The following is a 57,671-nucleotide window of genomic DNA, read 5'->3' on the forward strand; positions in this document are numbered from 1 at the left end:
GCCGCCGAGAGCGGCTGGCCGACCTTGCAGTTGTCCGGGTAGATCGCCAGCGCCTTGAGGCCGAGCTTCCAGCCCTCGAAGTAGATCCGCTCGACGTCCTCGACGGTGGCCTGCTCAGGCATGTTGACCGTCTGGAGATGGCGCCGGAGATGAACGGCTGGACGGCCGCCATCATCCGCACGTGCCCCATCGGGGCGATCGACCGCTCGCCCATCGCGCAGTCGAAGACCTGGTAGTGCTCCGGCTTGAGACCGGGGGCGTCCACCACGTGGCCGTGGTCGGCGATGTGCTCGACAATCGCCTCGACCTGCTCCTCGGGGTAGCCGAGGCTGCGCAGGGCACGCGGCACGGTCTGGTTGACGATCTGCATCGACCCGCCGCCGACCAGTTTCTTGAACTTGACCAACGCCAGGTCCGGCTCGACGCCGGTGGTGTCACAGTCCATCATCAGGCCGATGGTTCCGGTGGGCGCGAGCACACTGGCCTGCGAGTTCCGCCAGCCGCTCGGTCGCCGACCTTGTTGCCGAGGGTCCACTGCTGGTCGCCTCGCGCTGCACGGCGGTGGCCACGGCGCCCGAGGGCTTGATCTCGTCGTTGGCGGCGGCGTGCTTGCGCATCACCCGCTTGTGCGGCTCGGCGTTGCGGGCGTAGCCGTCGTACGCGCCGACGACGCCGGCCAGCTCGGCCGAGCGGCGGTACGCGGTGCCGGTCATCAGCGAGGTGATCGCCGCGGCCAGCGAGCGGCCCTGCTCCGAGTCGTACGGCAGGCCCGACGCCATCAGCAGTGCGCCGAGGTTGGCGTACCCGATCCCGAGCTGCCGTAGGCGCGGTGGTCTCGCCGATCTTCTCGGTCGGGAAGTCGGCGAAGCAGATCGAGATGTCCATCGCCGTGATGATCAGCTCGACCGACTTGACGAACTTCGCCACCTCGAAGCCACCATCGGCGCGGAGGAACTTCATCAGGTTGAGCGAGGCCAGGTTGCACGAGGAGTTGTCCAGGTGCAGGTACTCCGAGCACGGGTTCGACGCGGTGATCCGCCCGGTCTCCGGGCAGGTGTGCCAGTCGTTGATGGGTCGTCGTACTGCAGGCCGGGGTCGGCGCACTCCCAGGCGGCCTGGGACGGTGCGGAAGAGCCGCTTCGCGTCGATCGTGTCGATCACCGCGCCGTCGAGACGGCCGCGCAGGTCGAAACTGCCGTCGTTCTCCACCGCCGCCATGAACTCGTCGGAGACCCGCACCGAGTTGTTGGCGTTCTGGTACTGCACGCTGACGATGTCGGCACCGCCCAGGTCCATGTCGAAGCCGGCGTCCCGCAGCGCGCGGATCTTGTTCTCCTCGCGCGCCTTGGTGACGACGAACTCCTCGACGTCCGGGTGGTCGACGTCGAGGATGACCATCTTGGCCGCACGCCGGGTGGCACCGCCGGACTTGATGGTGCCGGCGGAGGCGTCCGCGCCGCGCATGAAGCTGACCGGGCCGGAGGCGGTGCCGCCGGGGAGAGAGCAGCTCCTTCGAGGAGCGGATCCGGGACAGGTTGACGCCGGAGCCGGAGCCGCCCTTGAAGATCAGCCCCTCCTCCTTGTACCAGTCCAGGATGGAATCCATCGAGTCGTCCACAGAAAGGATGAAACACGCGCTGACCTGCTGCGGCGAGGGCGTGCCCACGTTGAACCAGACCGGCGAGTTGAAGCTGAACACCTGGTGCAGCAGCATCCAGGTCAGTTCGTGGGCGAAGACCTCGGCGTCGGCCGAGGTGGCAAAGTAGCCGTACTCCTCACCGGCGGTGCGGTAGGTGCGCACCACCCGGTCGATCAGCTGCCGCAGCGACCACTCCCCGCTCCGGGTGCCCACCGCGCCCCGGAAGTACTTGGTGGTCACGATATTGGCCGCGTTGACGCTCCACGACTCCGGGAACTCCACGCCCCGCTGCTCGAAGTTGACCGAGCCGTCCCGCCAGTTCGTCATCACGACGTCCCCGGCGCTCCCACGCGACCTCGTCGTACGTGGACCCCTTCGGTGGTCCAGACCCGCTCGACCGTCAGCCCCGCCGCCGCCTTGTTCCGTGACCTGCTCGTCGTCACACCGTCCCCCGGCATCTTGTCCGCCCCTCGTCCGCGCGCCCCGCGCGGTCCGACTGTCTGAAACTGAAACTCAACTGGTACGGCCGGCGCCTCGGCGGCCTCGGCACCCACCCGGGCCCGGCCGCGGTTCGCCAGCGTCTATCGGTCGTTCGAGTCGCTCGCCGACTTCGAGCGCGAGATCGAGACGCTGCGCGCCGCGGCCCGGCCCGGGTGGGGTGCCGAGGCCGCCGAGGCGGCCGGCCGTACCAGTTGAGTTTCAGTTTCAGACAGTCGGCCGCGCGGGCGCGCGGACGAGGGGCGGACAAGATGCCGGGGGACGGTGTGACGACGAGCAGGTCACGGAACAAGGCGGCGGCGGGGCTGACGGTCGAGCGGGTCTGGACCACCGAAGGGGTCCACCCGTACGACGAGGTCGCGTGGGAGCGCCGGGACGTCGTGATGACGAACTGGCGGGACGGCTCGGTCAACTTCGAGCAGCGGGGCGTGGAGTTCCCGGAGTCGTGGAGCGTCAACGCGGCCAATATCGTGACCACCAAGTACTTCCGGGCGCGGTGGGCACCCCGGAGCGGGAGTGGTCGCTGCGGCAGCTGATCGACCGGGTGGTGCGCACCTACCGCACCGCCGGTGAGGAGTACGGCTACTTTGCCACCTCGGCCGACGCCGAGGTCTTCGCCCACGAACTGACCTGGATGCTGCTGCACCAGGTGTTCAGCTTCAACTCGCCGGTCTGGTTCAACGTGGGCACGCCCTCGCCGCAGCAGGTCAGCGCGTGTTTCATCCTTTCTGTGGACGACTCGATGGATTCCATCCTGGACTGGTACAAGGAGGAGGGGCTGATCTTCAAGGGCGGCTCCGGCTCCGGCGTCAACCTGTCCCGGATCCGCTCCTCGAAGGAGCTGCTCTCCTCCGGCGGCACCGCCTCCGGCCCGGTCAGCTTCATGCGCGGCGCGGACGCCTCCGCCGGCACCATCAAGTCCGGCGGTGCCACCCGGCGTGCGGCAAGATGGTCATCCTCGACGTCGACCACCCGGACGTCGAGGAGTTCGTCGTCACCAAGGCGCGCGAGGAGAACAAGATCCGCGCGCTGCGGGACGCCGGCTTCGACATGGACCTGGGCGGTGCCGACATCGTCAGCGTGCAGTACCAGAACGCCAACAACTCGGTGCGGGTCTCCGACGAGTTCATGGCGGCGGTGGAGAACGACGGCAGTTTCGACCTGCGCGGCCGTCTCGACGGCGCGGTGATCGACACGATCGACGCGAAGCGGCTCTTCCGCACCGTCTCCCAGGCCGCCTGGGAGTGCGCCGACCCCGGCCTGCAGTACGACGACACCATCAACGACTGGCACACCTGCCCGGAGACCGGGCGGATCACCGCGTCGAACCCGTGCTCGGAGTACCTGCACCTGGACAACTCCTCGTGCAACCTGGCCTCGCTCAACCTGATGAAGTTCCTCCGCGCCGATGGTGGCTTCGAGGTGGCGAAGTTCGTCAAGTCGGTCGAGCTGATCATCACGGCGATGGACATCTCGATCTGCTTCGCCGACTTCCCGACCGAGAAGATCGGCGAGACCACCCGCGCCTACCGGCAGCTCGGGATCGGGTACGCCAACCTCGGCGCACTGCTGATGGCGTCGGGCCTGCCGTACGACTCGGAGCAGGGCCGCTCGCTGGCCGCGGCGATCACCTCGCTGATGACCGGCACCGCGTACCGCCGCTCGGCCGAGCTGGCCGGCGTCGTCGGCGCGTACGACGGCTACGCCCGCAACGCCGAGCCGCACAAGCGGTGATGCGCAAGCACGCCGCCGCCAACGACGAGATCAAGCCCTCGGGCGCCGTGGCCACCGCCGTGCAGCGCGAGGCGACCAAGCGTGGACCCTCGGCAACAAGGTCGGCGACCGGAGCGGCTGGCGGAACTCGCAGGCCAGTGTGCTCGCGCCCACCGGAACCATCGGCCTGATGATGGACTGTGACACCACCGGCGTCGAGCCGGACCTGGCGTTGGTCAAGTTCAAGAAACTGGTCGGCGGCGGGTCGATGCAGATCGTCAACCAGACCGTGCCGCGTGCCCTGCGCAGCCTCGCTACCCCGAGGAGCAGGTCGAGGCGATTGTCGAGCACATCGCCGACCACGGCCACGTGGTGGACGCCCCCGGTCTCAAGCCGGAGCACTACCAGGTCTTCGACTGCGCGATGGCGAGCGGTCCGATCGCCCCGATGGGGCACGTGCGGATGATGGCGGCCGTCCAGCCGTTCATCTCCGGCGCCATCTCCAAGACGGTCAACATGCCTGAGCCGGCCACCGTCGAGGACGTCGAGCGGATCTACTTCGAGGGCTGGAAGCTCGGCCTCAAGGCGCTGGCGATCTACGGGACAACTGCAAGGTCGGCCAGCCGCTCTCGGCGGCGAAGAAGAAGTCGGCGGAGCCGGAGCCGACGGCCGTGGTCGAGAAGGTCGTGGAGAAGGTCGTCGAGTACCACCCGGTGCGCAGGCGGCTGCCGAAGAAGCGGCCGTCGGAGACCATCTCCTTCTCGGTCGGCGGCGCCGAGGGCTACCTCACCGCCTCGTCGTACCCGGACGACGGTCTCGGCGAGGTCTTCCTCAAGATGTCGAAGCAGGGCTCGACCCTGGCCGGGGTGATGGACGCCTTCTCGGTGGCCATCTCCATCGGTCTCCAGTACGGCGTCCCGCTGGAGACGTACGTCAGCAAGTTCACCAACATGCGCTTCGAGCCGGCCGGCATGACCGACGATCCGGACGTGCGGATGGCGGCCTCGGTGATGGACTACATCTTCCGTCGCCTGGCCCTGGACTTCCTGCCGTACGAGCGCCGCGGGGAGCTGGGCATCTTCACCGCCAAGGAGCGGGCGGCCCAGTTGGCGGCGAGGCGGAGGCGGAGGCGAACGGCGCGGACCTCACCGCGATGGCCGCCTCCGCCCCGGTCGAGGCGTCCGCCGAGCCGAAGACCGGCCCGGTCGCCCAGCCGGCGCAGGAAATCGCCGACGTCGCCGCAGCCAAGCCGGCGCCCTCGGTCGGCTCGAGCACCGAGCTGCTGGAGGCGGTGATCGGCAAGGCCGCCGACGCGCCGCTCTGCTTCACCTGCGGTACGAAGATGCGCCCGGCCGGTAGCTGCTACGTCTGCGAGGGCTGCGGCAGCACCAGCGGCTGCAGCTGACGTAGGAGCAACGAGCCCCGGGCATTACCAACGCCGGGGCTCGTGAGTCGGTACGCACCCGTCCAGAATGTGGCGAGACGGACCTGGAGTGCCCGCGCGACCACCTGGTGTTTCCTCGGCGGTCACTCGTGAACACACAGAACACGGTTCGTCCAGTGTGGACCGGCGATGGGTGCACATCGGGCCGGGGCCCAGCGCGGCCCGGTGCGAGGAACTGTCGGCGGTGTTCGACGGAAGCGCGGTCTCGCTGGCGCTCCACCTGGATCCCATCTGGTGTCGGCCGCCGAGGACCGGGACCTGGGCGCCGACCGGGTTGCTGCACCGGCGCTTCCTGTGCCGGATCCGGTGAGCCGCATGTCCGGTGACGAGTGGTTCCACCACCGCGACGGGTCGCACGAGGGGTCCCGCCGGATCCTGACTACGACCAGCAGCGACCTGGGCGCGGCGGTATGTTTCTGTGGGCCGTTACCGGGAACGGCGGACGGGAGGCCCGGCGTGTCCATCACCTGTTTGCCCTGGGCGGCACCATCGCGATGGGCGATGCGGGCCAGGACGGGCGGGAGTGCTACCCCGGCTGACCGGCGCGGACCTGACCGCCGCCGTGCCCGGCCTGGCGGATCTCGGCGAGCCGCTGGACGTCCGGGACGTTCTCGCGGTGCCCAGCGCGAACCTCACGTATCGGCATGTGCTGGACCTGGTCGACGCCGCGTCGCGGGCGGTGGCCGCGGGCGCGGTCGGCGTGGTCGTCACCCAGGGCACCGACACGCTGGAGGAGTCGGCCTTCTGGCCGACCTGCTCTGGCCGCACGCCGCCCCACTGGTCTTCACCGGCGCGATGCGCAACCCCACCCTGGCCGGAGCGGACGGGCCGGCGAACCTGCTCGCCGCCGCGCGGGTGGCCGCCGCGCCCGCCGCCCGGGACCTCGGCGTGCTGGTCACGCTCAACGACGATGTCCACGCCGCCCGTTGGGTACGCAAGACGCACAGCACCAGCACCGCCACCTTCGTCTCCCCCGACGTCGGTCCGATCGGGCTCGTGGTCGAGGAGGAGGTGCGGGTGTTGGCCCGGCCCGAGCGGCGGGAACCACTGCCGCCGGTCGACCCGACCCGGCTGGGCGCCACCCGGGTCGCACTGCACACCGCGACCCTCGACGACGACGGCGGGCTGCTCGGCGGTCTCGCCGGAACCCACCACGGGCTGGTGGTCGCCGGCTTCGGCGTCGGGCACGTGCCGGGTGCGCTGGCCCCGATGCTCGGCGCCCTGGCCGCGCAGATCCCGGTGGTGCTCACCTCCCGATCCGGGGCTGGATCGGTACTGCGGCACACGTACGGCGCGGTCGGCTCGGAGTCCGATCTGCAACGACGTGGGCTGCTGAACGGCGGGATGCTCGACCCGTACAAGGCGAAGGTCCTGCTCCGGCTGCTGCTCGCGGCCGGCGTGGATCGGCCAGCCATCGCCGCCACCCTCGCCCGGCACGGGTGAGCGCCGTCCTCGGACTGCTCAGGTGACCGGCGAGCGACGAGCGCTGGCGCACCGGCCGCTGACCGATCCGCACCCGTCCCGGCTTCCGCTCGATCACCCCGACCGGTCGCGGATCCTCGCCGCGCACACGGCCGCCCTGACCAACGGCGGGGTCGGCTACCCCGATCCGGCGACGGGTCTCTTCGTCCTCAGTGCCGGCTTCCTCGCCCGCCGCGGCACCTGCTGCGGCCGAGGCTGCCGCCACTGTCCGTACGTCGACTGAACCCGCCACCCAGCGGCGATCGTGCACTGCTGGTCCCTGACCTGCCGGCTTGCGGCAGGTACTCCGGGCGGGAAGTGCAAACTCGACGAGGTGGGCGCGGGCCGGCGGAGTGGGATCAGCTGGCAGCGACGAAGACCCGGGAGGCGACTTCGCGGGGGAGGCGGACGCGGTCGCCGGAGCGGTCGATCGACACCCCGTCCCGCTCCTGGGCGACGGTCACCGTCGCGCCCGGGTCGACTCCGGCGGCGTGCAGCTGGCGCAGCACGTCCGCGTTGGTCTGCACACTTTCGCAGATCCGCCGGACCACGACGGGGCCGGACAGACCGGGGAACACCAGGTTGCGCTCACCCTCCGCCGGTTCGGCCTCGGCCGGGCTCGCCGAGCCCAGCTCCGCCAAGCCCGGGATCGGGTTGCCGTAGGGCGAGCGGGTGGGGCGGTTGAGCAGGTCGTACACCCGCTTCTCCACCGCGTCGCTCATCACGTGCTCCCACCGGCAGGCCTCCTCGTGAGCCTCCTCGTAGGGCATCCCGATGACGTTGACCAGCAGCAGCTCGGCCAGCCGGTGCTTGCGCATCACGGAGACCGCCGTGCTGCGCCCGGCCGGGGTGAGGGCCAGGTGCCGGTCGCCCTCGACGGTGAGCAGGCCGTCCCGCTCCATCCGCGCGACGGTCTGGCTGACGGTGGGGCCGCTCTGCCGCAGTCGCTCGGCGATCCGGGCGCGCAGCGGCGGAACCCCCTCCTCCTCGAGTTCGAGGATGGTGCGCAGGTACATCTCGGTCGTGTCGACAAGATCATGTTTGGCCATCGCTACCACCTCTTCCCGGAGGCAACTACGCCCTCACTCGAGTCGACCGAATCATGTTTCACGGCAGCCCTCCGGTGATCGATACTACCCCGAGTAACGGCGAACGGCCGACGCCGAACCGCCCGGCGGATACCCCGATGGTGTTGACTGGACATCATGTCCGGCACCGAGGATCTGCTGGTCGAGGTCGACCGGCTCGCCGCCGAACTCGACGGCGTCACCCGCCCACCCTGCTCGACGTCCGCTGGCGCCTGACCGGCCCGCCCGGCCGGGCCGACTACGCCGCCGGCCACCTGCCCGGCGCGGTCTTCGTCGACCTGGACACCGACCTGTGCGGGCCGCCGGGGGCCGCCGGCCGGCACCCGCTGCCGGACCCCGCCGCGCTCCAGGCCGCGCTGCGGGCCGCCGGAGTCCGGGCCGGACACCCGGTCGTGGTGTACGACGGCGGCGACGGCATGTCCGCCGCCCGAGCCTGGTGGACGCTGCGCTGGGCGGGCCACCGAAAGGTCCGCCTGCTGCACGGCGGCTGGCCAGCCTGGGTCGCGGCGGGCCTGCCCATCTCCACCGAGGCACCCGTCCCGCCGCCCGGCGACGTCGAGGTGCACCCCGGTGCGCTGCCGGTGCTCGACGCGGCCGGGGCCGCCCGGCTCGCCGCGGCCGGCGACGGCGCCCTCGTGGACGTCCGGGCGGGGGCCCGCTACCGGGGCGACCGAGCCGATCGACCCGGTCGCCGGGCACGTGCCGGGCGCGGCGAACCTGCCCGCACCGGAGTACGTCGCCGAGGGCCGGTTCCCGGCGGCCGACGCGTTGCAGCGGCGGTTCGCCGCCGCCGGGGTGGTCGCCGGCCAGCCGGTCGGCGCGTACTGCGGGTCCGGTGTCACCGCCGCGCAGGCGGTCCTCGCCCTGCACCTGGCCGGTCGCCCGGACGCCGCGCTGTACGTCGGGTCGTGGAGCAACTGGGTCGCCGACCCGTCTCGCCCGGTGGCGGTGGGGGAGCAGCCCGCCGGGTCCGCGCCGTCGGCGTGAGCGCCCGGCACCGGCGGCGGGCCAAAACCGGTGCGGCGCACGGCCGTCGGCCGGCGACGCCACCGACCTGAGCGACGCGTGCCGTGGGTCACCGCACAAGATTCTCGTGCGACGATGGGCCCATGTCGGACGACACGGTGGTGGTGTGGGACGAGTCGCTGCTCGCCTACGACTTCGGTGACCATCCGCTTGACCCGGTCCGGGTGGAGCTGGCCGTCGCGCTGGCCCGACAGCTGGCTGTGCTGGAACGCCCGGGGGTGCGACTGGTCAAGCCGGAGCCGGCGGACGACGATCTGCTGACCCGGGTGCACGACCCGCGTTACCTGGAGGCCGTTCGCGCCGCCTCGCAGGACCCGCTCTTCGCCAGGTTCGGCCTGGGCACCTCCGACAACCCGGTCTTCGCGGGATGCACGAGGCCAGCGCGCTGATCGCGGGCGCCTCGGTGGCGGCGGCCGAGGCGGTCTGGCGGGGCGACGCGCGCCGGGCGGTCAACGTGGCCGGCGGGCTGCACCACGCCATGCCGGCGCGGGCCGCCGGCTTCTGCGTCTACAACGACCGGCGGTGGCCATCGCCCGCCTGCTCGACCTCGGCGCGCAGCGGGTCGCGTACGTGGATGTGGACGTCCACCACGGCGACGGGGTGCAGCGGATCTTCTGGAACGACCCGCGGGTGCTGACCGTGAGCCTGCACGAGACGCCCCTCGCCCTGTTCCCGGGAACCGGTTTCCCGGACGAGACCGGTGGCCCGGAGGCGCCGGGCAGCGCGGTCAACATCCCGCTGCCGCCCGGCGTCGACGACGCCGGCTGGCAGCGGGCGTTCCACGCGATCGTGCCGTCGGTGCTGCACGCCTTCCAGCCGCAGGTGCTGGTCACCCAGTGCGGTGCGGACGGGCACCGGCTCGACCCGCTCGCCGACCTGAACCTGTCGGTCGACGGCCAGCGCGCCACCTACATCGCCCTGCGGGCGCTCGCCGACGAGCTGTGCGAAGGGCGCTGGGTGGCCACCGGCGGCGGCGGGTACGCGCTGGTCGAGGTCGTGCCCCGGCCTGGACCCACCTGCTCGCGGTGGCCACCGGCACGCCGCTCGACCCGGCAACGCTCACCCCGCCCGTCTGGCGGGAACTGGCCGCCTCCCGGCGTCCCGGCCGGGAGGTCCCGCTGCGAATGACCGACGACGTCGACCCCTCGTACGAACCGTGGCAGCCCTCCGGCGAGCCGAACTCGGTGGACCGCGCCATCGCCACCACCCGCAGGTCGATCTTCCCGCTGCTGGGGCTCGACCCGCACGACCCGCGCGACTGACGCGGCCGGGGAGGGCCGCCCAACGTGACCACAGTGGACCAGCCGGTGGACGTGTTGCTCAGCGACGGCACCACCGTCCAGTTGCGGTCGATCCGGCCGTCGGACGGGCCGGGCATCGTCGCGATGCACTCGCGCTTCTCCGAGCGCACCCGCTACCTGCGCTACTTCTCGCCGTACCCGCGGATCCCCGAGCGTGACCTCCAGCGCTTCGTGCACGTCGACCACCGGGATCGGGAGGCGTTCGTGGTGCTGGCCGCCGACCAGATCGTCGCGGTCGGCCGGTACGAGCGTCTCGGACGGCAGTCCCCGGAGGCCGAGGTGGCGTTCGTGGTCGAGGACGCCTACCAGGGCCGGGGCATCGGGTCGGTGCTGCTGGAGCACCTGGCCGACGCGGCCCGGCGGATCGGCCTCACGAGCTTCGTCGCCGAGGTGCTGCCGACCAACGGCGCGATGCTGCGAGTGTTCGCCGACTTCGGGTACCAGGTGCAGCGCCAGTTCGCCGACGGCGTGGTCCACCTGAGCTTCCCGATCGCGCCGACCGACGCCACGTTGGAGGTGCAACGGGGCCGCGAGCGCCGCACCGAGGCCAGGTCCGTCGCCCGGCTGCTCGCGCCGCGCGGCGTCGCCGTCTACGGCGCCAGCGCCACCGGGCAGGGCGTCGGGGCGGCGGTGCTCGGGCACCTGCGCGACTACGGGTTCACCGGCAGCGTCGTACCCGTGCACCTGACCGCGACGACGGTGGCCGGCTGCCGGCGTACCCGTCGGCGGCCGACGCGGGCCTGCCGGTCGACCTGGCCGTGGTGGCCGTCCCGCCGGACGCGGTGGAGACGGTGGTCGCCGACGCGGCCGCCGGGGCGCACGGCCTGATCGTGATCAGCGCCGGCTTCGCCGAGGCCGGCGCGGAGGGCGCGGCCGCGCAGCGCCGGCTGGTTCGCGCCGCGCACGCGGCGGGCATGCGCGTCGTCGGTCCGAACTGCCTGGGGGTGGCGAACACCGCCCCCGACGTACGCCTCAACGCCACGCTCGCCCCACGGCTGCCGGTGCCCGGCCGGGTCGGTCTGTTCAGTCAGTCCGGCGCGTTCGGGGTGGCGCTGCTGGCCGAGGCGGACCGGCGGGGGCTCGGCCTGTCCAGCTTCGTGTCGGCCGGCAACCGGGCCGACGTCTCCGGCAACGACCTGCTCCAGTACTGGCAGGGCGACCCCGGCACCGACGTGATCATGTTGTACCTGGAAACCTTCGGCAACCCGCGGAAGTTCGCCCGGCTGGCCCGGCGGATCGGGCGGGACAAACCGATCGTCGCGCTGGCGTCACCGGCCCGTCCGCCCGGGTCGGCCCGTCGGCCGGCCCGGATCAGGTAGCGGTCAGCGCGCTGTTCGCCCAGTCCGGGGTGATTCGGGTGGACACGGTCGCCGAGCTGCTCGACGTCGGCGTCCTGCTGGCCCACCAGCCGCTGCCCGGCGGCGATCGGGTCGGGGTCGTCGGTAACTCGTCTGCGCTGGCCGGGCTCGCGGCCACCGCCTGCGCAGCGCAGGGGCTCACCCTCGCCGACGGATACCCGCGCAACGTCGGCCCACGTGCCGGAGCGGCCGAGTTCGCCGCGGCCCTCGCCGCCGCGGCGGCCGACGAGGTGGTGGACTCGCTGGTTGCGGTGTTCGCGCCGCCGCTGCCCGGCCAACTGCCGGACGCCGAGGCGGACTTCACCGCCGCTCTGCCCGCGGCGCTCGCCGCCGGCAAGCCCACGGTGGCGACGTTCCTGGTCGGACGCGCCCCGACCGGGGTGCCCGGGTATCCGAGCGTGGAGGAGGCGGTCCGCGCCCTGGGCCGGGTCACCGCGTACGCCGACTGGCTGCGGCGGCGGCCCCGGGAGGCTGTCCGAGCTGCCCGACGTCGACCGGGGCGCGGCGCAGACGGCACTGCGTCCCGATTCCCTCGATCCGGGCGGGCTGCTCGCCGCCTACGGGATCGACGTGGTGGCATCGGTGCCGGCCGCCTCGGCGGACGAGGCCGCGGAGGCGGCGGTCGAGCTGGGCTTTCCGGTGGCGCTGAAGGCCGCCGCCCCGGGCCTGCGGCACCGGCTGGACCTCGGCGCCGTCCGCCTCGACCTGCCCGACGAGGCGACCGTGCGGCGCGCGTACGCGGAGATGTCGACGGTGTTCGGCACCGACGTCCTGGTCCAGCCGATGGTCCCCCGGGGGTGGCCTGCGTGGTGGAGCTGGTGGAGGACCCGGCGTTCGGCCCGGTGGTCGGCTTCGGCCTGGGCGGCGTCGCGACCGAGCTGCTGGGCGACCGGGCCTGGCGGTCGGCACCACTGACCGACCTCGACGCGGCCGAGCTGGTCGACGAGCCGCGAGCGGCCCCGCTCCTGCGCGGGCACCGGGGCGCCGCTCCGGTGGATCGCACGTCCCTGGCCGACCTGCTGGTGCGGGTGGGGCTGCTCGGCGACGAGCAGCCCCGGGTCCGCGCCCTGACCCTGAACCCGGTGCTGGCCCGCCCGGACGGGTTGTCGGTGCTGCACGCCACGGTCCGGATCGGCTCGGCCGGCGCCCGCCCCGACACCGGCCCCCGCCGGTTGTGAGGAAGACCCGTCGGGACACCCGACGTGATGGCGGAGGACCCCGCTCGACGCAGGGTTCGCCCGGGACAGCTCGGCGCGCTCCGCCGAACCGACGACGGCCTGGCGACCCGCCCGGGCCGTCGCGGGCGACGCCCACCTCAGCAGGCGTACGCCTCCAGGCGCTGCGCCCGCTCCGGGGCCCGCAGCTTCAGCAGTGTCACCTTCTCGATCTGCCGGATCCGCTCGCGGGACAGACCGAACTCCCGTCCGACCTCGTCCAGCGTGCGCTGCCGGCCGTCGTCCAGCCCGAACCGGAGCCGGATCACCGCCTGCTCGCGCTGGGACAGCGTGGCGAGCACGACGCTCACCTCCTGGCGCAGCTCACCCTGGGCGGCGGCGTCGTCCGGGCCGGCCGTCGGTCCGACCGACGCGACGAAGTCACCGAGCGCGCTCTCTCCGTCCTCGCCGACTGCCTGGTCCAGGCTCACCGGCTCCCGGTCGAACGAGATCAGCTCGATCACCTGGTACTCGGGGATGTTCAGCGCCTGGGACACCTCCGCGACGGTGGGCTCCCGGCCGAGCGAGATCGACAACTCCCGGCGGGCCCGCACCATCCGATTGACCTGCTCGACCATGTGCACCGGGATGCGGATGGTGCGGGCCTGGTCGGCCATGGCGCGGGTGATCGCCTGGCGGATCCACCAGGTGGCGTAGGTGGAGAACTTGTAGCCCTTGGCGTAGTCGAACTTCTCGACCGCGCGGATCAGGCCGAGGTTGCCTTCCTGGATCAGGTCCAGGAAGGCCATCCCGCGGCCCGTGTACCGCTTGGCGATGCTCACGACGAGGCGTAGGTTCGCCTCCAGCAGGTGATTCTTGGCGGCCCGCCCCTCGGCGGCGATCAGCTTCAGGTCGGCCCGCAGTGCTGCGGAGACCGGGGTGCAGGTGGCGAGTTTCTCCTCGGCGAAGAGCCCGGCCTCGATGCGGCGGGCCAGCTCGACCTCCTGCGCGGCGGTCAGCAGCTTCGTCTTGCCGATGCCGTTGAGGTACGCCCGCACGAGGTCCGTGGAGATGCCGCGCTCGTCGGTGGCGTCCAGGTCGGTCAAGGTCTCGGTGCCGTGGTCGGCGTCGATCGTGCCAACCGGGCGCGTCCGGTGCTCCATCATCTGCAGGGCCATCTTTCGTCTCTCCCCGTGTCCACGTCTGTGCCGCACTCTCCGGCCAGTGGTGCCGGTGACACACAGCTTGGCGCCCGGGGCGTGAGACAGGGGTGAGGCGATCGGGGACCCGACAGGAATCCCACCTGGCGTGTCGCCGTCGGCCGGTGCTTGCCGGACCCGGTTACCGTGCCAGCGGTCGGCCGGGAGAGGTCGGCTGCCGGCACGGCCAGCGGAGCGGCCGCCGGCGAACGTTCCGCACAGGTGATGGAGAGCGTCGTGGTCTTCAAGCGGCTCATGCAGGCGATGGGCGTCGGCGGCCCCTCGGTGGAAACCGTTCTGGCGAATCCGAACTGCCGCCCCGGCGGCCAACTGGAGGGGACCGTCCACGTCGCGGGCGGCGACCACCCGGTCGACATTTCGTACGTGGCGCTGGGCCTGGTCACCCGGGTCGAGGTGGAGAGCGGTGACAACGACTACGAGACCACCGAGGAGTTCCACCGCCAGCACATCACCGGCTCGTTCCGGCTGGAGGCCGGGCAGCGGTACGACGTCCCGTTCCGCTTCGACGTGCCCTGGGAGACCCCGCTCACCGAGCTGTACGGCCAGCACCTGCGCGGCATGACGATGGGCCTGCGGACCGAGTTGGAGGTGGCTCGCGCGGTCGACAAGGGCGACCTGGACGCCGTGGCCGTGCATCCGCTGCCGTCGCAGGAGCGGATCCTGGAGGCGTTCCTGCGGCTGGGCTTCCGGTTCGCCCGCGCCGACGTCGAGCGCGGCCACATCTACGGAGTGCGGCAGACGCTGCCGTTCTATCAGGAGATCGAGTTCTACCCGGCGCCGCAGTACGCCAGCGGGATCAACCAGCTCGAGGTCACCTTCGTGACCGATCCACACCAGATCCAGGTCGTGCTGGAGTTGGACAAGCGGGGCGGCCTGTTCACCGAGGGCCGCGACGCCTTCGGCCGCTTCTCGGTCGACCACGTGACCGCCGACCGCACCGACTGGACCGCCCAGCTCGACGCCTGGCTGCGCCAGTCCCTCCAGCGCCGCGGCCTCTTCGGCTGATCGCCGCGCGCACTCCCGGTTGCCAGGAGTGGGTGGGTCCGGGGCGGACGGACAGCACGCCATCATGATCAACCCTGGGGCGCGGCGGTGTGGCTACAGCTCCAGGACGATGGTGCGGGGGCCGACGTTGACGCTCTCCACCAGCATGTGGGTGCGAAAGCGGCCGGTCTCCACCGTGGCGCCGCGGTCGCGCAGCGCCGCTACCACCGCGTCCACCAGGGGCTCGGCGACCGCGGCGGGGGCCGCCGCCGTCCAGGTGGGACGGCGGCCCTTGCGGGCGTCGCCGTAGAGGGTGAACTGGCTGACCACCAGGATCGGCGCGCCGGTGTCGGCGGCGGACCGCTCGTCGTCGAGGAGGCGCAGCTCGTGCACCTTGCGGGCCATCGCGCGCGCCGTCTCAACGGTGTCGGAATGGGTCACGCCGAGCAGCACCAGCAGACCGTCGTCGATGTCGCCGACCACCTCGTCGCCGACCGTCACGCTGGCCCGGCCAACCGTCTGCACCACCGCCCGCATCAGATGATGCTATCGAGGACGAGCGGCGCGACCGCCGGGCGGCCCGGCGCTCGCCTCAGACCTGCACCGGCTCGATGAAGCCCCGTTCGACCAGGTGTGCCACGACGGGGCCGGCCGCCTCAGCGAGCTCGTCGGGCGTCACGTCGTGCGCGGCGGCGAGCAGAGTCAGCTGGTCGCGCAGCGGCAGCCGGCCGTCGGCACCGCCGACCAGGGCCAGCACCAGCGGGTCGATCTCCTCCGTCCAGCGCAGCCCGTGTGGCATGGCCAGCACCTGCCGGTCAACGGCCCAGCCCTCGTCGCCCATGGTGGCCTCCTGCCGCAGCTGGAGGCCGTCCGCGGCCCGGTAGCGCGCGGCGAGCAGCCCGTCGGTTCCGTGTACCCGGAGCCAGTCCTGCCGGTCGAACCAGCTCGCGACACGGTCGCCGAGCGGCACCTGTACCCGCTGGCGCAGGTCCTCCACCCGCAGCACCGGCTCGTCGTGGCCAGCACGGCGCAGCGAGACGATACCGAAACCGACCGCTTCGATCTTGTGCGCGTCGAACCAGTCCAGCCACTCGGCCATCCGTTGCGGGCCAGCCGCCTCACTGGCGTCGGCGAGCCACAGATTGACGTAGGCCATCGGATCGGCGACCTCACGCTGGATCACCCAGGCGTCCAGCCCGGTGCCGGCGAACCACCCGGCGACCCGCTCGGTCCAGTCCTCGCCGGCGACGTGCACCCAGTTGGCCAGGAACTGCATCGTGCCGCCCTCGGTGAGCAGGCCCGGCGCGGCGGCGGCCAGCTCGGCGCCGATCGCGTCACCGACCCGGCCTGAGTCGCGGTAGACGTGCGTGGTGGTGCCGGGCCCGACGACGAACGGCGGGTTGCTGACCACCAGGTCGAAGCGACGACCGGCGACCGGGGCGACCAGGTCGCCGCGTAGCAGCTCCCAGTCCTGGCCGTTGAGTGCGGCGGTGGTGGCGGCGAAGCGCAACGCCCGTACGGACACGTCGGTGGCGGTGACCGACCGCGCGTGGGTCGCCAGGTGCAACGCCTGAATGCCGGAGCCGGTGCCCAGGTCCAACGCGGTTCCGACCGGCCTTCGGACGGTCGCGCCGATCAGTGTCTGGGTTGCCCCGCCGATGCCGAGCACATGCTCGGCATGCAGCGGACGGCCGGGCCGGGCGCTCGCGGGCACGTCGGCGAGCACCCACCAGTCGTCGCCGTACGGCTCCAGGTCCAGGCCCATCCGTAGCCCGTCGCCGTGCCGCTCGACCAGGCCACCGGCGAGCGCTTCCTCGATCGGCAGCGGCCCGAGGGCGGCGGCGACGGCGGCATCCGGCTCGGTCTGCTCGCAGATGAAGACCCGGATCAGCGTCGCGAGGGGATCGCGGTCCTCGGTGGCGCGCAGCGCCGCTCGGAAGTCGTTGCGGGCCATTCCGCCGGTGGCGTGCGAGCCGAGCCGGCCGGCGATGCCGTTCGAGGTGAAGTTCGCCCGGGTGAGCGCTGTGCGCAACGCCGCCACTCCGGCGGGGGTGAGCAGCATGTCGTGTCCATCCACATCGCCATCCTGCCTGTCCCCACCCGTGGCGATGGCAGTACCCGCCGGTTTGGGCGTCCGGCGTCTCGGGACGCGTCGCCGACGCACCGTCGCGATCTTGCAGTTTCGTAGGCGATTCGCGCGGTTCTGGTCGGCGATTCGCAGCATTGGCGGCGTCTTCCGGGGCAGAACCGGTAGCGGGTCGGTGCGCGGATCGGATCGACGGAGGCCCTACGGGCCGGTGCGTCGTGTGTCAACCGGTCGGCAGGGCGGGCAGGATGGGGACATGACCCTCGCACTGCCGATCGACCCGGAGGCAACCGCGTTGCTGCGGCGCAGCCCGCTGGCGCTGCTCGTCGGGATGGTCCTCGACCAGCAGGTGCCGATGGAGAAGGCGTTCACCTCACCGTACGTGCTCGCCCAGCGCCTCGGGCACGAGCCGGACGCTGCCGAACTGGCCGGGTACGACCCGGACGCCCTGGTCGCACTCTTCGCGACCCCCCCCGGCCCTGCACCGTTTCCCGAAGGCGATGGCGGTCCGGGTCCAGGAGGTGTGCCGGCTCCTGGTCGACCGGTACGACGGCGACGCCGCCGGCCTCTGGACGGGGGTCACCGACGGCCGTGACCTGCTACGCCGGGTCGCCGACCTGCCCGGGTTCGGCAGGCAGAAGGCGCAGATCTTCGTCGCCCTGCTCGGCAAACGGTTCGGTGTCACACCGAAGGGCTGGCGCGAGGCCGCCGGGAGTTACGGCGATGCCGACGCGTACCGGTCCGTCGCCGACGTGACGGACGCCGACTCGCTGCGCCGCGTCCGCGAGTACAAGCAGCAGCTGAAGGCGACCGCGAAGGCCGGGACGGCCGGGACGGCCGGGGGCTGACCCGACGGGGCCGGGCCGTCGCCCGCTGGCCGTACCGCGGGATGGCGCCCGCCTGGTCGCTCGGCCGGCGGTACCGGCCCGGTCGCGGCGGCCGACCCGTCGCCGGTGGTGCGGGGATCCGTCAGGCGGCCGTGGGGCGAGAGAGGGCGGCTAGCGCGCGCCGAACGTCGGCGAGCGAGACGGTCGCCGAGTCGTCCAGGTCGGCCAGACCGGCCTCGATCCACTGCCGCATCAGCGTGGTCACCCCGATGCCCCGGGCGTCGGCGGCGGCGCGCACCCGCTCGTAGGTCTCCAGCGGAAGCCGTACCGACCGGCTCACCATCGGGCTGTCGGTGTCCGGGGTGGGCAGCTCCATCGGCTGCCTCTCGTCGATCAGGTCGGCGAGGGCGTCGTCGCCGTGGAACCGCTTGGTCGCCTCGTCACGGTTCATGCTGACCGCCTCCTCGTCGGCGCTCTCTCCGCACGGCCTCGTCGTAGCGCTTGGCCTCCACGTCGGTCAGCTCGCGTGCGGAGAGGATGTCCCAGTCGTTGTCGGTGCCGTCGGTCTCGGCGAGCAGCACGGCCAGCCGGCGCCCCCGGCGGGCGGAGGCGTAGACGACCATCACGTCGTCGCCCAGGTGGCGGATGACCCGCCGGCTGCTGCACAGCGCCTCCCAGACTTCCCCCGGTGTGACGTCGTAGACCCTCAGGTTTGCCAGCGCCTCGTCGGTGAAGCTGAACCGGCTGCCCATGGGCGCGAGCGTACCACGGCCGTAACACGGACCGGGGTACGTCGATTTTCGCCGATCACGTAACCGAGGTGACAGGATGGGGGGCATCCCTCAAGGAGGTCGTGGTGAAGCGTCAGGCGTACCAGCCGATCCTGATCACAGACGCCGCACGCAGCCAGGATGACCAGCTCAACAGCCGGCAGAAGCGGTACGTGTTGATGATGGGCATCCGGGTCGCCTGCGTGATCGTCGGCGCGGTGCTGGTGGGCGTGCAGGCCCCGCTGCTCTGGCTCTGGCTGCCCATGGTCGCCCTGGGCATGATCCTCATACCCTGGCTCGCCGTGTTGCTCGCCAACGACCGCCCGCCCAAGGACGAGCACCGCAAGACCGGTCGGTTCCGGTCCCGGCGGCGGGACGAGACGCCGCCGATGAGTCTCACCGCCGAGGAGCGCCCCGCCAAGGTTATCGACGTCGATCCCTGACCTTGCTGTTCGTCTCGACCGCTGACGGGCGGCGTCCGATGCCGCGCCGACGCCCCGGCCGCCGACGGCAGGCCCTCGCGGCTGACCGGCCGCCGGGATCCACGCTCACCGCGCAGTGGCGCGGCGAGCGTCAGACCGGTGGTCGGGCACCCACCTGGCTCACCGCCGACGCGCCGAAGTCGCCGGCCCGACGCAGCGCCGCCTCGGGGGAAGCCCCCGCCAACCAGGCCGCCAGCAGCCCGGCGGCGAACGCGTCGCCTGCCCCGGTGGGGTCGACCACGGCCATCCGGCGCGCCGGCGCCACCGCGATCACGGCGTCCCGGTCGACCCACACCGCTCCGGCCGCACCCCGTTTCACCACCACCCGCCGTGCCGAGACGGACAGCGCTCGGCCCTGCGCCGCCGGGTCCAGCCCGCCGGCCAGCACGGTCGCCTCCGCGGCGTTGACCAGGAGCAAATCGACGTCGCGTACCCAGCTCAAGAACGCCGTCGCGCCGACCCGTCGAAGTGGCGCCGCGGAGGCCGCGTCGACGCTGACGGTGAGGCCCCGCTCGCGGGCCGCGCCGAGCGCGCGCAGGCCGGCCGGCCGTGAGGCCGCGTCGAGCAGGGTGTAGCCGGACAGGTGTAGGTGCGCCGCGTCCGGCGCCGCGTCCAGGGCCGCCTCCACCGCCTGCGGGCTGAGCCGCAGGTTCGCCCCCCGCTCAGTGATCATCGTGCGTTCCGCCGCGCTGGCCAACACGATGACCGTTCCGGTGGGGACGTCCGGCAGCTGGGCGACGGCGCAGTCGACGCCGCCGCGTTCCAACTCCGCCACCCGGTCCCGGCCCGGTCCGTCGTCGCCGACCGCCCCGACCAGCGTGACGGGTACGCCCAGCGCCCCCAGCCACGCCGCGGTGTTCGCCGCCTGGCCGCCTCCGGTGAACCGGATCGTCGCCGCCGTGTCCGACCCGGTGACCGGGGGTCCGGTCAGGACCGCCACCACGTCGGTGATCAGGTCGCCGACGACGATGACCCGCGGTGCTGTCATGCCCGGCTGGCGGCCGCGACCGCGATCCGCGCGGCGAGGTCGGCGTTGCGCAGGATGATCCGGACGTTGACCGCGAGGCTGGCGCCCTCGGTGGCCGAGTGGAAGTGCGCGAGCAGGAAGGGCGTCACCGCCTTGCCGGTCACCCCCTCGCGCCGCATCCGGGCCAGCCCGTCGGCGAGGGTGCGGTCGTGCAGCGCAGGGTCCAACTGCTCGCCGACGGGCAACGGGTTGGTCACGACCAGCCCACCGCTGCACACGCCGTGCTGCTCACGCGCGGCGAGCACCTCCGCCACCTGCTCCGGGGAGTCCACCGACCAGTCCAGGTCGAAACCGCCGTCGGTGAGGTAGAAGCCGGGGAAGCGGCGGGTGCGGTAGCCGACCACGCCCACCCCGAGGGTCTCCAGACGCTCCAGGGTCGCGCCCACGTCGAGGATCGACTTCACCCCCGCGCAGACCACCGCGATGGGCGTCCGGGCCAGGGTGGTCAGGTCGGCGGACTCGTCGAAGGTCTGCGTGGCCTCCCGGTGCACCCCGCCGAGGCCGCCGGTGGCGAACACTCGGATGCCGGCTGCCGCGGCCACCGCGCTGGTCGCGGCCACGGTCGTGGCGCCGTCAGCGCCGGTCCCGGCCGCCACGGCCAGATCGCGTACGGAGAGCTTCGCCACCTGGTCGGCGGTGGCGAGCCGGGTCAGCTCGGTGTCGTCGAGCCCGACGACGAGTTGGCCGGCGACCATGCCGATGGTGGCCGGAACCGCGCCGGCGGCGCGGACCACCTGCTCGATCTCGCGGGCCACCCGCAGGTTGTCCGGCCGGGGTAGGCCGTGCGAGACGATTGTGCTCTCCAAGGCAACCACGGGGCGGCCGGCGCGTAGGGCGTCGGCGACCTCGGTGCCAGGTCGGATGTGAAAGTCGGTCACAACTGTTCACCGTACGACCTCACCCGCTGTCGCCAGAAGTGGACCGGGCGGCGGGTGACCTGCCAGACTTGACGGTCGGAGGTGTGGAAGTGAGCACACAGGTCCTCGAGCGTCCCGAGGTGAAGGACGCCGACACCGGTCCCGAGATGTTCCACTACGTGCGCAAGGAGAAGATCGCCGAGAGTGCCGTGATGGGCACCTTCGTCGTGGCGCTCTGCGGCGAGACGTTCCCGGTCACCAAGGCGGCCAAGCCGGGCTCGCCGGTGTGCCCGAAGTGCAAGGAGATCTACGACTCGTTCACCGAGTGAACGGGCGGGGCCCCGCCCGCGTAGCCTGCGGCGGTGACCACCTCCACCGCCCTGCTGCTCGCCGACCTCGCCGGGGTGGCGGTCTTCGCCGCCTCCGGCGCCTCGGCCGCGGTCGCCAAGCGGCTGGACCTCTTCGGCGTTGTCTTCGTCGGCTTCGTCGCCGCGCTCGGCGGTGGGATCTTCCGGGATCTGGTCATTGACGAGGTGCCGCCGCTGGCCTTCGCGGACTGGCGCTACGCGGCCACCGCCGCCGGCACCGCCGCGGTCGTCTTCTGGCTGCACCCCCAGCTGGCCCGGCTGCGGACCACCGTGCTCGTGCTGGACGCGGCCGGCCTGGCGCTGTTCACGGTCACCGGCACCGTGAAGGCGCTGGGCGTCGGCGTACCGGCGCTGGGTGCGTGCGTCATCGGGATGCTCACCGCGATCGGCGGCGGCCTCGGCCGTGACCTGCTCACCGCCGAGATCCCGGTGGTCCTGCGCCGCGAGATCTACGCGGTCGCCGCGCTCGTGGGCGCCGTCCTCGTCGCGCTGCTCGACGCGGTCGGGCAGGCCAACGTGCTCTGGCTCACCGTGGCGGCCGCCCTCGTCTTCCTGATCCGCCTGGTCTCGCTGCGCCGACGCTGGTCCGTCCCGATCGCCACCCTCCGCCCTCCGCGCACCGGCACCCCACCCTGACCCGTCCCCCTGACGGAAGGCGGCGGGTCGGCCGGAGGCGGACTCGACGTCCGGTAGCCCTGCGGCATGGTACGACTAACAAGGCAGGCATACCGGAGGAAGACGGACAAGTTGATGGCGACGAGTCGGGCGACCGCCCTGCTGCGGAAACCCGGGCAGCCGCAGCAGGCAACGTTCCTGGAACTCTTCTTCGACCTCGTGTTCGTCTTCGCGCTCACCCGTGTCTCGCAGCGACTGGCCGAGGACCTCACCGCCCAACGGCAGATCGTTCTCACCGAGACCGGCCAGACGCTGCTGTTGCTGCTGGCCCTGCTGATGGTCTGGTTCACCACGGCCTGGGTGACCGACCTTTTCGACCCCGACCGACCGGAGATCGAACTTCTGGTCTTCGCGACCATGCTCGGCAGCCTGGTCATGGCGGTCGCGATTCCGGAGGCGTTCGGCACGAGCGCCCTCGCCTTCGCCGGTGCGTACGTCGCGATCCATGTCGGCCGTGGCCTCGTGCTCGTGGTAGCCCTTCGGGGCCACGAGGCGCAACGCCGCGCCGCGGTGACGCTGGCGTGGTACGGGGTGTCCGCCGTGCCGTGGCTCGTCGGGGCGCTGTTCTTCCCGGAGAGTCCGGCGCGCGGGGCCCTGTGGGCGCTGGCGATCGTCATCGACTACGCGGGTGCCACGGTGCGGTTCCCCACGCTGCGACGGGCCGAACGGCCGATCGAGGCGCCCATCGTGGCCGAACACCTCTCCGAGCGCTACCGGCAGTTCTTCATCGTCGCTCTGGGCGAGCTCATCCTGGTCACCGGCGCGACCTTCAGCGGCTCCGCCTTCGAGATCGGCCAGATCGCGGCGTTCGTGGTGTCGTTCGCCACCACGGCGCTGATGTGGCGGATCTACATCCACAAGGCCGGAGAGCTGTTGCCCCTCGCGATAGCGACGGCCCGCGTACCATCCCGCCTCGCCGGACTGTCGACACCCGCCCACCTGCTCATGGTGGCCGGCATCGTCGCGATCGCCGTCGGCGACGAACTCGTCATCGAACATCCGACTGGGCACACCGATTCGGCTTGGGTCGCCGTCATCCTCGGTGGACCGGCGCTCTTCCTGACCGGACGGGCCATCTTCGAGTACGCGGTGTTCGGCCGAGTGTCCCCATCCCGCACGATCGGCGCGGTCGTGCTTGCCGCGGTCTCCCCGGTGATGGTGTTCACACCGCCGCTGGTGGTCCTCAGCGTCCCCGCTCTTGTCCTGGCGGCAATCGCCGTATCCGATACGGTCCGCGCCCGAAGGCGCCCTCCCGAGATGCCGACACCCCCCTCTAGTCGCCGGTTCGTCCGTGCGGCGATGGCACGGCATCACGGCATCCGGTATCGGTTCGAACCGCGTGATCGGCGCGGTTTGCGCGGGACGGCCCGGGGCGGCCGGGTGTGACCAGCGTGGCGCCAGGTGGGGGGTGGGGCGGCTGCTGGGTATGCTGGGGCGGCCTTCGCGGCACCCGTGCGCGGAGGTGTTTTCATGGGCGGCGGCACCGTGGCCCTCGGCCGGGGCCGGTCCCCAGGCGGTGGAGAGGAGCTTCGCGTGGCAGCCCGGACGCCGGTGCTCGAGACGTTCCCGGCGCTGCGCGCATGGCAGCGCAAGGCTCTGGTGGAGTATCTACGTCGCCGCGAGCCCGACTTCACGGCGGTCGCCACCCCGGGGGCCGGCAAGACCACCTTCGCCCTCCGCATCGCCGCCGAGCTGCTCGCCGACGGCACCGTCGAGGCGGTCACCGTGGTCGCCCCCACCGAGCACCTCAAGACCCAGTGGGCGGAGTCCGCGGCCCGGGTCGGCATCCAACTCGACGCCACCTTCCGCAACGCCGACCTGCACTCGTCCGCCGACTTCCACGGCGCCGTGGTCACGTATGCCCAGATCGGCATGGCCCCGCAGGTGCACCGACGGCGAACCATGACGCGGCGGACCCTGGTCGTCCTGGACGAGATCCACCACGCTGGGGACTCGCGGACCTGGGGTGACGGGGTGAAGGCGGCGTTCGAGGGCGCGGAGCGCCGGCTCATGCTTACCGGCACCCCGTTCCGGTCCGATGACAACCCCATCCCGTTCGTCAGCTACGAACGGGGCGGGGACGGCCTGTTACGCTCCCGTGCCGACTCGGTCTACGGGTATGCCGACGCGCTGCGGGACGGCGTCGTCCGGCCGGTGCTCTTCCTCGCGTACTCCGGGGAGACCCGGTGGCGGACGAACGCCGGCGAGGAGCTGGCGGCCCGGCTGGGTGAGCCGATGACCCAGGACCTGATCGCGCAGGCCTGGCGGACCGCGCTGGATCCGGCCGGAGACTGGATGCCCCAGGTGCTTCGGGCCGCCGACGCTCGGCTGACCGTGTTGCGCAACGCCGGCATGCCGGACGCGGGCGGCCTGATCATCGCCAGCGACCAGCAGACCGCCCGGTCCTACGCCAGGCTCATCGAACAGGTGACCGGTGAGCGGACCGCGGTGGTGCTCTCCGACGACGGGGGCGCCTCGGCCCGGATCGCGGCGTTCGCGGCCTCCGACCAGCGGTGGCTGGTGGCGGTGCGGATGGTCTCCGAGGGTGTCGACATCCCCCGCCTCGCCGTCGGCGTGTACGCGACCAGCGCCAGCACACCGCTCTATTTCGCCCAGGCGATCGGCCGGTTCGTCCGGGCCCGCCAGCCGGGGAGACGGCCTCGGTGTTCCTGCCCAGCGTGCCGCACCTGCTCGGGCTGGCCAGCGAGATGGAGGCCGAACGGGACCACGTCCTGGGTAAGCCGAAGGACCACGAGGGCTTCGACGACGACCTGCTGGAGCGTGCCCAGCGTGACGACCAGGCCAGCGGCGAGTTGGAGAAGAGGTTTTCGGCGCTCTCCGCCACCGCCGAGCTGGACCAGGTGATCTTCGACGGCGCGTCGTTCGGCACCGCGGCCCAGGCCGGCACCCCGGAGGAGGAGGAGTTCCTGGGGCTCCCCGGTCTGCTCACCGCCGACCAGGTGGCCATGTTGCTGTCCAGGCGGCAGGCCGACCAGCTCGCCGCGCAGCGGCGCCGAGCGACCGAGCGGGCGGCTGAGCCGGTCGCTGCCGCACCGGCTGCGCCGATGAGTGCGGCGCAGCGCCGGGTCGCGCTGCGCCGGCAGCTGAACGCTCTGGTGGCTGCCCGGCACCACCGCACCGGGCAGCCCCACGGCAAGATTCACGCCGAGTTGCGGCGGCTCTGCGGTGGCCCGCCCAGCGCCCAGGCCACGATCGAGCAGCTCGAGGAACGGATCGCCACCGTTCAGACGCTCTGATCCGAGGTGGCTCGCGCCTGGGAGCACTGATCCGGGGTGGGGCACCTGGGGCGGATGACCGCTCGGCGGGGTATGCGTCACGGCACGCCGTTCGGCGCCCACTGGCCGCCGTGACGGGGCGCCCCCGCTGGGGACGGGCGCCCGCGGTAGGGGCGACAAGGCCGGCCGTACCCCTTCAGGGCCCGGCCGGCCTTGTGTGTCGGATTGCGACTCAGTTCGCCATCAGGTCGGCGCCCCGCCAGCTGAACTCCGGATCTGCCGCGTACCGAACGGTGATCTTCACGAGATCCTCCGCGTACTTGTTCGCGTGGTGCCCACAGAACACCAGCTCGCCGCCACCGGCGAGGGTAATGCGGAGTTTGCCGGCAGCATTGCAGCGGTCGCACCGTTCATCGGCGGCCGGGGGGCTCACCGTCTCGGGCGGCGGCGTGAGGGTCGGGGTCATCGCCTTCCTCCTCTGGTCGTCACCGATGAACACTCTCTTCGGTCCTTGCTCACTTATCCTGCAACACCCTTGTCGGGCCTCGCCTTCCCTGTGTGCCCGCGGGGGACCGAGGTCACACCTGGCTCCGACAGCGTGCCATGCACCCAGGGTGCCACGTCAACGATCACATTCGTGCAACCGAACGATGACTATGCGGCGTTGCCTGCCGGGTGGTCGAAACGACCTGTTCAGCTGACGCCGCCGATCAGTCCAGGTAATCCCGGAGGACCTGCGAACGGGACGGGTGACGCAGCTTTGACATCGTCTTGGACTCGATCTGCCGGATCCGCTCCCGGGTCACGCCGTAGACCTGGCCGATCTCGTCCAGCGTCCGCGGCTGGCCGTCGGTCAGGCCGAAGCGCAGGCGGACCACACCGGCCTCACGCTCGGACAGCGTCTGCAGCACCTGTTGGAGCTGGTCCTGCAACAGGGAGAACGAGACCGCGTCGACCGCGACCACGGCCTCCGAGTCCTCGATGAAGTCACCGAGCTGGCTGTCGCCCTCGTCGCCGATCGTCTGGTCGAGTGAGATGGGCTCCCGGGCGTACTGCTGGATCTCCAGCACCTTTTCCGGTGTGATATCCATCTCTTTTGCCAGCTCCTCCGGGGTGGGCTCGCGGCCCAGGTCCTGGAGTAGCTCGCGCTGGATCCGGCCGAGCTTGTTGATCACCTCGACCATGTGCACCGGGATGCGGATGGTGCGGGCCTGGTCGGCCATGGCGCGGGTGATCGCCTGGCGGATCCACCAGGTGGCGTAGGTGGAGAACTTGTAGCCCTTGGTGTAGTCGAACTTCTCGACCGCGCGGATCAGGCCGAGGTTGCCTTCCTGGATCAGGTCCAGGAAGGCCATTCCGCGACCGGTGTATCGCTTGGCCAGCGACACCACCAGGCGCAGGTTGGCCTCGAGGAGGTGGTTCTTCGCCCGTTCGCCGTCGCGGGAGATCCACAGCAGGTCGCGCTGCATCTCGCGGACGAGTTTCTCCTCACCCTCGTCGGCGGCACGCAGCTGCTCGGCCGCGTAGAGGCCGGCCTCGATCCGCTTGGCGAGCTCGACCTCCTGCTCCGCGTTGAGCAGCGGAACCTTGCCGATCTGCTTCAGGTAAGCCCGGACTGAATCGGCTGATGCGGTCAACTCGGCGTCGCGGCGCGCCTGCTTGAGCGCCTCGGACTCCTCGTCGTCCCACTCGAAGTCGTTGTCGTTGGCGGAGTTGGCCGCGTCGGTCTCGGCGGCCTGGGTCAGCTCGGCCGGCTCGTCGACGACCACGTCCTCGATCTCGGCGGCCAGTTCCTCCGGATCGATGTCGCCCTCGGACTCGGACTCGTCCTTGCCCTTGACGGTAGCTTTGGTGGCCTTGGCCGGGTCGGTCGCCGCGGCCACCGTCGCCTTGGTGGCCCGGGTGGCCTTCTTGGCCGGTGCCGCTGCCTTGGCGGCCACCTCGGCGGTGGTGCCGGCGGTCTTGCGGGCGGCGGCCTTCCGTGGCGCCGGGGCCGGGGCCTCGTCGGCGGCGGGCGCCTGCTTCGGGGCGGGCGCGGCGGCCTTCTTGGTGGTCTTGGCGGTGGTGGCCCGGGAGGCCGGGGTAGCCGAGCGGGCGGCCGCCACCCGGCGGCGGGGGGCGGTGGTGGCCGAACCGTCCACCACGACGGTCACCCCGGCCTCGGAGAGCGCCCGGAGGATTTTCTTGGCCTGGGCCGGAGTCACCTCGGCGGACTCGACAGTACGCGCGAGCTGGGCCGACGTGAGCTGACCGCCGGCGCTCTGCGCATGCGCGATCAGGGTGTCGGTGAGCGAGCGAACGTCGGCGCCGGTCTGGCGGGGTTCTGTCACGAATGACCTTCCGGAGGCGAAGAGCGAGCACGGCCGGGTCGTCCGGCGTGGAGCGGAGCACGGGTGCCGGGCGATGTCGTTTGAGGGACCCCCGCGTTCCGGGCCGGCCGGTCGCTGGCGGTCCGTGGCGCGTGGGCAGGGTGAATTGTAACGCCGTCCACGGCGATCATCCTGCGGCGCACGGGGTACCGGCGGATGGACCGCCGATTCGGCGCAGATGTGGACTTTGTAAGGATGGTACCCGCGGGTGGCCGGGGATCGCCCGGCCGTGCGGAAAGGGGACGAAGAATGGTCCGCTCGGGGCCGGAGCCGCGGGACCTGCTTGAGATCGCGATCGACGTGGCGCGGGACGCCGCCGCGACGGCACGCCGGATGCGGGTCGAAGGCGTGTCGGTGGCCGCGACCAAGAGCACGGCCACCGACGTGGTGACCGTCGCCGACCGGGCCGTGGAACGGCAGGTGCTCGCGGCGCTGCGCCGGTTGCGGCCCGGCGACTCCGTGCTGGGCGAGGAGTACGGCGAGGCCGACACCGATCCGGCGGCCCCGGCTGGCGTGCGCTGGATCGTCGACCCCATCGACGGCACCGTCAACTACCTCTACGGCCTGCGGCACAGCGCCGTCTCGATCGCCGCCGAGGTGGACGGAGTGGTGGTGGCCGGGGTGGTGCGCAACATCAGCACCGGCGAGGAGTGGACGGCGACGGTCGGTGGCGGGGCCTGGCGCGACGGCCGGCGGTTGCGCTGCTCCACCGAGACGGATCTCGGTCAGGCGCTGCTGGCCACCGGCTTCGGTTACGACCCGAAGCGCCGGGCCCACCAGGCCCGGGTGGTGGCGGAGCTGATCTCGCAGGTCCGCGACATCCGGCGCCTCGGCGCGGCCGCCATCGATCTCTGTTTCGCCGCCGAGGGACGGGTGGACGCATACTACGAGAAGGGCCTCGCCATCTGGGACCTCGCGGCCGGAGGGCTGGTGGCCACCGAGGCCGGCCTGCGGGTCAGCGGGCTGAACGGGGTGCCGGCCGGGCCGGACATGGTGGTCGCCGCGCCACCGGCACTCTTCGCGCCGCTGCACGACCGGCTGGCCGACCACGACGCCGCCGGCGGCCCCTGACCCGCCGCTGCGGGTGGCTCAGTCCTCCCGTACCGGGCACGAGCCGGGCGGCGCCACCGGCGAACCGAGGTCGCCGAGGGACTGGTTGACCTCGGTCGTCGTGGCCAGCTGCTGGAAGGAGCCGCCCAGCACCACATCGACGGTGTCGTCCGCGCGCTCGGGGTTGTACTCGGCCTTGGCGTTGTCCAGGAAGTACGCCCGCAGCAGGTGCGCCGAGCCGACGCCCTTCGGACCGAACCGCAGGACCGCGATGTCGTTGATCTGCTTCTTCTCATCGCCGGTCTTCTTGACCTGGAACTGTCGGTTGCGGAACTCGTCGGCGATCCGGTTGGCGAGGCCGACCTGGTCGGTGCCGTTCAGTACGTTGATCTTCACGTCCCTGCGCTCGCGCAGGGTCACGTCGGCCCGTGGCCAGCCCTCGGGGCAGCCGCCGCCGGCGCCGGCCTCACTCTGTGTGTCCCGTACCAGTGCGGTGACGACGAAGACCAGCGCCAGCACCCCCAGCAGACCGACGACGACGAGTGCTCGCACTCGTGCAAAGCTCATCAGGGCGCTCCCGGGACAGTGGTGGATGGCGGCCGCCGGCGGTCGGGCCGCCCCGTCGGCCGTCGAGTACGCCGCTGAGGTTAACGGGTGTCCGGCCGTCGCGTGGAAACAGGCGGACATGCCGGCGCGCCGGCCGGGAACCGGGTACTACTACCCCTATCTTCGTGTCGCCTGAGTCACATTGGGAACAACTTCCCGTCGGGGGGCGTACATCTCTGCCACGAGGGCGGTATACATGCCACGCCCGATGGGGGGGGTAAGGTACCGCGCTCGCCGGGAGTACTTCCCCGGCGGCACCGGCCCGGCGTCGGGTGACCGACACAAGTGGTGGCCGGCCAGCGGAACCGAAACATCGTCGTCCGGCGTTACAACCGGAAGCGACAACATCGACATGGGAGAGTGAAACCGATGGCCACCGACTACGACGCCCCGCGGCGCGACGAGGTCGACCTCGGCGAGGACAGCCTGGAAGAGCTGAAGGCCCGGCGCGTCGACTCACAGTCGGGCGCCGTGGACGTCGACGAGGCTGAGGTGGCGGAGAGCTTTGAGCTGCCCGGCGCCGACCTGGCCGACGAGGAACTCACGGTCAAGGTCCTGCCGATGCAGCAGGACGAGTTCCGCTGCGCACGCTGCTTCCTGGTGCACCACCGAAGCCAGCTCGCGGTTGAGCGCGGCGGTGAGCTGATCTGCCGGGAGTGCGTCTGACGCGCATCCCACAGCACGGGCGGCTGCCCCTACGGGGCCGCCGCCCGTTCCGGTCGCCGTGCGGTAGCACGGGGGAGCTGCTTGACTCGTGAGGGATGGCCGCCAGGGCGGCGGTGCATCCATCGGGAGGTTCGGTGCCATGACCGAGCGGAACGAGCGGGACGCCGCGCCCGGCACCGGACCGGCGGGCGACGAACTGGGCGTCACCGTCGCCGCGCTGACCGCCGACGACATCACCCCGGCCCGTCGCCGGCAACTGCTCGGCCGGTTGGTGGGGCAGGCCCGTGCCCGCGGTGTCGGCGACCTGTTCAAGCCGAAGACCGCCGTGCGCTGGATGGTCGACACGGTCGCCGAGATCGCCCCGCACGTGCCGGTCCGGGACCAGGCCACCCTGCGCCGGCACTTCCCCGACCTGGACGGTGAGGCGTTGGCTGAACGCCTGACCCGCAACGCCGCCCGGGCGACCGCGGGGGTCGGCGCCGCGGGCGGTGGCGTCGCGGCCGTCGAGTGGGCCGTCGCCCCGACCCTGCTCTCCGCCCCGGTCCTGCTGGCCGCCGAGACGATTGCCGTGGCGGCGATCGAACTCAAACTGACCGGTGAACTGCACGAGGTCTACGGCGTGCCGCTGCCCCAGGGCGGGACGCAGCGGGCGGTGGCGCTCGTGCAGGCGTGGGCCACCAAACGGGGAATCAACCCGACAATGCCCGGGGTCGGGGTCAGTGCGGTGTTGGGCACCGCGGCCCGCCGGGAGCTGCGCGACACCCTGATCAAGCGCTTCGGGCGCAATCTCACCACGCTGGGGCCGTTCCTCACCGGCGCGGCGGTGGCGAGCTATCTCAACCGGCGGGCCACCCGGGCGATGGCCGACCAACTCCGCGCCGACCTGCGCCGCCAGGGCGCCGGCCTACCGCCGGGACTACCCGGTGTGTCCTGAGCCGACGGCTCAGCCCCGCCCGGTGGGGCGGGCACGGGCCGCGTCCCGGGCGGCGATCAGTGCCGTCGCAAGCTCCACCGGCCGGCGGGTGCTCACCACCCAGAACGGGGTCGGGTCGGCGGGGTCGTCGAGCACCACCTGCACGGCACCGGCGACCCACGGCCGCTGCACCACGAACGCCAGCGGGTCCGCGCCGACGCCGAGCACCTCACGGCGGCCGGCGGCGTCCAGCGGGACCACATCGGCGACGAAGCGGGCCGGCAGCCGGGCGTCGTCCACCCGCAGCTCGCCGTCACGGACGGCCACCCGGATCCGGCCCAGCCAGGCCAGCCCCGCTACGGTCGCGGGGAGCAGCACCGCGAACGGCAACCAGGCCCGGACGCCGGGCGCGCCCAGCCAGACCTCGGCGGCGAGCAGGACGGCTGCGGCCAACCCACCCAGCCAGAGCCACCAGGGCAGGCTCAACCGCTCGGCGTACGTCGCGGGGGGCGCACCGGACGGCGACGGTGACGGTGACACGCTCACGTGGTGAAGGGTACGGCGCAGGCCGGGCCGGGGACCGGGCAGGATGTCAGGGTCACCCCAGGAACCGGACGGAAGAGGGGAACCGTGACCGAAGTCGTGCCCGTAGCTGTGCGGCAGCTCGACCCCGGGCTGCCACTGCCGGCGTACGCCCATCCGGGCGACGCCGGTGCGGACCTGGTGGCCGCCGTGGACGTGGAACTGCCCCCGGGCGGCCGGGCCCTGGTGCCGACCGGGGTCGCCATCGCGTTGCCCGCGGGGTACGTGGGCCTGGTCCATCCCCGTTCGGGTCTGGCGGCCAGGCTCGGCGTGACCGTGCTCAACGCGCCCGGTACGGTCGACGCCGGCTACCGGGGTGAGATTCAGGTCAACCTGATCAACCATGATCGGGAGGCGCCGGCCCGGATCTCCCGGGGCGACCGCGTCGCGCAGCTCGTCGTGCAGCGGGTGGCGCGGGCGGAGTTCCAGCCGGTGGCCGAGCTGCCCACGTCCCGGCGGGGCGCCGGCGGGCACGGCTCCACCGGCGGCCACGCCGGCCTGGTTCCGGTACCCGCCGCACCCGGGCCGGACGGCCTGCGGGGGGAAACCGGAGGCGCCCTGACGGCGGACGGCGGCGGTGCGTCCGCCGTCGAGGCGAGCGCACGGACGGAAGAGGTGGCAGGGTGAGTGCGAACAGCGAGGGGTGTACGCAGTGATCTTCTCCCGAAAGCGGGCCGGCGCCGGGCGGCACGCGCGTGACCAGCGGACCGAGGCCCTCGACGCCAACGAGCTGGCGGAACCGGTGATCCCGGGGCCGCCGGACCGTGGTCCCTACGACGTCAGCGAGGCGCCGGCCGGCGTGCAGCGACTCGACCTGGGCAGCCTGCAGATCCCCGCGGTGCCCGAGGTCGAGGTTCGGGTGCAGGCCGACCCGCAGGGCGTGATCCAACAGGTGGTGCTCGTGCACGGGCAGAACGCGCTGCAGCTCGGCGTGTTCGCCGCACCGCGCAGCGAGGGTATCTGGGACGAGGTGCGTGAGGAGATCCGCCAGTCCCTGTTCAACGACGGCGCCGCCGCCCAGGAGGCCGACGGCGAGTACGGCACCGAGCTGCACGCCCGGGTGCGCACCCCGGACGGTCTCACCGACCTGCGGTTCATCGGCGTGGACGGGCCGCGCTGGATGGTCCGCTGCGTCTACCAGGGCGCGGCGGCCACCGACCCGGCCGCCGCCGGGCCGCTCGCCAGCTGCCTGGAGGGCCTCGTGGTCGACCGGGGCCACGAGGCGAAGCCGGTGCGTGAGCCGCTGCCGCTGCGGCTGCCCCGTGAGGTCGCCGAGCAGGCCGGTCCCGCCGCCGCCGCGGCCGGTGAGGCTCCTCGCGAGGCCTGACCGGCGCGCACACCACCCCGACCCCGTCGGCGTACGCTGGCGGGGCGGTCCCGGTGTTCTCGGACCGGACGACCTGCCGGCCCACCGGCCGGCCAGCGTGGGAAGGGTGACGCGGAGGTCATGTCGACCGACGAGCGGCGGGGTTCGCTGCGGCGCATGCTGCGTCGACTCACCGCCACCGAGGCGGAGATCGAGGCGCAGGAGTTGCGTCGGGAGAGCGCCGAGCACGGCGGCGTGCCGGCCCGGCAGTGCTGCCGGGGCCAGGTCGTCGCGGTGTCCGGCCGGCTCCGCACCGTGGTCTACACCCCGCGGACGAACCTGCCGACGCTGGAGGCGGACCTCTACGACGGCAGCGACGTGGTGACCCTGGTGTGGCTGGGCCGGCGGCAGATCTCCGGCATCGAGCCCGGGCGGCACCTGACCGCCCGGGGCCGGGTGGCCGTGCGGGACGACCGTAAGGTCATCTACAACCCGTACTACGAGTTGGAACCGCCGAAGTGACCCGGATGAAAGGCGCGCGATGACGACCGGACCGCAGCGGGCGGCGCAGCCGGGCACCGGCCCCGGCGAAGAGGAGCCGCTGCCGACCATCGCCGAGCAGATGGCCGACCAGTTGGGCGGCTGGCGCGGGTTGCTGGAGTCCAGCATCCCGGTGGTCGTCTTCGTGGTGGCGAACATCGTCGGCGAGCTGCGTCCGGCGGTGATCGCCGCGGTGGGGGTGGCGGTGGCCATCGCCGCGCTCCGGCTCGCGCAGCGACGGCCGATTCGGCATGCCGTCAACGGGCTGTTCGGTATCGCCATCGGCGCGGCCATCGCCTGGCGCACCGGAGACGAGCGGGACTTCTACCTCCCCGGCATCCTCTACGGCATCGGCTACGGCATCGCGTTGCTGATCTCGGCGGCGATCCGGCAGCCCCTGGTGGGCTGGATCTGGTCGGTGTTGGTGGCCAAGGGGCGCTCCGAGTGGCGGCAGGATCCGCGCCTGGTGCGTACGTTCACCGGGCTCACCGTGCTGTGGGGCGTGGTCTGGCTGGCCAAGGTCGGCGTGCAGGCCGGTCTCTACCTTGCCCAGCAGGACACCGCCCTCGGCATCGCCCGGCTGGTGTTGGGCTATCCGCCGTACGTGCTGCTGCTGCTGATCACGGTCTGGACGGTGCGGCGGGTGACCCGGGAGTCGACCCCGACGCCCGCCGCCTGAGCGGGGCCTGGCCGGGCCCGGGAGCGGCGGGACGGCGACCGGCGGGGCGGTCAGCGGGATTCGCGGGTCCGCTCGACGCTGTCCGGCCCGAGGACCACCGCGCGGACGGCGTCTTCCACCTCCGCGGTGCACACGAAGACCAACTCGTCGCCCGCCTCGATCGGGTCGTCCGGGCTGGGGACCAGCACCCGCTTGCCCCGCAGAATCGCTACCAGCGCGGAGTCACGCGGCAGCGGCACCGCGCGCAGCGGCTGGCCGACGTACGGGGCGGTCGGGGGTAGCGTGATTTCGACGAGGTTCGCCTCGCCCTGCCGGAACGTCATCAGCCGGACCAGGTCGCCCACGGTGACCGCCTCCTCGACCAGGGCGGCCATGACCCGCGGCTTGCTGACGGCGACGTCCACCCCCCACTGCTCGGTGAAGAGCCACTCGTTCTCGGCCCGGTTGATCCGGGCGACCACCCGGGGGACCGCGAACTCGGTCTTGGCCAGCAGCGACACCACCAGGTTGACCTTGTCGTCGCCGGTGGCGGCGACCACCACGTCGCAGCCGGCGAGGTCGGCCTCCTCCAGGCTGGCGAGCTCGCACGCGTCGGCCAGCACCCACTCCGCGTCCGGCACCCGGTCGGGCCGGAGCATCGTGGGCTGGCGCTCGATCAGCATCACCTGGTGGCCGTTGTCGATCAGCTCCTGGGCGATCGAGCGGCCCACGTTGCCGGCGCCCGCGATGGCGACGCGCATGATCACTGTCCCCCTTCCGGCGGCAGCGCCGCCACCGACGTGACAGCGTTCACGATGTCGTCGGTGACCAGCATGAAGATCTGGTCACCCTCCTGGACGACGGTGGACCGGGTGGGCAGCGTGCCGATCCCGAACCTGATGAGGTACGCCACCCGGGCCCCGGTCGCCTCCTCCAGTCCGTGCGCGCAGCGGCCGACCCAGTCCTTGTGGACCGGCACCTCGACGATCGACACGGTGCTCGTCGCGTCGCGGAAGATCTCCACATTGCCCTCGGGCACCAGGTGCCGCAGCATCCGGTCGGCGGTCCAGCGGACCGTGGCCACGGTCGGGATGCCGAGGCGTTCGTACACCTGGGCGCGGCGCTGGTCGTAGATGCGGGCCGCCACCCGGCTGACACCGAAGGTCTCGCGGGCCAGTCGGGCCGAGATGATGTTGGAGTTGTCGCCGCTGGAGACGGCCGCGAAGGCATCCGCGCGCTCGATGCCGGCCTGCCGGAGCACCGCGCCGTCGAAGCCGGCTCCGGTCACCGTGATCCCGTCGAAGTCCGGTCCCAGCCGACGGAACGCGTCGGCGTCCTGGTCGATGACCGCCACCGAGTGCCCGCGGGCCTCCAGGCTGTGCGCGAGGGTCGAGCCGACCCGCCCACAGCCCATGATCACCACATGCACCGCGTCTCCTCCTCAGCGTCCGCACCGACCGGTAGTCGTCTGCGAGCCTGCCACGTTCCCGGCGCGGGCGCGGACCGACCGTACTCCGCCGGTACACCCGTCCGTGATCGGCCACCCAGGTGGTCCCGGCGCCGGTGGTCGTACGCTTGGCGGTTGTGGCCAGACCCACCTCACTGTTGAAGCGGCTGCTCGTCGGTCGACCGTTCCGGTCCGACCGGCTTCAGCACACCCTCCTGCCGAAGCGCATCGCCCTCCCGGTCTTCGCCTCGGACGCGCTCTCCAGCGTGGCCTACGCGCCCGACGAGATCCTGCTGATGCTCTCCATCGCGGGCGCGTCCGCGTTCGTGTTCTCGCCGTGGGTCGCCGTGGCGGTCGTGGTGGTGATGCTCACCGTCGTCGCCAGCTACCGGCAGAACGTGCACGCCTACCCGTCCGGCGGCGGCGACTACGAGGTGGCCACGGTCAACCTGGGTCCCCGTGCCGGGCTGGGGGTGGCGAGCGCCCTGCTGGTCGACTACGTGCTCACCGTGGCCGTGTCGGTCTCCTCCGGGGTGGCGAACCTGGGCTCGGTGATCCCCTTCGTGGCGGCCCACAAGGTGCTCATCGCGGTCTGCGCGGTTTGCCTGCTCACCGCCGTCAACCTGCGGGGGCTCAAGGAGTCGGGCACCGCCTTCGCCATCCCCACCTACGGCTTCATGATCGTCATCATCGGCATGATCCTCACCGGGCTGGTCCGGGTCGTGCTGCTCGGACAGGAGCTGCGCGCGCCGAGCGCCGACCTGGTCATCGCCGCCGAGTGGCACGACACGAGCGGTTGGGCGCTGGCGTTCCTGCTGCTGCGGAGCTTCTCCTCCGGCTGCGCCGCGCTCACCGGAGTCGAGGCGATCTCCAACGGGGTGCCGGCCTTCCGGGCACCGAAGAGCCGCAACGCGGCGACCACCCTGCTGATGCTCGGTTTGGTGGCGGTGACCATGCTGGTGGGCATTGTCTGGCTCGCCAGGCTGACCGGCCTGCAGTTCGTGGAGGACCCAAAGCAGCAGATCGTCTCCGGCCCCCAGGGCTATGTGCAGAAGACCGTCACGGCCCAGCTCGGCGAGACCATCTTCGGATCCGGGTCGCTGCTGCTGTTCGTGGTGGTCGGCGTCACCGCCCTGATCCTGTTCCTGGCCGCGAACACCGCGTTCACCGGTTTCCCGGTGCTCGGGTCGATCCTCGCCCAGGACCGGTACCTTCCCCGCCAGCTGCACACCCGGGGCGACCGACTCGCCTTCTCCAACGGCATCCTCTTCCTGGCAGCCTTCGCGATCATGCTGATCGTCGGTTTCCAGGCCGAGGTGACCAGACTGATCCAGCTCTACATCGTCGGCGTCTTCGTCTCGTTCACGCTCTCCCAGGCGGGCATGATCCGGCACTGGAATCGGCACCTGAGGAGCGAGCGGGACCCCCAGGTACGTCGCCGGATGGTGCGCTCGCGGGCGATCAACGGATTCGGCATGGCGATGACCGGCACCGTGCTGGTGATCGTGCTGGTCACCAAGTTCCTCCTCGGCGCGTGGATCGCCATCGCCGCGATGGCGGTGATCTACCTGGTGATGCTGGCCATCCGGCGGCACTACGACCGCGTCGCGGTCGAACTCATCCCGGACGAGGGGCGCCCGGTGCTGCCGGCCCGCAACCACGCGGTCGTCCTGGTCAGCAAGGTGCACCAGCCGACGCTCCGGGCGATCGCGTACGCACAGGCCACCCGGCCGGACAGCCTGACCGCGGTGACCGTGAACGTGGACGACAAGGACACCCGTCAGCTGCAGGTCGAGTGGGAACGGCGGGGCGTTCCGGTCCCGTTGACCGTGATCGACTCGCCGTACCGGGAGATCACCCGTCCGATCCTCAACTACGTGGCGGGCGTCCGCCGGGAGTCACCCCGCGACGTGGTCACGGTCTTCATCCCCGAGTACGTCGTCGGCCACTGGTGGGAGAACCTGCTGCACAACCAGAGCGCGCTGCGGCTCAAGGGGCGGCTGCTCTTCGAACCGGGTGTGATGGTGACCAGTGTGCCGTGGCAGCTCGCCTCGACCGCGAACAAGAACCTGGACCGACTGGACGCCACGCTCACCCGCGGCCCGGTCCGTGGCCCCCGGGTGGCGCCGCACGGCACACTGCCGCCGGGCGCCCCGTCGGAGGTGTCCACGCCGTCCGGGGAGAGCGGCACCGGCGGGGACGACCGGTGATGGGCGACGGCCGGGGGCTGGCGGAGGCCGAGCGGGTCGAGCTGACCGTCGGTGCGGTCGCGCCGGGCGGGCACTGCGTCGCCCGGGTGGACGGCCAGGTCGTCTTCGTCCGGCACGCGCTGCCCGGCGAACGGGTGGTGGTAGAGGTCACCGAGGTGCACCGGGGCTTCGTCCGGGCCGACGCGGTGACCGTGCTGACGGCGGCGCCGGAGCGGGTGGAGCCACCCTGCCGGTATGCGAAGCCGGGTGGCTGCGGCGGCTGCGACCTGCAGCACGTCGCACCGGCGGCACAGCTCGACTGGAAGGCGGCGGTGGTCCGCGAGCAGCTCACCCGCCTGGGTGGGCTGGCCGACGCGGAGCTGGACGCGCTGGACGTCCGGGTGGTGGCGTTGCCCGGCGGGCCGCTGGGCTGGCGTTCCCGGGTGCGGTACGCGGTCGACGGCGCCGGTCGTGCCGGACTGCTCAGGCATCGTTCGCACCAGGTGGTGCCGATCGATCGCTGCCTGATCGCCCACCCAGCCATCCAGGAACTGCCGGTGCTCAGCTCCAGCGGTGCCCGCTGGCCCGACGCGGAGGCCGTCGAGACGGTCGCCTCGACCGGCGGGGACGTGGCGGTGACCGCGCTCGCCGACGGGGTGCCGCGGCCGGTGAGCGGGCCGGCGCAGGTCCGGGAGCGGGCCGCCGGCCGGCGCTGGACGCTGCCGGCGTCGTCGTTCTGGCAGGTACACCCGGCGGCGGCCGACACCCTGGTCGACGCCGTGCTGGAGCAGCTCGCGCCCCGGTCGGGCGAGACGGCCTGGGACCTGTACGGCGGGGCGGGCCTGTTCGCCGCGGCGTTGGCCGGGCGGGTCGGCACGACCGGGCAGGTCACCCTGGTCGAGTCCGCCGCAGCGGGCGTCGCCGCGGCCCGTGCGAACCTGCGCGACCTGTCCCAGGTCGGGATCGTGCCGGGCCGGGTCGAGGCGGTGCTGGCGCGCCGGCTGGTCAGCGGCCCGGTGGACCTGGTGGTGCTCGACCCACCGCGCTCGGGCGCCGGGGCCCGGGTGGTGCGGGCCGTCGCCGGCGCCGGCCCGCGCGCGGTGGCGTATGTGGCGTGCGACCCGGCTGCCTTCGCCCGGGACGTGCGCACCTTCGGCGGGCTGGGCTGGCGGCTGGCGGAGCTGCGCGGCTTCGATCTGTTCCCGATGACACAGCACGTCGAACTGGTGGGGTTGCTGCGGCCTGGCTGATCCGTCCGGGCACGCCCGCTGGCGCCGTCGGTGCCGGCCTCCGTCGTCCTGCTGCCCGCCTCGGCGGAGACCGGTGGCGCGCCGCGCTCAACCTGGGGCGGGTGCGGAGCGGACCGGGCGCTCCGCTCCGCCCGGTCCGGGCCGCGATATCCCGGCCGAGCTGAGCAGTGTCGCGCGGCCGATAGACTCTCCGGTCATGACTGTTGAACAGGACACGGCCAACGACACCGGGCTGCTGGCCGCCGTGCACGGTCCGCAGGACGTCAAGCGGATGTCCACCGAGCAACTGGGCATCCTCGCCGCCGAGATCCGTGACTTTCTGGTCGCCAAGGTCTCTCGCACCGGCGGGCACATCGGCCCGAACCTCGGTGTGGTGGAGCTGACCCTCGCGTTGCACCGGGTCTTCGACTCTCCCCGGGACCGGCTCCTGTTCGACACCGGCCACCAGGCCTACGTGCACAAGATCGTGACCGGCCGGCAGGCCGGCTTCGACAGGCTGCGCCAACGCGGTGGACTCTCCGGCTACCCCAACCAGGCCGAGAGCGAGCACGACCTGGTCGAGAACTCGCACGCCTCCACCGCCCTGTCCTACGCCGACGGTCTGGCCAAGGCGTACGCCCTGCGGGGGGAGTCGCGCGCGGTGGTGGCCGTGGTCGGCGACGGCGCGTTGACCGGCGGCATGTGCTGGGAGGCGCTGAACAACATCGCCACCGCCGGTAACCCGCTCGTCATCGTGGTCAACGACAACGGTCGGTCGTACTCGCCGACCATCGGCGGTCTCGCCGACCACCTGTCCTCGCTGCGGCTGAACCCGGGCTACGAAAAGGTGCTCGACACCGTCAGGGAGGCCCTCGGCTCGACCCCGCTGGTCGGCAGGCCGATGTACGAGGTGCTGCATGCGGTCAAGAAGGGCATCAAGGACGCGGTCGCCCCGCAGGCCATGTTCGAGGACCTCGGCATCAAGTACGTGGGCCCGGTCGACGGGCACGACATCGCGGCGGTCGAAGGAGCGCTGCGCGCCGCGAAGAACTTCGGCGGCCCGGTGATCGTGCACGCGGTCACCCGCAAGGGCTACGGCTACCGGCCGGCCGAGGAGGACGAAGCGGACTGCCTGCACGGTCCGGGCGCGTTCGACGTGGAGACCGGCCAACTCGTCGCCGCACCGTCGGTGAAGTGGACCCATGTCTTCGCCGAGGAGCTGGTCGCGATCGCCGACGACCGGCCGGACGTGGTGGGCATCACCGCCGCGATGGCCGAGCCGACCGGGATCGCCAAGCTCGCCCGCAAGCACCCGCACCGGGTGTACGACGTGGGCATCGCCGAGCAGCACGCCGCCACCTCGGCGGCCGGCCTCGCGATGGGCGGCCTGCACCCGGTGGTCGCGGTCTACGCGACCTTCCTCAACCGGGCGTTCGACCAGGTTCTGCTGGACGTCGCGATGCACAAACTGCCGGTGACGTTCGTGCTCGACCGGGCTGGGATCACCGGCCCGGACGGGCCGAGCCACTACGGCATCTGGGACATGTCCGTCTTCGGGGTGGTGCCGGGCCTGCGCATCGCCGCCCCCGGGACGCCGCCACCCTCCGCGAGGAGTTGCGCGAGGCGGTCACGGTCGACGACGGCCCGACCGTCGTGCGTTTTCCGACCGGCGCCGTCGCCGCCGACCTGCCGGCTGTCCGTCGGGTCGGGCCGGTCGACGTGCTCGCCGAGTCGGCGCGCACCGACGTGCTGCTCGTCGCGGTCGGCTCATTCGGGCGCCTCGGCATGGAGGTCGCGGCCCGGGTCGCCGGGCACGGCTACGGTGTCACCGTGGTCGACCCGCGCTGGGTCCGGCCGGTGCCGGCCGAGCTGGTCGAGCTGGCCGCCGCGCACCGGCTCGTGGTCACCGTCGAGGACGGTGTCCGGGTCGGTGGCGTCGGCGACGCGTTGGCCCAGGCCATGCGGGACGCCGACGTTCGGGTGCCGGTGCGCGACCTTGGCGTACCGGCCGAGTGGCATCCGCACGGCACCCGCACGCAGATCCTCGCCGACCTTGGTCTGACCGCACAGGACGTGGCGCGGGACGTCACCGGCTGGATCTCCCGCCTCGACGTCGAGCTGGTGGAGCCGGTGGTAACGCCCAACGACGCCGCCAACCGCACCTGACCTCACCCCACCTTCCCGTCCCCTCTTCCCCCAACCCGAGGACCGATGCGCCCGGATCCGCGGACCTCACGCCGGGTGGCTTCACGATCCGCGCGATGATGCTGGTCCGGGTATCACCCAGTCTAGAAGTTATGTCCGGATTGCGCGGATCAGGCTTGGGTGGTTGTCGTGGGTGTCTGGTTGATGCCGGTGTGGGGTGTGCCCGGGGGTGGGCTGGTGGTGGAATGCCGGTGGGGGTGGGGGCGTTGCACGGTGGCGACGGCCGTGGGAGTGTCCCGCTGGTGAGCGGGTGTGGGTCCGCCGGGAATGGTGGTGGGCCGCCGGTCGTTACATCTGGACCCGGCGCCGTGTGCGTGTCCCCCCGGGCGTGGCGGTGGCCGTTGGCTCTTCCTTGTTTTGCCCTTTCTTGTTTGGTGAGCGCCGGACGGTGCTTGTACCCCTGCGCCCTGACTCCCTCGGGTGTGTGTGGGTGTCGACCCCCGAATGGAGCGTCTTTCATGAACACGGTCTTCCGTCGTAGTGTCCTTGGTGTCGCTGGTCTGGCTCTGAGTACCGGTGTCGTCGCTGGTCCTCTGACGGCTGTCACCGACACCGCGCCCGCCTCCGCTGCGGCTGGGGTGGTGCGGGTGGAGAAGCCGGACGCCGGCAAGCTGGTTGCGCACGGGACGCAGGGTGAGCAGTCCCGGATCGACTTGGGTGACGAGCAGGTCGCGAATGTGAAGGCGATCGTCGCGGCGACGAAGAAGGCGGGTATGGACGAGCGGGCTGCCGTGGTCGCGGTCGCCACCGCGCTGCAGGAGTCGAAGCTGGAGAATCTGGGTCACCTGGGTGACCGTAACGACCACGACTCGCAGGGCCTGTTCCAGCAGCGTCCGTCCTCGGGTTGGGGCACGGTGGAGCAGATCACCGACCCGGAGTACTCGACCACCGCGTTCCTGAAGGGTTTGAAGCAGGTCGACGGTTGGCAGGACATGCCGTTGACCGAGGCCGCGCAGACGGTGCAGGTGTCGGCGTACCCGTTCCACTACGCCCAGTGGGAAACCCAGGCCGCTGACCTCGTCGCCGAACACTGGACCAGCTGACCCACCAAGCCACACAACCTGACCCCAAAGGGGGAAACAAGCTGCTGGCCGGCCCCCGAACCCGGGTGCCGGCCAACAGCATCTGCGGGGCTTGGTGGCGGATCTCTGCGGCTAGGGGATCAACAGGGCTTGCCGGACGAAATCGGGTTGGCCCCCCCGGGCCCCGCGACGGGCCTGCGGAACCGGCAGCCGAAGCCACGCCCGCCGTTGGAGTTAGGGGGCGGTTAGGGAGCGGTAATGAGTCTTCTTGTCGGGGGTGGCGAGGCTGACCGTCAGGCGGTCGTCGGTGACCGGGAGCACTACCAGGCCGGGGCGGTCGACCAGGCGCGGGGTGCCCGGCGGGACGGACAGCGAGGTCTCTGGGGTCGGCTGCCAGGTCAGCACGGCCAGCGGCCGTCCGGGCAGCGGCAGCAGGTACGCCTGAAGCGGCGCCGCCCGGTCGGCGGGCGACGCCACCGGCGTGCCCCCATCGGCCGGGCGGTACACCGCGGCGGTCATCGTGTCGTCCGCGCTCTCCCAGCTGAGCTGCTGCACCTCGCCCGGCTCGCCGTCGCCAAGCGTGATCTCGCCGACGGTGCGGACCGCCAGCTTCGCCATCGGCCAGGACGCCGGCACGGAGCCCCGGGACTCCTGGCCGATGACCCGGCGCCGGACGCTGCCGAACGCGCCCTGATCGCTGGCGAGCGCGCAGGTGTCGAGCCCGGCGAGGGCGCGCCGGCCGGAGCCGGCCTTGTCGCGCACCAGCGGGTAGCGGGGCGCCGCCGTGTCGCTGCCGAGGTCGAGGAGTCGGTCGATGGCCCGCCCCCGGGCAGCGACTCGGTGGCGCGCAGGCTGGCGGTCACCGGCACCGCGGAACAGGCGGGTACCGTGACCAATGCGCTGAGGCCGTCCTCGAGCGCCAGCGCCCGGTCGTCCGGGCCGAGTACCTGCTCGACCCGGGCGGAGATCAGGTAGCGGCGCCCCTCGACAGTGCGTACCGGCAGCAGGTCGGAGTAGACCAGGTAGCCGGGATCGGTGTACTCGACGGCGTGGGCGACGGCGTACCGGCCGTCCCACGCCGTGACCTGTAGCAGCCAGGACGCGCTCTCACCCGGCACGTTCGCGGCGACCAGGGCCAGCGGCGCGGCGTCCACCTCGCCGGCCCAGAGGATGCCGGACGACGGTAGGTGAACCCGGTCGCCGATCGGCGACCGCCAGTTCCGAACCGCCTCGGTCACCGCCGCCGTCACGCCCGCCTCTCCGGCGAGAGAGCCCCGGGCCGGCCAGACGGTCAGTGAGCCGTCCCGGCTGTCGTACCCCATCCGCAGGCCATCCGGCTGCCGGTCGGCGACCGGCCCGCAGGCGGTAACGGTGGTGATCAGGGTCAACAGAGCGGCGGCCGTTCTGCCGAGCCGGCGGGCTGGAGCCACCTGCACGCCCCCTCGTTCGCCTCGGCGGTCGTCATGCGAAGCGTCATAGTACGAGATGCCCCGGCGGTACTGGTCATCACCCACAAAGGACCATCGGTGGCTTTGGTGTGATTTTCCCGCTCAGGTAGACTCCGCCGACTGTGACACCTGCCGACACCCGTGCCGAATCCGCCCGGGAGGCCGCCGCCCGGGAGGCCACCGCCCCGGCGGGCGCGGGTTCGCGCGCCGGCGCCGCGGACCTCGTCGACGCGGTCGACGCGGTCGACGTCGGCGCGGTCAGCGGTCCGCAGGGCGCCGTCGCCGCACCCGCCCGGACGGTTTCGTCCGCCACCACCGTGCTTCACCGCCTACCACCGTGGACACCTCGGCGGCGGCACCTCGCGGTGGTCGGTGGGTTTCTGCTCGCCGCGCTCTGGGTGACGAGCCGGATCTGGGCCGACCCGGCCGGTCGGGTGGCCACGCTCTACAGCAGCGACCCGGCCCAGGTGCAGTTCTTCCTGGCCCACTCCGTACGCGTGGTGCTGCACGGTGAGTTCCCGTTCTTCACCGAACAGCTCAACCACCCGGACGGCGTCAACCTGATGGCCAACACGGCCATCCTCGCGCTGGGCATCCCGATGGTGCCGGTGACGCTGCTCTTCGGCCCGGCGGTGACCTTCGTCGTGCTGGTGACCCTCGCCCTCGCCGGCACGGCGACGGCCTGGTACGTCGTGCTCTCCCGGCACCTCGTCGGCAGTCGCCTGGCGGCGGCCGTCGGCGGCTGGTTCTGCGGGTTCTCGCCGGCGATGCTGTCGCACGCCAACTGGCACCCCAACATCGTCAGCCAGTTCCTGGTGCCGTTCATCGTGTGGCGGGTGTTGGTCATCACCCGCTCCCGGCGCCCGTACCGGGACGGCGCACTGCTGGCCCTGCTGGTGACCGCTCAGGCATTCATCAACGAGGAGATCCTGCTCTTCACCGCGCTGGCCTGCGGCGTGTTCCTGCTCGCCGTGCTGGCCCAGCGCCCGCGGCTGTGGTCAACGGCCTGGCGCCCCCTGGGCAGGGCGCTCGCTACCTGCGCCGTCGTGGCGGGCTCGCTGCTGGCGTACCCGTTGTACGTCCAGTTCGCGGGCCCGATGGCGTACCACGGGCTGAGCGACGCGGTCCGTGACTACGGCAACGACGTCGCCGCCTTCGTCGCCTCCGGTTCGCCGACTCTCGGCGGCAGCGAGCGGGCCAACGTCAATCTTGCCCCGAACTACTCCGAGGAGAACGCCTTCTTCGGATGGAGCCTGGCCCTCATCGCGGTCGGCATCGTTCTGTGGCTGCGGCACGAGGTGGTGGTTCGGGCACTCGCGGTGACCGGGTTGTTCTTCGCGGTGCTCTCCCTCGGTGAGCGGATTTCCTGGTGGGACCGGGAGATCGTCACCGGACCGTGGAACTGGCTGGTGCGCCTGCCGCTGCTCGATGCGGTCGTGCCGACCCGTTTCGGGCTCATCACCACCGTGGTGGTCGGGCTGCTGCTCGGGTTCGCCGTCGACCGCTCCCGCGCGCTGCCGGTGCAGCGGGGGGCCCTCCGGACGCTCACCGCCGCCGGGCTGGTCCTCGCGCTGCTGCCGATCGCCCCGATGCCGCTCCAGGTGACCGAACGCCCGCCGGTGCCCGATTTCATCACCGCCGGTCGGTGGCGCGGCTACGTCGGGCCAGACCAGACGCTGGTGCCGATTCCGGTCCCGAGCATGGGCAACACCCACGGGATGCGCTGGGCCGCCGCGACCAACCTCGGCTTCAAGATCCCCGGCGGCTATTTCCTCGCACCGCGCAACGGCAACACCGGCGACCCGGGACGCTTCGGTGGCCGTCCCAGCGGGATGGGCCCGTTGCTCGCGGAGGTCGTCACCACCGGACGTACGCCCAGACTTGACGACCGGCAGCGCCGGCGCTCGCTGGACGACCTGCGGCACTGGCGGGCGGCGATCCTGGTGCTGCCGGTGGACCAGCACCACGCGGAGCCGCTGCGGCAGACCGTTGAGCAGCTGGTCGGCCCCGGCCGCCGCGAGCTCGACGTCTGGGTCTGGGACGTCCGCACGGTCAGCGCCCGGCGTTAGGGGTGTCCTCCGCCCCGTACAACCCGCCAGGCATACAGAAGGGGGTTTCCCCGCCCTCCTAATACTGCAACGGCGGGTCGTGACTTATGGCGGTTTGAGTCGTTTGCGGTAGTGGGCGGCTCGGGCTTGTTCCTGGCGGCGACGGCGGAAGTCGGACCAGTGCAGGATGTGGTCGGCTCGACGGCGGGTGGTCAGGACGAGGTGGGCGAACAGGCGGCGGATTTCGTTGCTGCTCAGCGGGATCTGGCTGCGCTCGTTTGCGGTGGTGCCCCCTTTGCGGCTTCGAGGGCGCGGGTGACGACGAGGAACGCGGCGGCGGCCATCGCGAGGGTGATGTGGGCGTACCAGGCGTCGTAGCGGCGGACCTGGTACTGGTCCAGGCCGACCTCGTTCTTCGCGGTCTGGAACGATTCCTCCACCGACCAACGGCTACCGGCGACCCGCACCAGGTCGCGTAGTCGGGTGCCGCGGGGGCCGAAGCAGACGTAGTAGGCGATGTCGCCGGGATCCGTGATCGAGCGTCGGGCCAGGACCCAGCCGCGGCGGCCGTGGGCAAAGGTGCGGCGGATCGGCAGCCGAGCCCAGTCGTAGCGGCGCGGCCCGTGCGCGCCGTCACCACACGACAGTCGTTGCCACGCGCCCGCACGCACCCTGCCGATCAGCTCGTCGACACCGGTGGTGGTGTGCAGCCCGGAGGGCACCCGATCGTCGCGTCGGGTGGCCATCACGTACGCGATGTCCCGATCCTCCAACCAGCCCCGCAGGCCAGGGTTCTGCCCGTAGGCCTCATCGGCCGTGAACCACGAAAACGGCACCCCCGCGGTGATCGCCCGCTCCAGCATGGCCTGCGCCTGCTGCGGCTTGGTCGCGAACCCGACGGCGTCCGGGATCGCCGAGCGCCGGCACCGGTCCCGATCACCGGTCCACGACTTGGGCAGGTACAACTCCCGATCGATCAACGCCCGACCCCGCGGCGTGGCGTAGCACAGGAACGTGCCGATCTGGCAGTTCTCGGTCTTGCCCGCCGTACCCGAATACTGCCGTTGGACCCCCGCCGACGCACGGCCCTTCTTGACGAACCCCGTCTCGTCAGCGATGAGCACCCCGGCCGCATCGCCGATCTGGTCCACCACGTAATCGCGCACGTCATCGCGGACCGCGTCCCGATCCCACGCCGCGCTGCACAACATGCCCTGCAACCCGTCCGGCGACACATGCCCAGCCTGCTCCGCGAGGGTCCAGCCGTTACGCCGCTCCAACGGTGCCAGTAGCCCCCGCACATACGCCCATGCCCGCCGCCGCGGCTCCACCCGCTCAAACCGATGCGCGAACCGGAAGAACAACTCCTCCAACCCGGCATCCCACGACCCGACCACCCGCGCATCCACCACAACCAACCAACGAATGATCAGCACCCGAAGCTACGACCCGCCGTTGCAGTACTAACCGTCGTCCCGCCCACCGGGATGTCGTCCACAACGGGGAAAGCCATCCAGCGCACCAGGGAAAGTCATTCAGCCCACCTGGGGGCGGACGTCCCAGAGCCAGACGTCGTCGACCCGCCGGGGCGGGCCGAGCAGGGCGGTCATCAGGTCACGCAGCACCGCCTCCCGGGGATGGGCGCCGAGCACCACCACCGAGGCACGCCAGTACCGCAGATCCTCGATTGCCCGGCGGCGGTCCTCGTCCGTGATGTTCGGCGTCGCGTTGCGGTCCATGGTGGAGTAGATGAGCGTGCTGGTCGGTCGGTTCGGTGCGCCGAATACCCCCTCGCCCTTCTCGTTGGGCCCGATGAAGTAGCCGCCGGGGATGGGGAAGGCGTGCTGGGTCAGTGCGCTCCAGCGCAACGTGGACAGGCCGTGCACGTTACTCGGGATCGGCACCGGCACCAGCGTCCGACCATCCGGCACGTAGCGGCGCCAGCCGCCGGCGGTGACGAAGTGCGGCGGCGGCTCGACCCGCTCGGCGGGCAGCGGCCGGGGGACCAGCGGCAGCACCGCGAGCGCGACGGCCGCGCATCCGACCGGGCGACGCCAGCGGCGGGACCGCCGGGGCCCGTCGCCGGTGCGCTGAGCGGGAACCGGCGGGCGTCCCGCCCCGGACGCCGCCTCCCAGGCCAGGGCGAGCAGGACGCCCACGGCGGCCACCACAACCAGGCTCAGTCGGGTCGGCATCATCATCTCGACCAGCGGCAGGTCGTCGGGGATGTGGGCCCACGGGCCGTCGGTCTCCGTCTCGACACCGCCGATCCGGATCTTCGGACCCAGCGACGCCACGGTGAAGACCACCGTGAGCACCGCCAGGATGCGCGCGACCAGGGATCGGCGGACCAGTAGCAGCAGAGCCACCACCGCCAGCGCCGCCAGCGGCCAGCCGAACCAGGTGTTCTGCTCGGTGAGCCCGATCGTCCGCTCGACCGCCTCGTCACCGGCGATCGTGTCCCGCGAGAAGGTGACGAATGCCTTCAGGTCCTCGCCCCAGCTGTGGAAGACGCCGCCCTGCAGTCCCCGATAGGACTGCGGGCCGTTGAACTGGAACCAGATCGGGTACGCGGTGAGCAGCAGCGCCAGCCCCCCGCCGACGCCGAGCGCGGCGGCGAAGGTGCCCGCCTGCCGCCACGCGGCCCGTGGCCGCAGCGCCGCGTACGCGCCGACGACGACCAGGCAGGCCAGCGCGGTGAGCAGCAGCATCTCCTCGTTGATGAAGATCTGGTACGTCACCAGCAGGCCGAGTAGCACGCCGTTGCGCCGCCAGCGGCCCGGCTCGCCCAGCCGCATCACCCGCAGCACGATCAGCGGGAGGAGAAAGTTGGAGACGAAGTTGGGCTGGCCGTTGGCGTGGTGCACGACGCCGGGCGCGAAGCCGAGGAACGCGCCGCCGACGAAGGCCGCCGCCCGGGACCGCACCAGGTGCCGGGAGAGCACCCAGTACGCGGTGCCGGCGGTGGCGGCGAGGGCGGCGCCGAGGTAGAGCGCGTACACCACCTGCGGACCGACCAGCATGGTCAGTGGCGCCAGCGGCAGGGTCACCCCGAGCAGTGAGGTGTTCGCCATCATGTTCACCCCGGCCGGGGCGTTCTGGCGGGTGGTGAAGAGCGGGTTCTCCAGGTGCCGCACCGAGTACGCTCCGTGCGAGAAGAGCCACTCGAACCAACTGTGGTCGGTCGGCAGGTGGGACGACACCCGGTTCTGCACGTCCACCCAGTAGTTGAGGCAGACCAGAACGCCGAGCGCGAGGTAGAGGCCGATGGCCAGCGCGTCGGCGCGGGCGGGCCGCCACCAGTTGCGTCGCGACCGCTGCGCCGCGGCGGATCGGGGTACGGTCTTCAGTGAGGGATCAACCACCGGCACAGCCACGACGCGCCATCGTACAGGTGGGATCTGCCGGAATTGCCGCGCCCAGGTGCCCCTGCCCGGTGCTACCCACCGTCCCGGAGACGCGGCGGACAGCACGGCGGGGCGGACGGGACCGGGCGGTAGGACGTAGGCTTCCGGTCGCCGTTGGTCGCCCGCCGGAGGGCCCGGATGACTCCTGCGGCGCCGTGGTCTGTCTCGACACCACGGGCGGCTGTTCGCTGTTCACCCGCACCCCACCGGTGGAACGGTGGTAGCCGAGGTGGACGGGTCGACCGGCACGCTGCGGGTGCGCGACGTGTTGCGGGGAGGCGACGGGCGACTGCCCGGCGGTCGATGATGACCTGCTGCGCCAGCGGCGGGACTCGCCCTGGCCCGGGATCGCTGAGCCGATGACCGCCCGGTGAGGCCGACGGACCCAGCCGCACCGGCGGCGAGGTCCAGCTCCCGGATGTCGGCAGGGTCGCGTACGTCGCAGGTTTTCTCGGTAGCCGTGACCGGGGCGTACCGGGCTTGGCGACCGGCACTAGGTTGTCGGGAGGTCGGGCGCGAGGAGGCCGGGATGCGGGTACTGGTGGTCGAGGACGAGCGCAACCTCGCCGACGCGATCGCGCGGGGGTTGCGCAAGCGTGGCATGGCGGTGGACGTGGCGTACGACGGCGACAGTGGTCACGAGATGGCTTTCGTGACCCGGTACGACGTGGTGGTGCTCGACCGGGACCTGCCTGGCGTGCACGGCGACCAGATCTGCGCCGAGCTGGCCGCCTCGGGCGCGCTGACTCGGGTGCTGATGCTGACCGCGAGCGGGACGGTTGCCGACCGCGTCGAGGGTCTTCAACTGGGCGCCGACGACTACCTGCCCAAGCCGTTCGCCTTCGACGAACTGGTCGCGCGGGTGCAGGCGTTGGGCCGGCGAGCCACTCCTGCCGCGCCGCCGGTGCTGGAGACGGCCGACCTGATGCTCGACCCGGCCCGCCGGACGGCCACCCGGGCCGGCATGCCGGTCGATCTGACCAACAAGGAGTTCGGCGTCCTCTGCGAGCTGGTCAAGGCGCGCGGTGCGGTGGTCTCCAGCGAGGAGCTGCTGGAGCGGGTCTGGGACGCCAACACCGACCCGTTCACCACCATCGTTCGGGTCACCGTGATGACACTGCGGAGGAAGCTTGGTGACCCGCCGCTCATCGAGACGGTCGTCGGCGCGGGCTACCGTATCAGCGAGGGGGCGGCATGACCCGGAGCCGCCGGCTGCGACCCACCCTGCGACTGCGCCTCACGGTGCTCAACGGCGTCCTGCTGGTGGGCGCCGGCGCCATCCTGGTGCTGCTGGCCTGGCTGCTGGTGCGCGACGCGCTGCGTCCCACCGACGAGCTGCTGCCCGGCACCACGGTCGTGCTGACCGACGGCCGGTCTCTGGACGCCGGGCTGTGGCAACGCCAACTGGTCGATGCGGCGAGCCGGGAGCTGCTGGCGAAGGGCCTCGCGGCGCTGCTGGCGATCGGTGTCGTCGGAGTAGCCGGTGCGTACGCGGTGGCCGGCCGGGCGCTGCGCCCGCTGCACCAGGTCACCGGCACCGCCCGCCGGCTCGGCGAGACCACCCTGGACCAGCGCATCGGCTACTCGGGTGCGGACGACGAGGTGGCCGAGCTGGCGCAGACCTTCGACGCGATGCTCGACCGCATCGCTGCCGCCTTCGAGGCGCAGAAGCGGTTCGTCGCCAACGCGTCGCACGAGCTGCGTACCCCGCTCGCCGTGATGCGTACCGAGATTGACGTTACGCTCAGCGACGACGACGCGGACGCCGCCGAGTACCGCCGGATGGCCACCGTGGTCCGGGACGCCTCAGAGCGGGCCAACGGCCTGGTCGACGCGCTGCTGGTACTGGCCCGCAGCGAGGCTCAGGCTGGCCGCCGCCTCGCCCGGCGGACCGAGTGTGACCTGGCCGCCGGCACCGCCAACGCCCTGTCCGCGATGCGCCGGGAGGTGGAGCGGATCGGGCTGCGGGTGCAGACGTCGTTGGAGTCGGCTCCGGTGGTCGGCGATCCCGGCCTGCTCGACCGGTTGGCCGGCAACCTCATCGAGAACGCCGTCCGCTACAACCACCTGCACGGGCGGCTCTGGGTGCGGACCGGGTCGGACGGCCGCCGGTCCTGGCTGGTGGTGGGGAACACCGGCTTCGAGGTGGATCAGGCCGACGTACCGGGGCTGTTCGAGCCGTTCCGGCGGGGCGGCCGGGAGCGCACCGGGGCGCGTGGCTCCGGCCTGGGTCTGTCCATTGTGCGGGCAGTCTGCGACGCACATGGCGGGGCGGTCAGCGCCACCGCCCAGCCGGGCGGCGGTCTCGAGGTGACGGTGATGCTGCCGGCGGCCGACGCCGGGCCGGACTGCGAGGTGACCCGGTGACCGAGGCCGGCGCCGGTACGGGGTCGCGGTCGTCACTCGCGCCTGACTGACACCCACCCCCACCTCCGCGATCTTGCACTTGTTGACCGGGTATCCCGGATGAACGGTCAGAACGCCGACCGAAACTGCAAGATCGCGGAGAGGGTGGGTCAGGACTTCTTCTCGATCTGGTCGCGCATGGTGACCAGTTCCCGCTGCACGTCGGCACCGGTCTTGAAATAGATCATGATCATGCCGAGGCTGCCCTTGTCGCTCCAGATGCAGACACCGATGGGCACGTCGGCGGCCTTGGCGTCGCCGCACTTCGCCTCACCGCCGAGCGGCCCGGGGTCCACCGCGGACATCTCGCCGATCGCCACGTCGCTCTGCCGGGTACCGGTGATCGTCTCGTCGATCGTCTTCGCCGGATCGGGGTTCAGCCCAGAGGCGGCCGCCACCATCACCAGATCCTGCTTGGCCGGATCACCGTAGAAGGCACCAACGGTGCTGGTGGCGTTCGGCAAGGTCTTGTTCAGCTCGGCTTCCAGCTGCCGGCTGATGTCTTGCAGGCTCGGGTCGGTGACCTTGGGCCGGCCGGCGAGCGTCTCCGGCTCGACCACTCGGACCCTGGTGGCGTCGACGGCCTCCTTGACCTCGTCACCGACCGTGAAGAAGACGACCGCGGCGCCGCCCGCGCAGAGCACCGACACCACCGCGAGCACGATGAGCAGTATCTTGCCGGCCGAGCGCCGCTTCGGCGCGGGCGGTACCACGCCGAACGGCGGGCCCGGCTCGGCTGGGGCCGCCGGTGGGAAACCGGCGCCCGGCTGCTGACCGTACGCGCCCGGCTGCGCCGCAGCCGGGTGACTGCCCGGCTGGGGTGCCGGGTACCCGCCCGGCTGCGAGCCGTCGCCCGGCTGCGGGGAGTACGGATTGACTGGCGGTTGGGACATGGGTCAGCTCCAGGTCTCGGAAAACGCGAAGCGTGATCTTAGCTAGCCGTGGATCCCATCCGCTGACCCGTCCCCGACCGGGATGGTCCAGTTGCGCGGACCCGGCGGGCCGCGCCTCGCCGCACCGCGGCGACCCGCCGGCTCCAGTGCTCAGGACCGCTTCTCGACCTGTCCTCGGATCGAGGTGAACTCGGCCTTCGCCTTGCTGCAGGATGAGAAGAACATCACGATCATCCCGACGCTGCCCTGGTCGGCCCAGGCGCAGACACCGAGCGGGATGTTCGAGGCGCGGCCGTCGCCGCACTTGGCGACGCCCCCGAGCGGTCCGGGGGACACGCTCGACATCCGCCGGACGCTCAGCTCCGCCGAGAGTGCCTTGACGGCATCGTCCAACTCCCGCTTCGGGTTGAGGACGAGCCCCGCGGCGCCGGCGACCATCACCATGTCCTGCTTCTCGGGGCTGCCGTAGAACGCGCCGATCGCGCCACTCTCGCTGCGTACCGTCGTCCTCATCTCACGAACCATCTCGTCGGCCAGGGCCCGCAGCTCCGGCTCGGTGCTCTTCGCCCGGCCGGAGAGGGTCCTGGGTGCGACGAGCCGGATGCGCGGGTCGGGGCTGGGATCGGGCGCCTTGGCCTCGCTGGTGGCGGGTGCCTCCGCCTCGCTGGTGGCGGCGGTCGTGGCACTCGCAGTGGGTGTCGTCGCCGGTGCCGGCGGGGCGTCGTCGTCGCCGGACAGGGCGACGTAGGCGAGACCGCCGCCGCCCAGGCACAGCACCAGCAGCCCGGCGAGGCCCAGCGACAGCACCAACGGAAGCCGGGACCGCCGAGTTGGCGCGCCGCCCGGGGTGTCCCCGCCCGTCGGCCCCGACGGGAACGCGCCCGGCTGCGGGTACGGGATGGCGGCCGGCTGCCCGTAGCCCCCGACGGCGGTCCGCTGGCCGTGCCCGGACCCGCTGGTCGGCGCCTCGGCCGCAGGGATGGGCGGGAAGGAGGCGTACACCTGGGTGGGTTGGTCGGCGGGCGAGGGTGGCCGGAAACCGGGCGGCGGCGCGGGCCAGTTGCCGGCGGTCGGGGCCGGTGGACTGCCAGCACCGGCCGGCCCGGCGGGCCGCCACGGGTCCGCCGGGGACGGCCAGTCGCCGGCGGAGCCGGGTCGGCCGGCCGGAGCCGGGATGTCCGGCCAGGAACGCGTCGGCGGGGTCTGCGGCTGGGAGGCGTTCGGCCAGGCGGCCGTCGGCCGGGTGCCGGACGGGGTGGGGTCGGCCCAGTTCCGCGGTTGCGGCGGCCGGTCCGGGGCCGGTCCGGGCTCCGCGGCCCGGCGCGTGCCGGCAGTGGGCGCCGTGCCCTGCGCGGAAGGTGGGGCTGGCCAGCCCGGCCGGGGCTCGGGAGCACTGGGTTGCTGCTCCCACCTCGGTGGAGACGGGGGGACCCGGGGGTGCGAATCGGAGTCCGAGCCGCGCTCCGGCTGCCCGGACCAGGGGTCGACCGGCGGTGAGGACATGACATCAGCTCCAGGCAAAGATGCGACGGGTGATGGTATCGGGCCGGCAGTGTGTCCCGCTGCCCCGCAGCATGCCGTGGACGACGAACGCGGTGGCCGCCGGTACGGGCGGCCACCGCGTTCGCAGGGGAGCCGACCGTCAGGCGGGCAGGCTGGCCACGCCGTGCGGCAGGAACCGCTTCCCGGTGACCCGCTCGGCGGTGCCCGTCCGGTCCAGGTACGGCGTGACGCCGCCCAGGTGGAACGGCCACCCGGCGCCAAGGACCATGCACAGGTCGATGTCCTGCGCCTCGGCGACCACACCCTCGTCGAGCATGAGCCGGATCTCCTGCGCCAGCGCTTCGAGCGCGTTCTGCCGGACCTGCTCGGCGGTCAGCGGCTGGTCGCCCACCACGAGCAGCTTCGCCACCTCGGCGTTGATCTCGTCATCGACGACGATTGGCTGGCCGGAGTCGGCGATCCGCTTGAGGTTCTCGCTGACGCCGAACCGGTCCGGGAAAGCCGCGTGCAGCGTGCCGCCCACGTGGTGAGCCACGGCCGGCCCCACCAGCTGGAGCAGGGCGAGCGGGCGCATCGGCAGGCCCAGCGGGTCCAGCGCGCTGTTCGCCACGTCAAGCGGGGCGCCGGTGTCGACGGCCTCGAGGATCGTACCCAGGAAACGGGTCAGCAGCCGGTTGACCACGAACGCGGGTGCGTCCTTGACCAACACGCAGGACTTTTTCAGCTGTTTGCCGACCGCGAAGGCGGTGGCCAGCGTGGCGTCGTCGGTCCGCTCGCCGCGGACGATCTCCAGCAGCGGGAGGACGGCGACCGGGTTGAAGAAGTGGAAGCCGACCACCCGCTCCGGGTGCTCCAGATTCTCGGCCATCGCCGTGACGGACAGCGAGCTCGTGTTGGTGGCGAGCACAGCCTCCGGCTTGACGATCTTCTCCAGCTCGGCCCAGACCTGCTTCTTGACGCCCAGGTCCTCGAAGACGGCCTCGATGACGAAGTCGGCGTCGGCGAAGACGGACTTGTCGACCGAGCCGCTCACCAGGCCGTAGAGCTTGGCCGCGGTACCGGAGTCCATCCGGCCCTTGCTGACCGACTTCTCGATCTGCTGGTGCACATACGCCACGCCCTTGTCGACCCGGGCCTGGTCCAGGTCGGTCAGCACAACCGGCACCTGGAGGCGGCGGGCGAAGAGCAGGGCGAGTTGGCTGGCCATCAGGCCGGCGCCCACGATGCCGACTTTGGTGACCGGCCGGGCCAGGTCCTTGTCCGGTGCGCCGGCCGGCCGCTTGGCCCGCCGCTGCACCAGGTCGAACGCGTACAGGCCGCTGCGTAGCTCCTCGGAGAAGACCAGGTCGGCGAGGGCCTCGTCCTCGGCGGCGGTGCCGGTGGCGAAATCGGCGTCCTTCGCCGTCTCCAGCAGATCCAGCGCCTTGTACGCGGCCGGGACGGCACCGTGCAGCCGGGAGTCCAGGGTCTGTCGGGCGAAGTACAGCACGCCCGCCCACATGTCCTTGTCGACCTCGGGTCGGGTGACCGTGACCTCGCCCGTGACGACGCCCGCGGCCCACGCCAGCGAGCGTTCCAGGAAGTCCGCCGGTTCCAGCAGCACGTCCGCGATGCCCATCTGGGCGGCCTGCTTCGGTTTGAGCGTCTTGTTCTGCATCAGCGGGTTCTGGATGATCACCTGAGTCGCCGCCGGAATGCCGATCAGGTTCGGCAGCAGCTGGGTGCCGCCCCAGCCCGGGATGAGGCCGAGCGAGACCTCGGGCAGGGCGAGGGCCGCCGCGCCCGCCGACAGCGTGCGGTAGTGGCAGTGCAGCGCCAGTTCCAGGCCGCCACCCATCGCCGCGCCGTTGACGAAGGCGAAGGTCGGGATCTCGCTGTCCTTGAGCCGGGCGAAGACCCGGTGGCCGAGGCGGCCGATCTCCAGCGCCTGCTCGCGGTCGGCGAGCAGCGGCAGACCGGTGATGTCCGCCCCGACACAGAAAATGTACGGCTTGCCGGTGACCGCGACGAACGCCGGGTTCGCCGAGAGGGCGGCGGTGATCGCCTCGTCCAGACTGGTCAGACCACCCGGGCCGAAGGTGTTCGGCTTGGTGTGGTCGAAGCCGTTGTCCAGGGTGATCAGGGCGGCGGGGCGGTCCAGCCCTGGTACGTTCACCTGGCGCAGCAGCGCCTTGGTGATGACCTCGTTCGGTGCCGCGAGGCTCACTGTGCCTTCTCCCTTCGCGGCTGCGGGGCTCGCAAGCTCACTCCTCGCGTTCATTTGTCTTCCCCCTTCGCGGCTGCGGGGCTCGCAAGCTCACTCCTCGCGTTCACTTGCCTTCACCCTCCCAGTGCGGGTTCTCCCAGATCACGGTGCCGCCCATGCCGATGCCGATGCACATGGCGGTGAGGCCGTAGCGGACCTCGGGGTGCTCGGCGAACTGCCGGGCGAGCTGCGTCATCAGCCGCACACCCGAGGAGGCGAGCGGGTGACCGATGGCGATCGCACCGCCCCACGGGTTCACCCGGGGGTCGTCGTCGGCGATGCCGAAGTGGTCGAGGAAGGCGAGTACCTGGACGGCGAACGCCTCGTTCAGCTCGAACAGGCCGATGTCGTCGACGGTTAGACCGGCGATGCGCAGGGCCTTCTCGGTTGACGGGATCGGGCCGACGCCCATCACCTCCGGCTCGACGCCGACGAAGCCATACGAGACCAGCCGCATGGCGACCGGCAGGCCCAGCTCGCGGGCGGTCTCCTCGGCGGCGAGCAGGCTTGCGGTGGCGCCGTCGTTCAGGCCGGCCGCGTTACCCGCGGTCACCTTGCCGTGCGGGCGGAACGGCGTCTTCAGGGTGCCGAGCTTCTCCATCGACGTGTCCCGGGGAGCTTCGTCCACCGTGGCCAGACCCCAGCCGGCCTCCGGGTCACGGACCGCCACCGATACCAGGTCGTCCTGGATCTTGCGGTTGGCGTACGCCTTCGCGGTCTTCTGCTGCGAGGCGAGCGCGAACGCGTCGGTGCGCTCCTTGGTGACGTGCGGGACGCGGTCGTGCAGGTTCTCCGCGGTGGCACCCATGACCAGGGCGGACGGGTCGACCAGCTTCTCGGCGACGATGCGGGGGTTGGGGTCGACGCCCTCGCCCATCGGGTGCCGGCCCATGTGCTCGACACCGCCGGCGATGGCGACGTCGTACGCGCCCATGGCGATGCCGCTGGCAACCGTGGTCACCGCGGTCATGGCGCCGGCGCACATCCGGTCGATGGCGAAGCCGGGGACGGTCTTGGGTAGGCCGGCCAGCAGGGCGGCGGTCCGGCCGATGGTGAGGCCCTGATCGCCGATCTGGGTGGTGGCGGCGATCGCGACCTCCTCGACCCGATCCGGCGGCAGCTGCGGGTTACGGCGCAGCAGCTCGCGGATGCAGCGGATCACCAGGTCGTCGGCGCGGGTGTTGGCGTACATGCCACCCGCCTTGCCGAACGGGGTGCGGACACCGTCGACGAAGACGACATCCCGAACTTCACGGGGCACTTGAGCCTCCTAGCCGGCACTGGCGGTTTCTCTCGGATGCTACTCGTCAGTAACCAACCTCGACACCACACCCCGTGTGGCCCACCCCACATCCGCCCGCGCGGCAGGCCCCGCGGATCGTGAGGTTGCCGGCAACTCCCGGGTGTCGCGTCGGCAACCCGACGATCAACGAGCCTGGTCAGGCCTCGGGTGGTGGGAGGAGCGGAACGGTCAGCGCCTCCGTCAGGGCGGGTAGGAGCAGGCCGAGCTGCCACTCGCGGGCGCCGAGCCCACGTAGGGTCTCCACCACGGTCCCATCCGTCACCTCCTCGGGCGGGACCCAGGCCAGCCGGCGGACCGAGTCGGGGGCGATCAGGTTCTCCGGCGGGAGCCGGTGCTCGCCCGCGACCCGGACGACCACCTCCCGGCACCGGGCCAGCCGGGCCGCGGCCACCGGGTCCCGCTCGGCCCACCGGTGCGGCGGC

At 72.0% G+C, this 57,671-nt stretch carries 42 protein-coding genes and 15 pseudogenes (1 of these 57 running past the window's edge); 32 read left to right on the top strand and 25 right to left on the bottom strand.

Going from position 1 to position 57,671, the window contains the following annotated elements; genetic code table 11:
* The 3 genes and pseudogenes from QTQ03_RS30135 to QTQ03_RS30145 form a co-directional block, all read right to left on the bottom strand.
* Positions 1–448, bottom strand: a 448-nt coding sequence (locus tag QTQ03_RS30135) for a ribonucleotide reductase barrel domain-containing protein (RefSeq protein WP_502889664.1), incomplete at its 3' end; no start/stop codon positions are given.
* Positions 435–1,464, bottom strand: a pseudogene (locus QTQ03_RS30140) (ribonucleotide reductase barrel domain-containing protein). The gene QTQ03_RS30135 and the pseudogene QTQ03_RS30140, both read right to left, overlap by 14 nt.
* Positions 1,465–1,558: 94 nt before the next feature.
* Positions 1,559–1,966: pseudogene (locus tag QTQ03_RS30145) on the bottom strand (vitamin B12-dependent ribonucleotide reductase); the annotation flags it as partial.
* A 240-nt stretch (positions 1,967–2,206) separates the two neighbouring features.
* Between QTQ03_RS30145 and QTQ03_RS00010 the strand changes: the two are divergent.
* The 7 genes and pseudogenes from QTQ03_RS00010 to QTQ03_RS00030 all read left to right on the top strand — a co-directional run.
* A pseudogene (locus QTQ03_RS00010) lies at positions 2,207–2,335 on the top strand (transcriptional regulator NrdR); the annotation flags it as partial.
* Positions 2,336–2,498: 163 nt separating this feature from the next.
* Positions 2,499–3,871, top strand: a pseudogene (locus QTQ03_RS30535) (ribonucleotide reductase barrel domain-containing protein).
* 127 nt (positions 3,872–3,998) lie between these two features.
* A pseudogene (locus QTQ03_RS30540) lies at positions 3,999–4,390 on the top strand (ribonucleotide reductase barrel domain-containing protein); the annotation flags it as partial.
* A 131-nt stretch (positions 4,391–4,521) separates the two neighbouring features.
* Positions 4,522–5,145 (top strand): TSCPD domain-containing protein, encoded by a 624-nt coding sequence (locus QTQ03_RS30545; protein ID WP_502889665.1) that lies wholly within the window; start codon positions 4,522–4,524, stop codon positions 5,143–5,145.
* Positions 5,146–5,856: 711 nt separating this feature from the next.
* A pseudogene (locus QTQ03_RS00020) lies at positions 5,857–5,979 on the top strand (hypothetical protein); the annotation flags it as partial.
* A gap of 110 nt (positions 5,980–6,089) precedes the next feature.
* The gene (locus tag QTQ03_RS00025) at positions 6,090–6,737 is read left to right on the top strand and encodes an asparaginase domain-containing protein (RefSeq protein WP_289276121.1); all 648 of its coding nucleotides are present in this window, start codon (positions 6,090–6,092) and stop codon (positions 6,735–6,737) included.
* A gap of 22 nt (positions 6,738–6,759) precedes the next feature.
* Entirely contained in the window at positions 6,760–6,999 is a 240-nt protein-coding gene (locus tag QTQ03_RS00030) for a C1orf53 family protein (RefSeq protein WP_289276122.1), read from the top strand.
* Between the two features lie 115 nt (positions 7,000–7,114).
* On the opposite strand, the gene QTQ03_RS00035 is transcribed toward QTQ03_RS00030, so the two are convergent.
* The gene (locus QTQ03_RS00035; protein WP_502889666.1) at positions 7,115–7,804 is read right to left on the bottom strand and encodes an iron-dependent transcriptional repressor DtxR; all 690 of its coding nucleotides are present in this window, start codon (positions 7,802–7,804) and stop codon (positions 7,115–7,117) included.
* Positions 7,805–7,960: 156 nt separating this feature from the next.
* On the opposite strand from QTQ03_RS00035, the pseudogene QTQ03_RS00040 reads away from it, so the two are divergent.
* The 3 pseudogenes from QTQ03_RS00040 (at position 7,961) to QTQ03_RS00050 (ending at position 12,706) form a co-directional block, all read left to right on the top strand.
* Positions 7,961–8,830: pseudogene (locus tag QTQ03_RS00040) on the top strand (sulfurtransferase).
* Positions 8,831–8,952: 122 nt separating this feature from the next.
* Positions 8,953–10,131 (top strand): annotated as a pseudogene (locus QTQ03_RS00045) (acetoin utilization protein AcuC).
* A gap of 24 nt (positions 10,132–10,155) precedes the next feature.
* A pseudogene (locus QTQ03_RS00050) lies at positions 10,156–12,706 on the top strand (bifunctional acetate--CoA ligase family protein/GNAT family N-acetyltransferase).
* Positions 12,707–12,843: 137 nt separating this feature from the next.
* Here QTQ03_RS00050 and sigB read toward each other — a convergent pair.
* The gene (sigB, locus tag QTQ03_RS00055; RefSeq protein ID WP_502889667.1) at positions 12,844–13,860 is read right to left on the bottom strand and encodes an RNA polymerase sigma factor SigB; all 1,017 of its coding nucleotides are present in this window, start codon (positions 13,858–13,860) and stop codon (positions 12,844–12,846) included.
* Between the two features lie 258 nt (positions 13,861–14,118).
* Between sigB and QTQ03_RS00060 the strand changes: the two genes are divergently transcribed.
* A complete protein-coding gene (locus QTQ03_RS00060) occupies positions 14,119–14,907 on the top strand; it encodes a sporulation protein (RefSeq protein WP_289280603.1) in 789 nt (262 codons plus the stop codon).
* A 93-nt stretch (positions 14,908–15,000) separates the two neighbouring features.
* Here the strand turns inward: QTQ03_RS00060 and dtd are convergent, their stop codons facing one another.
* Together dtd and QTQ03_RS00070 are read right to left on the bottom strand one after the other, a co-directional pair.
* A complete protein-coding gene (gene dtd, locus QTQ03_RS00065; RefSeq protein WP_289276124.1) occupies positions 15,001–15,423 on the bottom strand; it encodes a D-aminoacyl-tRNA deacylase in 423 nt (140 codons plus the stop codon).
* Positions 15,424–15,478: 55 nt separating this feature from the next.
* Positions 15,479–16,963, bottom strand: a complete 1,485-nt coding sequence (locus tag QTQ03_RS00070; protein ID WP_289276125.1) for a DUF7782 domain-containing protein — start codon at positions 16,961–16,963, stop codon at positions 15,479–15,481.
* Positions 16,964–17,228: 265 nt separating this feature from the next.
* Between QTQ03_RS00070 and QTQ03_RS00075 the strand changes: the two are divergent.
* Positions 17,229–17,820: pseudogene (locus QTQ03_RS00075) on the top strand (HhH-GPD-type base excision DNA repair protein).
* A gap of 121 nt (positions 17,821–17,941) precedes the next feature.
* Here the strand turns inward: QTQ03_RS00075 and QTQ03_RS00080 are convergent.
* Both QTQ03_RS00080 and QTQ03_RS00085 read right to left on the bottom strand, forming a co-directional pair.
* On the bottom strand, positions 17,942–18,250 hold the full coding sequence (locus tag QTQ03_RS00080; RefSeq protein ID WP_289276126.1) for a YlcI/YnfO family protein: 309 nt from the start codon (positions 18,248–18,250) through the stop codon (positions 17,942–17,944).
* Positions 18,240–18,551: a hypothetical protein gene (locus QTQ03_RS00085; protein WP_289276127.1), complete on the bottom strand. Its 312-nt coding sequence runs from the start codon at positions 18,549–18,551 to the stop codon at positions 18,240–18,242. Before QTQ03_RS00085 ends, QTQ03_RS00080 begins: the two co-directional genes overlap by 11 nt.
* A gap of 104 nt (positions 18,552–18,655) precedes the next feature.
* Here QTQ03_RS00085 and QTQ03_RS00090 point away from each other — a divergent pair, with 104 nt between their 5' ends.
* Positions 18,656–19,012, top strand: coding sequence for a DUF3099 domain-containing protein (locus QTQ03_RS00090; protein WP_289276128.1), 357 nt, complete (start codon positions 18,656–18,658; stop codon positions 19,010–19,012).
* Between the two features lie 130 nt (positions 19,013–19,142).
* Here QTQ03_RS00090 and QTQ03_RS00095 read toward each other — a convergent pair whose 3' ends face one another.
* The gene (locus tag QTQ03_RS00095; RefSeq protein ID WP_289276129.1) at positions 19,143–20,039 is read right to left on the bottom strand and encodes a carbohydrate kinase family protein; all 897 of its coding nucleotides are present in this window, start codon (positions 20,037–20,039) and stop codon (positions 19,143–19,145) included.
* Positions 20,036–20,956 (bottom strand): pseudouridine-5'-phosphate glycosidase, encoded by a 921-nt coding sequence (locus tag QTQ03_RS00100; RefSeq protein ID WP_289276130.1) that lies wholly within the window; start codon positions 20,954–20,956, stop codon positions 20,036–20,038. Before QTQ03_RS00100 ends, QTQ03_RS00095 begins: the two co-directional genes overlap by 4 nt.
* Positions 20,957–21,039: 83 nt before the next feature.
* Between QTQ03_RS00100 and QTQ03_RS00105 the strand changes: the two genes are divergently transcribed.
* From QTQ03_RS00105 to QTQ03_RS00120, 4 genes and pseudogenes are all read left to right on the top strand, one after another.
* On the top strand, positions 21,040–21,264 hold the full coding sequence (locus QTQ03_RS00105; RefSeq protein WP_289276131.1) for a DUF3039 domain-containing protein: 225 nt from the start codon (positions 21,040–21,042) through the stop codon (positions 21,262–21,264).
* A gap of 33 nt (positions 21,265–21,297) precedes the next feature.
* Positions 21,298–21,939: a trimeric intracellular cation channel family protein gene (locus tag QTQ03_RS00110; RefSeq protein ID WP_289276132.1), complete on the top strand. Its 642-nt coding sequence runs from the start codon at positions 21,298–21,300 to the stop codon at positions 21,937–21,939.
* Between the two features lie 114 nt (positions 21,940–22,053).
* Positions 22,054–23,250 (top strand): annotated as a pseudogene (locus QTQ03_RS00115) (low temperature requirement protein A); the annotation flags it as partial.
* Positions 23,251–23,511: 261 nt separating this feature from the next.
* Positions 23,512–25,235 (top strand): annotated as a pseudogene (locus QTQ03_RS00120) (DEAD/DEAH box helicase).
* A gap of 211 nt (positions 25,236–25,446) precedes the next feature.
* Here the strand turns inward: QTQ03_RS00120 and QTQ03_RS00125 are convergent.
* Positions 25,447–25,680 carry a DUF7455 domain-containing protein gene (locus tag QTQ03_RS00125; protein WP_289276133.1) on the bottom strand — a complete coding sequence of 78 codons (234 nt, stop codon included), beginning with the start codon at positions 25,678–25,680 and terminating at the stop codon, positions 25,447–25,449.
* 244 nt (positions 25,681–25,924) lie between these two features.
* Entirely contained in the window at positions 25,925–27,544 is a 1,620-nt protein-coding gene (locus tag QTQ03_RS00130; RefSeq protein ID WP_289276134.1) for an RNA polymerase sigma factor, read from the bottom strand.
* A gap of 288 nt (positions 27,545–27,832) precedes the next feature.
* Between QTQ03_RS00130 and QTQ03_RS00135 the strand changes: the two genes are divergently transcribed.
* Complete coding sequence (locus tag QTQ03_RS00135) at positions 27,833–28,654, top strand: inositol monophosphatase family protein (protein ID WP_289276135.1); 822 nt, start codon at positions 27,833–27,835, stop codon at positions 28,652–28,654.
* A gap of 18 nt (positions 28,655–28,672) precedes the next feature.
* On the opposite strand, the gene QTQ03_RS00140 is transcribed toward QTQ03_RS00135, so the two are convergent.
* Entirely contained in the window at positions 28,673–29,185 is a 513-nt protein-coding gene (locus QTQ03_RS00140) for a LytR C-terminal domain-containing protein (protein WP_289280604.1), read from the bottom strand.
* A 423-nt stretch (positions 29,186–29,608) separates the two neighbouring features.
* On the opposite strand from QTQ03_RS00140, the gene QTQ03_RS00145 reads away from it, so the two are divergent.
* Positions 29,609–29,905 carry a DUF4193 domain-containing protein gene (locus QTQ03_RS00145; RefSeq protein ID WP_289276136.1) on the top strand — a complete coding sequence of 99 codons (297 nt, stop codon included), beginning with the start codon at positions 29,609–29,611 and terminating at the stop codon, positions 29,903–29,905.
* Positions 29,906–30,044: 139 nt separating this feature from the next.
* Positions 30,045–30,839, top strand: coding sequence for a hypothetical protein (locus QTQ03_RS00150; RefSeq protein WP_289276137.1), 795 nt, complete (start codon positions 30,045–30,047; stop codon positions 30,837–30,839).
* A 9-nt stretch (positions 30,840–30,848) separates the two neighbouring features.
* Here QTQ03_RS00150 and QTQ03_RS00155 read toward each other — a convergent pair whose 3' ends face one another.
* Positions 30,849–31,358, bottom strand: coding sequence for a DUF3093 domain-containing protein (locus QTQ03_RS00155; RefSeq protein ID WP_289280605.1), 510 nt, complete (start codon positions 31,356–31,358; stop codon positions 30,849–30,851).
* Positions 31,359–31,448: 90 nt separating this feature from the next.
* On the opposite strand from QTQ03_RS00155, the gene dut reads away from it, so the two are divergent.
* From dut to QTQ03_RS00175, 4 genes are all read left to right on the top strand, one after another.
* A complete protein-coding gene (gene dut / locus QTQ03_RS00160; RefSeq protein WP_289276138.1) occupies positions 31,449–32,027 on the top strand; it encodes a dUTP diphosphatase in 579 nt (192 codons plus the stop codon).
* 25 nt (positions 32,028–32,052) lie between these two features.
* Entirely contained in the window at positions 32,053–32,727 is a 675-nt protein-coding gene (locus tag QTQ03_RS00165; protein ID WP_289276139.1) for a DUF3710 domain-containing protein, read from the top strand.
* Positions 32,728–32,847: 120 nt separating this feature from the next.
* Positions 32,848–33,228 (top strand): OB-fold nucleic acid binding domain-containing protein, encoded by a 381-nt coding sequence (locus QTQ03_RS00170; RefSeq protein ID WP_289276140.1) that lies wholly within the window; start codon positions 32,848–32,850, stop codon positions 33,226–33,228.
* A 19-nt stretch (positions 33,229–33,247) separates the two neighbouring features.
* Complete coding sequence (locus QTQ03_RS00175) at positions 33,248–33,925, top strand: DUF3159 domain-containing protein (RefSeq protein ID WP_289276141.1); 678 nt, start codon at positions 33,248–33,250, stop codon at positions 33,923–33,925.
* 50 nt (positions 33,926–33,975) lie between these two features.
* Here QTQ03_RS00175 and QTQ03_RS00180 read toward each other — a convergent pair whose 3' ends face one another.
* Complete coding sequence (locus tag QTQ03_RS00180; RefSeq protein ID WP_289276142.1) at positions 33,976–34,665, bottom strand: potassium channel family protein; 690 nt, start codon at positions 34,663–34,665, stop codon at positions 33,976–33,978.
* Positions 34,666–34,667: 2 nt separating this feature from the next.
* Positions 34,668–35,333 carry a potassium channel family protein gene (locus QTQ03_RS00185; protein WP_289276143.1) on the bottom strand — a complete coding sequence of 222 codons (666 nt, stop codon included), beginning with the start codon at positions 35,331–35,333 and terminating at the stop codon, positions 34,668–34,670.
* A gap of 155 nt (positions 35,334–35,488) precedes the next feature.
* On the opposite strand from QTQ03_RS00185, the gene QTQ03_RS00190 reads away from it, so the two are divergent.
* The 5 genes and pseudogenes from QTQ03_RS00190 to QTQ03_RS00210 all read left to right on the top strand — a co-directional run bounded on the left by QTQ03_RS00190 (position 35,489) and on the right by QTQ03_RS00210 (position 42,017).
* Complete coding sequence (locus tag QTQ03_RS00190; protein WP_289276144.1) at positions 35,489–37,561, top strand: APC family permease; 2,073 nt, start codon at positions 35,489–35,491, stop codon at positions 37,559–37,561.
* Positions 37,561–38,790 (top strand): class I SAM-dependent RNA methyltransferase, encoded by a 1,230-nt coding sequence (locus tag QTQ03_RS00195; protein WP_289276145.1) that lies wholly within the window; start codon positions 37,561–37,563, stop codon positions 38,788–38,790. Before QTQ03_RS00190 ends, QTQ03_RS00195 begins: the two co-directional genes overlap by 1 nt.
* A 271-nt stretch (positions 38,791–39,061) precedes the next feature.
* Positions 39,062–40,375: pseudogene (dxs, locus tag QTQ03_RS00200) on the top strand (1-deoxy-D-xylulose-5-phosphate synthase); the annotation flags it as partial.
* Between the two features lie 179 nt (positions 40,376–40,554).
* Positions 40,555–40,785: pseudogene (locus QTQ03_RS00205) on the top strand (transketolase C-terminal domain-containing protein); the annotation flags it as partial.
* Positions 40,786–41,432: 647 nt separating this feature from the next.
* Complete coding sequence (locus QTQ03_RS00210; protein ID WP_289276146.1) at positions 41,433–42,017, top strand: hypothetical protein; 585 nt, start codon at positions 41,433–41,435, stop codon at positions 42,015–42,017.
* Between the two features lie 213 nt (positions 42,018–42,230).
* Here QTQ03_RS00210 and QTQ03_RS00215 read toward each other — a convergent pair.
* A pseudogene (locus tag QTQ03_RS00215) lies at positions 42,231–43,426 on the bottom strand (hypothetical protein).
* Between the two features lie 140 nt (positions 43,427–43,566).
* Here QTQ03_RS00215 and QTQ03_RS00220 point away from each other — a divergent pair.
* The gene (locus QTQ03_RS00220) at positions 43,567–45,513 is read left to right on the top strand and encodes a DUF6311 domain-containing protein (protein ID WP_502889668.1); all 1,947 of its coding nucleotides are present in this window, start codon (positions 43,567–43,569) and stop codon (positions 45,511–45,513) included.
* A 233-nt stretch (positions 45,514–45,746) separates the two neighbouring features.
* Here the strand turns inward: QTQ03_RS00220 and QTQ03_RS00225 are convergent, their stop codons facing one another.
* Together QTQ03_RS00225 and QTQ03_RS00230 are read right to left on the bottom strand one after the other, a co-directional pair.
* Positions 45,747–46,889, bottom strand: coding sequence for an IS701 family transposase (locus QTQ03_RS00225; protein WP_289280607.1), 1,143 nt, complete (start codon positions 46,887–46,889; stop codon positions 45,747–45,749).
* Between the two features lie 138 nt (positions 46,890–47,027).
* The gene (locus QTQ03_RS00230; protein WP_502889830.1) at positions 47,028–48,863 is read right to left on the bottom strand and encodes a DUF6311 domain-containing protein; all 1,836 of its coding nucleotides are present in this window, start codon (positions 48,861–48,863) and stop codon (positions 47,028–47,030) included.
* A 565-nt stretch (positions 48,864–49,428) separates the two neighbouring features.
* Here QTQ03_RS00230 and QTQ03_RS00235 point away from each other — a divergent pair.
* Positions 49,429–50,097, top strand: coding sequence for a response regulator transcription factor (locus tag QTQ03_RS00235; protein WP_289276147.1), 669 nt, complete (start codon positions 49,429–49,431; stop codon positions 50,095–50,097).
* Positions 50,094–51,266, top strand: coding sequence for a sensor histidine kinase (locus QTQ03_RS00240; protein WP_289276148.1), 1,173 nt, complete (start codon positions 50,094–50,096; stop codon positions 51,264–51,266). Before QTQ03_RS00235 ends, QTQ03_RS00240 begins: the two co-directional genes overlap by 4 nt.
* Before the next feature lie 149 nt (positions 51,267–51,415).
* Here QTQ03_RS00240 and QTQ03_RS00245 read toward each other — a convergent pair whose 3' ends face one another.
* From QTQ03_RS00245 to QTQ03_RS00265, 5 genes are all read right to left on the bottom strand, one after another.
* On the bottom strand, positions 51,416–52,198 hold the full coding sequence (locus QTQ03_RS00245; protein ID WP_289276149.1) for a hypothetical protein: 783 nt from the start codon (positions 52,196–52,198) through the stop codon (positions 51,416–51,418).
* A gap of 150 nt (positions 52,199–52,348) precedes the next feature.
* Positions 52,349–53,200: a hypothetical protein gene (locus QTQ03_RS00250; RefSeq protein ID WP_289276150.1), complete on the bottom strand. Its 852-nt coding sequence runs from the start codon at positions 53,198–53,200 to the stop codon at positions 52,349–52,351.
* Between the two features lie 640 nt (positions 53,201–53,840).
* A complete protein-coding gene (locus QTQ03_RS00255) occupies positions 53,841–55,907 on the bottom strand; it encodes a 3-hydroxyacyl-CoA dehydrogenase NAD-binding domain-containing protein (RefSeq protein ID WP_289276151.1) in 2,067 nt (688 codons plus the stop codon).
* A gap of 103 nt (positions 55,908–56,010) precedes the next feature.
* Positions 56,011–57,207 carry a thiolase family protein gene (locus QTQ03_RS00260; protein ID WP_289276152.1) on the bottom strand — a complete coding sequence of 399 codons (1,197 nt, stop codon included), beginning with the start codon at positions 57,205–57,207 and terminating at the stop codon, positions 56,011–56,013.
* 178 nt (positions 57,208–57,385) lie between these two features.
* On the bottom strand, positions 57,386–57,671 hold the 3' end of the coding sequence (locus QTQ03_RS00265) for a ribonuclease D (RefSeq protein WP_289276153.1). It continues 1,052 nt past the right edge of the window; only the last 286 of its 1,338 coding nucleotides appear in the window; its start codon lies off the right edge, out of view — the gene reads right to left on this strand; its stop codon occupies positions 57,386–57,388.

The sequence above is a fragment of the Micromonospora sp. WMMA1363 genome (assembly GCF_030345795.1).
In the GTDB taxonomy this organism is placed as follows: Bacteria; Actinomycetota; Actinomycetes; order Mycobacteriales; family Micromonosporaceae; genus Micromonospora.

What these genes read in the sequence shown, in the direction of transcription:
- QTQ03_RS00025 (WP_289276121.1), top strand. Translation starts at nt 6,090, where the DNA reads ATGCGCAACCCCACCCTGGCCGGAGCGGACGGGCCGGCGAACCTGCTC.
- QTQ03_RS00035 (WP_502889666.1), bottom strand. Translation starts at nt 7,804, where the DNA reads ATGGCCAAACATGATCTTGTCGACACGACCGAGATGTACCTGCGCACC.
- sigB (WP_502889667.1), bottom strand. Translation starts at nt 13,860, where the DNA reads ATGGCCCTGCAGATGATGGAGCACCGGACGCGCCCGGTTGGCACGATC.
- dtd (WP_289276124.1), bottom strand. Translation starts at nt 15,423, where the DNA reads ATGCGGGCGGTGGTGCAGACGGTTGGCCGGGCCAGCGTGACGGTCGGC.
- QTQ03_RS00080 (WP_289276126.1), bottom strand. Translation starts at nt 18,250, where the DNA reads ATGAACCGTGACGAGGCGACCAAGCGGTTCCACGGCGACGACGCCCTC.
- QTQ03_RS00085 (WP_289276127.1), bottom strand. Translation starts at nt 18,551, where the DNA reads ATGGGCAGCCGGTTCAGCTTCACCGACGAGGCGCTGGCAAACCTGAGG.
- QTQ03_RS00095 (WP_289276129.1), bottom strand. Translation starts at nt 20,039, where the DNA reads ATGACAGCACCGCGGGTCATCGTCGTCGGCGACCTGATCACCGACGTG.
- QTQ03_RS00125 (WP_289276133.1), bottom strand. Translation starts at nt 25,680, where the DNA reads ATGACCCCGACCCTCACGCCGCCGCCCGAGACGGTGAGCCCCCCGGCC.
- QTQ03_RS00135 (WP_289276135.1), top strand. Translation starts at nt 27,833, where the DNA reads ATGGTCCGCTCGGGGCCGGAGCCGCGGGACCTGCTTGAGATCGCGATC.
- QTQ03_RS00145 (WP_289276136.1), top strand. Translation starts at nt 29,609, where the DNA reads ATGGCCACCGACTACGACGCCCCGCGGCGCGACGAGGTCGACCTCGGC.
- QTQ03_RS00150 (WP_289276137.1), top strand. Translation starts at nt 30,045, where the DNA reads ATGACCGAGCGGAACGAGCGGGACGCCGCGCCCGGCACCGGACCGGCG.
- QTQ03_RS00170 (WP_289276140.1), top strand. Translation starts at nt 32,848, where the DNA reads ATGTCGACCGACGAGCGGCGGGGTTCGCTGCGGCGCATGCTGCGTCGA.
- QTQ03_RS00175 (WP_289276141.1), top strand. Translation starts at nt 33,248, where the DNA reads ATGACGACCGGACCGCAGCGGGCGGCGCAGCCGGGCACCGGCCCCGGC.
- QTQ03_RS00180 (WP_289276142.1), bottom strand. Translation starts at nt 34,665, where the DNA reads ATGCGCGTCGCCATCGCGGGCGCCGGCAACGTGGGCCGCTCGATCGCC.
- QTQ03_RS00195 (WP_289276145.1), top strand. Translation starts at nt 37,561, where the DNA reads ATGGGCGACGGCCGGGGGCTGGCGGAGGCCGAGCGGGTCGAGCTGACC.
- QTQ03_RS00210 (WP_289276146.1), top strand. Translation starts at nt 41,433, where the DNA reads ATGAACACGGTCTTCCGTCGTAGTGTCCTTGGTGTCGCTGGTCTGGCT.
- QTQ03_RS00235 (WP_289276147.1), top strand. Translation starts at nt 49,429, where the DNA reads ATGCGGGTACTGGTGGTCGAGGACGAGCGCAACCTCGCCGACGCGATC.
- QTQ03_RS00240 (WP_289276148.1), top strand. Translation starts at nt 50,094, where the DNA reads ATGACCCGGAGCCGCCGGCTGCGACCCACCCTGCGACTGCGCCTCACG.
- QTQ03_RS00245 (WP_289276149.1), bottom strand. Translation starts at nt 52,198, where the DNA reads ATGTCCCAACCGCCAGTCAATCCGTACTCCCCGCAGCCGGGCGACGGC.